This window comes from Legionella worsleiensis (assembly GCF_001467535.1).
In the GTDB taxonomy this organism is placed as follows: domain Bacteria; phylum Pseudomonadota; class Gammaproteobacteria; order Legionellales; family Legionellaceae; genus Legionella; species Legionella worsleiensis.
In genome coordinates, this window is the sequence record NZ_LNZC01000006.1 from 1 (window position 1) to 57671 (window position 57671).

Here is a 57671-nt window from a genome sequence, read left to right on the forward strand (position 1 = left end):
CCGGAATCTCTGATCAAGTGTTTCCGGAATCTGCGATCAAATGCGGCCGGAATTGGTGATCATTTCGCTCCGGAATACACAACTTGCAGCTGCAACAATAGATCGCCTTCGTCACAATGCTTACAGGGTAACTTTGGATGGTCCAAGTTTTAGAGGAGAACGAGAAGAAATGAAAAAGCAAAAAGATAAAAAGGAGGTATAATTTAAGTAAAATAATGAGCCGTTTGATAGGCGGAGCTAGCCTTTTTAGATGGTCCCATTAGCCCCTGATCCGCGGTCCCTTTAGCACGCTGAATGACACAGGGATTACAACATATCTATTTTTTAGATTGCATGATTATAAAGATTCCTGTTGGATGCCTTTGACCTTATTAAATTTGTTCAGGGTGTCATTGGTAATTTGAGCGATTTTATCATTATCAAAATTAAATTTATCAACGGCAATTTCTTTAACAATGCCATTAATCTGAATAATTAATTTTTGGCAATACTCTTCGATGTCACTGGCTTTTTTCTCATCTTTATTTTCAGCCTTGGTGTTCATGACCATGAGTCCAATTTCAACAAGCCTAGTTGTCGTATAAGAGAGCGAGTCATTCTCTTTACCTGCTATTTTAAGCACCTGTTCATGAAGATTGTCAGGTAAGGTAACAGTAATTCGAGCCATAATATAACCTCTTTTTGCGATGATGTTGGATGTCTGGCTGATGCATCCGTGCACGCCAACCCTAATTATAATTAGATCATATTAGGCTATATATTTCAACTGGTTACTACTGGTAGTATGCAGATCTGCATCAGACAATATGCACATCAACTTTAAATTTGATGCACATTTGCATACTGTTTTTTGATTACTAATTAGCCAATATTTAAAGTTTTGCAGTCTCCCTTTGAAAATATGGCTTTATTTTCAATAAATACAACGAGTTACACATACTGCAACCTGTTGCGAAAGGTGTGCTGTTTTCTTTTTTAGAGTTGTCTTGTTCATTAATTCTCAGATCAAGTTTTATGTGAATCTGACTATTTTTTATTAAGCGCGGATCAATTGCGTGTTTGTGATTTAATGCCGAATCTAAATTTCAGCTATCAATTTACATTACGATCACCCGGTTTAACCCACTCTATTCTTTGCTTGTTTCCAGATAGACATCAACTCATCAAAAGTTTGTCCTTCCAAATTAATGAGTTTCTTTTCATGAGCAATCATTTTGACAGCGCGAAGCCGCCGCTCAAATTTTTCTAAGGTTTGTTGTAGTGTATCTTTGGGATCTAATTTACAAAATACACACAGTGAATACACGGCATGCAATAGGTCACCTATTTCTTCCTGCAAAGCAGATGAGTTATCATTAATTCCTGCTTTTAAATGCTCATCGACTTCAATACACTCACTTTGGATTTGAGTCATAATCTGATCGGTCGTTTCCCACTGAAAACCAAATTCAGCAGCTTCATTTTCTAATGCTGCAATTTTTTCTAATAGATTCATTAATCATTTCCACGTTATTATTGTCTACCACGTAAATATAAAACTTTTGTGTTCGATCCAGGATTGACTCGTTCTTCTGTTTCAAAAATCTCCGGTTTTCCTTTAACCAAATCACTCAGCTTTTTGAAACCATAAAGCCTGGAATCAAAGTCTGGTTTTAACTTAGTTAAATAGCCACCAAATGTTCCTATGTATGCCCAACCAGTATCATCGTATGAGTTATTTAATGCTTCCAGAATAAATTCTTTTGGAAATTCTTGTGCTGAGGGTTCATTAGCTTTCGCTTGTTTAACAGGCTGCTTTCTCTTTTTTGACTGACTAATTGATTGATCAGGTGGTGCTACAGGGCGAAGTACTTCAGTGAAAATGAATTTATTGCAGGCATTACGAAATGCCTCTGGTGTTTTTTTCTCTCCAAATCCAAAAACTTGCAACCCTTCTTCACGAATACGGTTAGCAAGACTTGTAAAATCACTATCACTTGACACGATACAAAAACCACCAAAACGATGCGTATAAAGTAGATCCATAGCATCAATAATAAGCGCACTATCCGTTGCATTTTTTCCAGAAGTAAAAGCAAATTGCTGTATTGGTTTTATAGCGTATTTATGCAATACCTTTTTCCATTGTGCGCTTGATGGTAAGGTGAAATCGCCATAAATTCTCCTTACGATAGCATCTCCATAACCAGCAATCTCAGTTAAAAGACCATCAATAATTACTGCTCGAGCATTATCAGCATCAATAAGTACAGCTAATTTTAACGCGGCTTCATCTGTCGTAATTTTTGTCATGCTAATTAACCTGTTTTATAAATTATTTATTTATGGAACGATAAAATTTACATTCAACACCATGACCAAGATCATCTTTATAATATTCCATACCACACTTCTCCATTACTCGATGTGATGCACTATGTTTGAGTGGCGCAAAAGCAATAATATAATCAGAATTGATATTTATTTTACTCCACTCAAGAAGTGCCTCTAGTGCTTCAGATGCATAACCCATACCCCAAAATTTTCTTACAATAAGGTATCCAACTTCAATTTCCCCTGTTTCAATTGGCCCAAATCCACATCGTCCAATGAATTCATGAGTCACCTTATTGAATATAACAAAACCAGGCAATCCTTTGTCTCCATAAAGGTTCATAATCTGTTTTATTCTTCGCTTAGTTTGCTCGCGATCTTGTGTTCCATCAGGAAAGAATTTCCTAACTTCTCGGTCTGCATGAAGCTGAGCAACTTGATCTAAGTCCTCATCCTTAATTAAACGCAAAAGCATCCTTGGTGTTTCAATTTTAATGGTCATATTGGTTCACTTATAACCCTATATTTTCTATATATTGAATTTCTTCTTGTAAAAGCTCAAAGTCATATATGTTTAAATCATTATCCATGTGTTGTTGATTTGTAGTGCCGGTTAAAGGCAATATCCCCACTTGGTTTGCAAAGCGAAATATAATTTGCGGGATGGTTTTATCATATTTTACAGCAAGTGATTGCATGTAAGGGTTTAATAAATACGGCTGATTCGCAGTGAGCAAAGAAAATCCTTGATAGATAATCTTGTTTTTTTGACTAAATGTCCTAACGTCTTGATCCCATTGTGTTATGGCGAAACATCTATTTTGTATAAACGATGGCTTTATAGAGACTTTTCTATATAGTTCTTCAACTTGTGCCATATTAACGTTAGAAATGCCGAGAAACTTTACCTTTCTACTACACACCAGCTCTTCCATGGCCTGCCAAATTTCTAAATCTGCATCGATTATTCCATGAGATAGTGAAGGGCCATGAAGTATATAGGCGTCAATGTAGTCTGTCTGTAAATGCTCGAGTGAGCTTGCAAAGGATTGCTTGACCTGGTTGGTCAATGAATCAAATTCATCATAAGGTTTTCTATGATCTTGGCCATGTACAGAGGTAAATTTTGTTTGTAGAAATAAATCACTGCGTGTTTTTTGACTAGTTGTTAAAAATTGATTAATTGCATCACCCACGGCTTCTTCAAAATAATGCCTACGTTGATTGGCAGTATCAATCCCTCGAAATCCTGAGTTGAGTGCCTGGAGCACCAATCGTTTTGTGTCATCTTCTTTCCATGCTGTACCATATAAAATAGGGGGAGTGGTTGATGTGTCGTTTTGTTTTATATTCATAATGCCGCCTCCATTAGTGTTACAGCATAAGCAAGCATTATCCTCCTCAAAATATAGAGGTATTTTTCGGAGGATAATGAGCTAAGGAACAAATCTATTAATAGACCCAGTGTCAATTTTATTTTGACTTTGGGCTTTCCACAATTGAGCATAGGCACCATTTTGATTTAATAGTTCATTGTGGGTACCTTGCTCAATAATCACACCATTAGCGAGTACCAGAATATTATCTGCATGTGTTACTGTAGAAAGCCTATGGGCAATAATAAGTGTTGTTGTGTTGATCGATATCTGTTTGAGACAGGTCTGAATGTCTTTCTCTGTTTTCATATCCAGTGAAGATGTTGCTTCATCAAAAATAAAAATTTTAGGTTTTTTAAGCAGCATTCTAGCGATGGCCACTCGCTGTTTTTCGCCACCAGACAATTTTAATCCGCGCTCACCAACTCTGGTTTCTAACCCATCAGGCAGTTTTGTCACGAACCTGTCAAGATGTACTGCTTGTATTGCATCCGTCAATTCATCATGAGTGACATGCGGATTTCCATATATCAGGTTATTTTTTAAGGTATCATTGAATAAAGCAGTTTCCTGAGGAACGATACCGAGTATTGCTCTGAGTGATGCATGTTGGATATTGCTAATATTTTGCCCATCAATCTGAATACTCCCCGAATTCAAATCGTAAAGCCGAAAGATTAATCTTGCGAGAGTGGATTTGCCGGATCCTGAGGATCCAACGATTGCAGTAGTGGTACCGGGTTCAACTATAAAGCTAAGGTCATCAAGAATTTTCCGATGTTCATTATAAGCAAAATGGACGTGCTCAAATTGTATTTTTCCTTCTTTGTACTTAAGTGTTCTGGCATTCGGTTGGTCTTGAATATCGATAGGAATTTTCAGCAACTGAATCGCGGTTTGAAAACGAGCTAAATCATCTCGGGTAACACGAATTCGATAGCCTAGCATGGATAATGGCAGCATGAACATGAATAAATAGCCATGGACCAGTACAAAATCTCCGACATTCATGGTCCCTGCAATGACTCGGCTGCCAGCAAGTAAGAGCATAATAATAACACACATACCAACAATGACATTTTGCATAAGATGAATTTTTGCATCGGCATTTAATGCTCGAGTATCTGCATGGGCCTTTTCTTGTAATTTTTGAGCAGCTGTATTGATTTCATCCTGTTGGGTATTAAAATATTTCACGGTATCCGCATGCAACAGGCTTTCCACCAGATAGGCGTTTGCAGATGCATCTTCATTGTTTTGCTTCATTCTGCATTTTACAATCCATTGAGCGGTGTAATAGCTTAGCAAGATATAAGAAACCAGCATCAACAATAGAACCAATCCAAAAAAAAGATCATAAAAATAGCTCAAAAAAATCATAGCAAAAATTATTTCTATAAGAACCGGCAATATCATCACAATAGGTCGACCAATAAGATCAACAGCAGACGAGTGTGAACGTTCTATGATTGTAAGAATTTCGCCTGATTTACGTTCTCTATGAAATTTTGTGGAAAGCGCTTGTACGTGATCAAAAAGTTCTAAACAAAATTTTCTCGCCCCTTCTAATTCTACAGGAAAAGCTATTACTTGACTGAGGGTGATACAAGCTTTGGATGCACCCCAAACCGATGCATAAGTCAGAATGATGACTAAAGGGGTGCTGTTTAAAAATAGGGCATGTCCAGAGAGTGCATTAATGGCTTCTTTTAAAAAAATGGGGACACACAAATTTAGTGCAATGGAAATCAATATAAATAAGAGAGCCAAGACAACGTGAATTTTTCCTCTTAGGCTGTTCTTTGTCCAAACGCAAGGCCAAAGATAGTAGATAGTTTCTTTAATGCTGGGTAAACTTTCATTCATCATGATGCACTCTTTTGCTGCTGGCTATTCCACATGGAGTAATATAATCCCTTTTTCTCGATTAATTCTTGATGCGTTCCAGCTTCTACGATTTCTCCGTCTTGTAAAACAAGAATGTTATCAGCATGAATAATCGTACTCAAACGATGTGCAATGACTATACTGGTGGTATGTTTTGTAACTTCCTCAATATTTTCCTGGATATTTTTTTCAGTCTGCGTGTCGAGCGATGCGGTTGCTTCATCAAATAACAAAATAATCGGGTTGCGTAATAAACATCTTGCTATTCCAATCCTCTGGCGTTCTCCTCCTGATAATTTAAAACCCCCTTCACCGATGTTGGTTTCAATTCCTTTGGGGAGGTTTTTTACCATCTCTTCCAAGTGCGCCAGTTGGATTACGTTATTGATTTCACGCTCGGAGATATTTAGAGCACCGTAGCAGAGATTAAACCTCAACGTATTGTTGAAGAGTAGAACTTCTTGTGGAACAATTCCGATTTGTTGGCGTAATGAATGCTTGCTCACAGCAGTAATATCCTGGTCATCTATGAGTATTTGTCCCTGAGTGACTTCAAATAATCCCAGCAATAATCGTGCAATCGTTGATTTACCCGAGCCACTGGGTCCCACAATAGCTGTCATCTTTGCGGGTGGAACTTCGAAGCTTACATTTTTTAAGATGGGGTGTTCCGGTTGGTAACCGAAAGTGACGTTTTTAAAGTGAACATGCGGGCCGGTAATGGATAAAGGTTTTGCATCAGGGTGGTTTTGTTCCACTTCATCGGTTTGCTCTAATAAATAGGCTGAATATTCTATTTTGGATAAATCATTTTTGGTATCTCGCCAACGCACACTTGCTTCGCTTAAAGGTTCAAATAACTGTAATAAATAGCCGTTAATCAGGACAAAGTCACCCAATTTTAACTGTCCAATTAAAATTTGGTACCCTACTTTATAGGACAAAAAGGCAAGACCACCCGCAATAATGAGTGTTTGTAGTACCAAAAACATCCCCATTCCACTAAATAATGCTGTATTTGCTTGCACGCTTTTTTGTAAAAATTGGTCAATTTTTTGATGTTCTACGGTCTGGCTGTTGTAATATTTTACGGTTTCTGTGTTGAGTAGGCTGTCGGTAATTGCGGAACTTACATTTAATTCAGCAATACTACAATTTTTTTGCAGGACTGTGGATTTTTTTTGAGTGAATCCATTAAAAACAAGATAGAGTGCCAAAATAATAACTAAATAGAACCCATAGTTTAATCCATAGAAGTGCCAGATGATTAAAAAAGCGAAGAGAATTTCTAAAAAAACCGGAGCAATTCGAAACAATATGTTCGAGATAAGCATCGCGATTGCAAGCTGTGCGCGACTGATAGCGCTGGTTATTTTTCCGGTTTCCTTATCCAGGTGAAATTTGTAATTTAAAGTATGAAGATGTGCAAAGACATGAGTACTATAATCCGCAATTGTTGTACTTATGTTTACAAAAGTAAGCATCTCGCGAATTTTTTCACTGCATCTTGCCAGCATCCAGAGTAATCCATAACAGCAGATCAGCAAGATAATCATCATGCTCGATGTCATTATCGTACCGGATAATGCAGTTACTATATCTTTAAAAAAAATGGGTACAATTAAATTTAAGGCGAGTGTTGTGAAAACCAAAAATAATGAAAATATGACCCGAAACTTTTTTTTAAAGTTATTTTTCGGCCAAAAAAATGGAAAAAAATGGGATATTATCTGTAAACTCGTCAAATAGAGTCCTTATTGATTATTATCATATGATCGAAGAGGATAACATTAAATAATTTAGGAAGTAAAAAAACAGTAGACATTGAGGCAAGCGCAAAATAATTTGTGTTCAAAAAAACATACATTTGTGGAATAATGTGAGTCAATTCGTAATGAGATTGTATGCACTGACATGTTATTTGAAATAAAAGATTTCTTGATAATGGTTGATTTTTGATAGGATAATGATTTAAATTTTTATAAAATAAATAGTGCAAAATTTTGATTACCAAATTTTGGAGGGACTATGGAATTATTAGATGCAGTTGAGGCATTGGTGAAAAATCCACTCCTTGATACAGTGGTTTTAGAGGATTGGGTTTTAAGTAAAAGCTTGGTTGAATCATATAAAAACTCAGATACACATAAGATCAGGGAGTTAATCACTGATAAAAAGAATTTTTCGGATATGAGCCATGTGATCCCGTATCCGGATATGAGCCATGTTTTTCCAGTGACCAAATAAGGATTTAAGTGAAAGTTGTAGCGTTAGTTGGTACTGGAATTAAAACAATAGCTCATATTACAGAAGAAGCAAAAGGATATATTTCTACTTGTGATAAGGTAATCTACTTAGTTAATGAACCCTTGCTAGAGCGCTATATTCGTAAATTAGCGAAATCATCAGAGTCACTGGATGAAATATACTTTAACTCTAAATCAAGAGAAAGTGCTTATAATAATATTGCACAATATATTCATAGCGCGATAGAAGATGTACGATCATTATGTGTTGTTATATATGGTCATCCATGTGTGTTTGCTACTCCTGGCTTGCTCGCTTTGTCTATGCTTGGTGATAGCATTACAACAGTGGTGTGCCCTGGTATTTCAACTCAAGATTGTTTATATGCCGATCTTAGGTTTGATCCCGCATCTGGAGGTATCCAATCCTTTGATGCTACGGAATATCTTCTATATGATAAAGTAGTAGATCCTTCTTCTCATGTAGTAATTTACCAGATTGGTATGGTTGGAAATCTGGGTTTACCAACAAATAAAATCAATTTTGAGGCTCTTAATTTTATTAAAAAAAAATTAATCGAACTCTATAAAAAAGAAAAAAAAGCGGTTATTTACGAAGCTGCTCTTTATCCTGGTACTCATCCAAAGATATCTGAATTTGATTTAGAGCAACTTGATAGGCAAGAGTTAACAACACTATCTACTTTGTATATTCCTCCCGATAAAATACAACGAATGCCGAGTTCTGATGCATTAAGGTTATTAAATCAAGTGGCATAGTTAGTGGACGTATCTAATTTTTATTTAATGTGAGGGATTACAATGAGCTCAACAGTCAGCTCTTCTAAAGTAGGGTTTTCTTTTAGGGATTTACCAGTCACTTGTAAATTATTATTGGCTCTTTCTTTTATAGAGGCTATTGGAGGCGGCCTATCTTACCATATTGCGTATTTTTTTAGTGTAAGCACCAATTTTAATAAATTAAATATAGGCTTCTTAGGTTTTGCAATGGGGATTGGAGCTATTTTGGGCAGTATATGTGGTGGATACGTTACGGGAAAAGCACAAGCAAAGGGTATAATTGGGGCAAGTTTCTTACTCATGGGCGTTGCATTTGTTATTCTAGCAAAAGTAAGTTCTTTTCATTTATCTGTTGTCTTTGTATTGTTAATGGGATTTGGGATCAATTTGTTCATCACTTGCAGTAACTCATCTTTCTTGCAGATTTCAAAAAATAACAATCACAGTTTAACGATTGCCCAATCCTATAAAAATGCACTTGAAAATACTGGTGGTATTGTGGCAATGGTTTTGATAATGCTTTTAGCGCAAAATCATTTTAAATTAGCAATGACTTTGGTCGGCGTTACTTTGATATTGTTTTCAATAGTTATTTTTAAAATTAGAAATCAGCAATCATGATGTGGCTACAAAATCCAGTAATAAAGAAGAAATTGAGACAGTCTATAGCTCGCTTATTCCAATGTTATTTTCAGTATTTTGCATCGGTTTAACTTATGGGATACAAAAAACAGTACTAGGGATTCACTTAAACGAAACAATAGGAAATTCTTTAATCATTGGATTTTTTTTCGCAACCGATCCCATTTTAATCGCATTATTTCAAGTAAAATTATCAAAAAGGATTGAGCGATTCAATAAACATATAGTTGCTTGTATCGGCTGTATTTTATTAGGGGCGTCAACGTTTGCTATGGGCCTCTCTTCTACAATACTAGGAATGTTTTGTTCGCTTTTAGTATTTACTCTTGGTGAAATGTTGTTTATGGCGTACTCCGTTGCATTATGTCATCAATATGGAAGCTCTAACCACAGTGGCCTAGGTATAGGGGCGTGGCGCAGCGCATATGCATTAGGCATGATGATTGGCCCACTCATATCAGGAGTAGCAATGTATTATTTCAATGCCCAAAGTGCTTGGACAATATCTTCTTTGCTTTGTTTCATGAGTGCTTTCTTAGTATTTAATTCTAAAAGAGCACAGCGATTAGAAGCTGTTTATTGAGATGCATCCTTTAAAAAAAGGCGCATCTTGACAAAAAGTGTCATTGCTTAAATGATGCACTCCAGAATCATTTTTTAATAAATGATGAATGTCCGAAAGCCAATTTTTTTTATTCTCAAACCCATGGTAATAAACAAATTGAGCTTTTTTGGCTTTTTCTTCAAGAATTGTACCAGCCCATTCTTCATGATTAGAGGAAAATAGTTCTTTATATTTATTTGTAACGATTTTCATATTTTCAAGCTCAGAAATTAGAGTCGCTCTTTTTCTGGACAACCCTTGATATGGTCTAAAAATAGGATGTTGAAGCGAAAAATATACTGGATTTTTTTCAACATGTTTTTTAGGTATTAATATAGACGGTTCTGTTTTTAGCTTATAAATGTCTTTTAAAACGTAGCCTATCCATGATGCAGGCAAGAACTCATCGGTATTGGTAAACGAAAACCCATATTTTTCACCTATGAGAATTTCAAAGATATATTTAGCGGTATCTTGAATAAAAAAATCTCGTTCTAAATTTGACTTATCAAAAGCAACCCTAAAAATATGTTGATAATAGTCCCCATAGTAGGTGTAAGCATAATAATGTAGATAATACTTAAAGAAATATTTATTAATATTGATCCACTCAGGATTATTAACAATGTTATCTATCCATTTTTCAGAGAAGTAAACAATAGAGGCCCTCCATTTACTTTCAGCAGGGCAAGATTGGTAAATTCGTTTAAAAAACTCACTGTGATCATGGTATGAATTGGGGATGGTGCAATCAATTCCAGATCGAATAAGACGATTATGGCTTCTTTTGCATCCAATATTTTGTATTACAAGAGTGGTTTGTGCCCCAGCTTTTACAGACAATATGCCATTAGGCAAGTATCGTTTAAGTGGTTTTATCTGGGTTACATGCCCAATGTTAAAAAAATCCCCTTTTTTATCTATGTAAACAGGATGCGTTTCATTTTCTGAATCACCTCTTAAGTACCATTCAAAGCACTTATCTAATACAAGACCTAATGGACAACTGTGAAATCCATAAATGAGGTCTTTAGTAATTGGTTCTTGAGATGAAAAATTATTAAGGGTTTGAAGCTTTCCTTGGTGCGGAATATAAAAAGTTTCAGAATCACCAATTAAATCACCATATCCAAAGTTAAAAATATAAAGTGGGAAATCTTTTCCTGGCGCGATTTCATCGACCAAGAAAAAAAACTCAGGATTAGAGCGTTTTACTTCCTCTCTAATTTCATCCCAACAAACTCTAGTAAAATTCCTACAAAAATCCATATTAGTCTTTTTATTAATTAAGTTGCTTTTTATTTTGAACTAAAATGCGTATTTGCCAAAGATTTTAATGATATAAATGACAAACATATTATGCTCTAATCAAATCAAGCTTGTCAAATAAGTAAAGTACGTTGTTGTTGTCGTAATAAGGATTTTAATCATGAAGATTGTAAGTGAACAGGTTATTAATGGAGAGCGTATTGCGACTCAGGTTATTGATACAATCTTAAGCAGTACAGAACACAATCTTGTTACATTATCCGATATATTAGGGATCTCTTTAAAAAAGCTTGTTCTGAAAAAGGGGTTTTCAAATTATGAAATCTTAATGATTGTAAATCTAGGACGCTCTTTATTAATTATGGATAACTTTTAACCTTGACATTCTTAGCTTTTTTAATTTAAAATACGATGTTAGTTATATTACAAATCAAAAGCTAGGTTTCGACCGTCATGAAAATTACATTTTAAGTACGCCCATCTATAGGGCGAAGTAAACAAAGTCATTTTTGACTTTCTGTTTTTTTACTGTCCTAAAAGACATGCTTAAGAGTAAATCATGAACCATAAACCGATTCTATTTAAAGACTTAAGTCTTATCTATCCTCACAAAACCTGTTTTGAAGCCTTTAGTGGTGAAATTCGCTTTGGTGATCGCATTGCACTTATTGGTCGTAATGGATCAGGTAAATCGACCTTACTAAAGATGCTCTGTGGCCTTTCCTTGCCGACGGAAGGAGATATTGTCCAACCGGATGATGTGCAATGTGGTTATCTGCCGCAAGTGATTGAGGAGTTTCCGAGCTTAAGTGGTGGTCAACGGTTGAACCAGCTATTAACAACGATATTGTCTAAACATCCGAATGTTCTGTTGTTGGATGAACCAACCAATCACCTGGATAGCCGCAATCGTAGCTCTTTAATGCATATGCTGAAACACCACCCAGGCACCCTTATCATTGTTACTCATGATGCTGAGTTAATTCATGCGGTAGCGGATACCCTGTGGCATATTGAGTTCGGAAAAGTCACTGTATTTAGAGGCGCTTACTTTGACTATCAACAAATCTTACGGAGTAAAAAAACATCCCTAGAGCAAGAATTAACAAGTTTATCGCGACAAAAGAAAGAGGCTCATCTTGCGTTAATGAAAGAGCAAGAGCGCAACAAGCGTTCGCGCATCCAGGGTAAAAAGAAGATAGCACAGCGCAAGTGGCCAACAATTCGTTCTCAAACAAAACTGGCCAATGCCATAACAACGGGAGATAAACGCCTAAGTCACATTAACCTTAAAAAGCAGCAGTTGATGGATGAGCTATCTTCGCTCCATCAACCCGAAATCATTAAACCAAAATTTAAATTAAACGGTTTGGAGCATAATAAACCTTTAATAAGGATTCAAGATGCTTCTATTGCTTACGAGAGTGGCCGCTTGATTCTGAAAGATGTCCAGTTTCACCTAAATGCTCAAGAACGGGTTGCATTGCATGGGGATAATGCTTCAGGTAAGTCAACCTTTGTGAGAGCACTTTTAGGTGATATTCAAATTCATAGGACAGGAGAATGGATTACTCCTAAATGCAGCACTGTAGGGTACCTCGATCAGCATTATCAGCATTTGAACCCAGAGGAAACCGTATTGGATTTGATGATGAATAAGATGCCTCATGCATCGCATGCTGAAATTCGTACTCACTTAAATGATTTTTTATTTCGCAAAAATGAGGAAGTAGAAATAAAAGTCAAAAATCTTTCAGGTGGTGAAAAGGCAAGGCTTTCTTTGGCATTGATTGCTGCAAGTCCACCTAAGTTACTTATATTAGATGAGATAACCAATAATGTGGATCTAGACACACGCACCCATATTATTGAGGTATTACGCGAGTTCCCAGGAGCCATGCTGGTCATTTCACATGATAAGGACTTTTTAAAATCAATTCACATTGAAACCGAGTATCAGATTCAACAGGGGACGATACATCGTTTCAATGATGCAAATTTAGAGGTAATTAAACATGAACACTAATCGTTTACCTAGTCATTTGAGCTCTTTTGTCTGGCATTTTTTGAAAGAGTATAAAGCTGTAGTTATTTTATTTATCCTGCTGGCTTTACTGGCTGGATTTTGGGGGCCATTTAATAGCCTGTTGGTTAAGTCCTTTATTAATGCCTTGGTTGCAAAATCAACTCCAGATACGTCCTCTTTGTATTGGATAGCTGGATTATTGGTTTTGAACTTTATTATTTTTGATAATATAACCTGGCGGACACTTGGGTTTTTAAACTACAAATATGAGGCGGTCATCAAAAACCAAATCATCAGGCAAACCTTTGAGTATGTGTTGGGATCTAGCACGCAATTTTTTCAGGATAATTTATCGGGGCGTATTTCCGATCAAATCACAACCCTTGCCGATAATATTGAGATTATTCTACATCGTGTGTCTGTTGATTTTCTTCGAGGCACTTCATTGCTGATCGTTTCATTTATTACGGCATATTACGTCAATGTCATGTTCTTTTACATTTTGTTACTCTGGTTTATTGCCTTTGCAACGTTTAGTATTTGGATGTCAAGACGCTTAGTCGAGTTGTCTGATGATCACGCAAGTTCAGAATCCCAGCTGTCTGGCCAACTGGTAGATAGTTTGTCTAACCAATCGAATATACGCATTTTTGCACAAAAGACTTATGAAGTAGAGCGAATGAATCGTTTCTTTCAATTGGTGCAAAATGCATTTCAAAAAAAAGAGCTCTTTATTGTTTTGTTATGCTGTGTTCAAGGTGGAATGATTGCAGCGATGATGGGGTGTTCCGCATTTACTTTAATTCATTTGTATGGAAAGGGGCTTATTAGTATTGGTGATTTTGCTTTAATCCTGGGGCTTTCCATGGAATTGGGCCATATGATGTGGTACACCATGTACCAAGTGGATCAATTTAACCAAGCCTTAGGTAAATGCAAACAAAGTCTAAACGCATTGGTTGTACCGCACGACATCAAGGATATAAGTCAAGCATGCCAATTAGTCGTACCTCAAGGTCAAATTGAGTTTTCCAAAGTTAAATTTCATTATCAAGGCACCTATTCGCTTTTTCAAAATAAGTCGGTGACGATTGAAGCAGGCCAAAAAGTAGGTTTGGTAGGGTACTCAGGTAGTGGTAAAACAACTTTTGTAAATTTGATTTTAAGACTCTATGATGTCGTGGAAGGCCAAATTCTGATTGATGGTCAAGACATAGCTTACGTCACTCAAGACGTTCTAAGACGATCCATTGCGATGATTCCACAAGACCCAACTCTTTTTCATCGAAGCTTAATGGATAACATACGCTATGGTAGGACGGATGCTACGGATGAAGAAGTGATTGAAGCGGCTCAAAAAGCACATGCTCATGAATTCATTAGCCAATTGCCAGAAGCTTATGAAGCCTTAGTGGGAGAGCGTGGGGTTAAGCTTTCGGGCGGTCAGCGCCAGCGCATTGCGATTGCCCGGGCTATATTGAAAAATGCTCCCATTTTAATGCTTGATGAGGCCACCTCTCAGCTGGATTCCATCACAGAATCGAATATTCAAGACAGTCTCTGGGAGTTGATGCAAGGTAAAACAACCCTGGTCATTGCTCATCGCCTGTCTACTCTTCTGCACATGGACAGAATTTTGGTATTTGATAAAGGGCATATTGTCGAAGATGGTACACATAAGGAATTACTTAAGAGCAGGGGCTTATATAAAACCTTATGGGATGCCCAAGTAGGTGGTTTTTTGCCAGATAAACAATGACGTAGCCCGTATTAGCCGTAGGCGTAATACGGGAAACAGAAGCACAAACGTAATTCAGGCACCCGTATTACGCCTAGGGCTAATACGGGCTACGTTTGCTATTTTAGTAGAGTTCCCTGATGCAATTTTTAGAAAACGCGAACGGAAAATAGAGAACATCTCCTCCTTATAGATCCAAACTCATGTCTTCTTCATTTTTACTATCATCCGGTTTCTTTGAAGAACTCTTATTATTTAGTAAATTGAAAGCATAACCTAAATTATTATCCTCCTTCGATTCATCCATAATAGGGGAAATATCCTTAGGTTTAGTTCCAAGTTTATCCAACATCTTCCTCGAGGAAGAGGGGGACTCTGTATTATTTTGTTGTAAAGCATCGGCGTGTGAAGAGGTATAGGCATTCCACAACTCTTGATACAGCTTACAGGTATTCATTAATTGAGTATGAGTTCCTTGTGCTATAGCGCGCCCCTCATCAATAACAATAATTTTATCAACGAATTGAGCCTCAGTTAATTTATGAGTAATCATTAAGGTGGTCTTACCATCACACGCTTTAGAAATAGATTGCAGAACCTTAGTTGCAGAATGACTGTCAAAGGGAGCTGTAATTTCATCTAAAAGTCGAATAGGGCTATTTTTTAGTAACCCTCTTAATATGGCTACTTTTTGTTGTTGTCCACCAGATAAGGTCTTACCATTTTCACCAACGTCTGTATCTAAAACATTATCTTCAATAGTGTCTGTATCCAATACCTCCATTTTCGAATCGGAGTTATTTTCATCGTCACTATCAGATACTTTTTTCTCAAGCTCCGGATCAATTTTTAACGACTGAAGAAAATCATCCAAATTAGCAAATCGAGCAAGTTCCCAAATCATTTCATCAGTCACTTCCTCGGGGTGTAATGCACCAAAACGAATATTATCTCGGAGTGTTCCTTTGAATAAATTAGGATTTTGCCCTAATAATGCAATATTTGATCGCAAAGAATTCAAACTTAGCTCGGAAATATCTTGCCCATTAATTTTTATGCTTCCACTTGATGGATTATAAAATCGATACAGCAAATTGAAAATGGTTGTTTTACCAGCGCCACTTCGACTAACAAAAGCTACTTTTTCACCTGGCTCTATAGTAAATGAGAGATCTTTAAATAAATGCTTCTGTTTTTTTCCTGGTTTTGGAGGATAACTAAACGAAACATTTTTAAATTCAATGGATGGGGCTTTATTTGAGGTGATATTAAGTGGTTTATCCGGATGTAAATCAACCACTTCATCGGGCTTGAGTAATTCCTTAAACACGAACTTTAAATCGGGGTAAGACGCAAATAATCGATTAACGGCGTCGCCAAATCCTGGTAATAATTGAGAGAGTTGATTTAAGTAAGACACTAGAACCATAAACTCTTCAACGGTGTATTTTCGGGTTTTAACTTGTAGTCCGACATATAAAGCGCCAAGCAACATACTTAAACGTAATAATGCAATATTCCCATATCCCACTTTAACTGGCAGGTTTGTTGCCTTAATTCTTGCGGTCGTTGCTTTGGTCATTGCTAAATTAATTTCATCCATTGTTTCTTGTAGCTTACCAAAATCATGAATGGTCTTATAACGGGCAATAGCGCTATCAAACTTTGTCCATGCTTCATTTCCTAATCTCAACTCCACTTCGCATGCATTAATAATTGGTTTTGCAGTAGCTGCACTATAAGCAGTATATAAAACGAGAACAGCGGCAAGGCCTGCTCCTATCTCTATACCATATAGATTTGAAAGTACTCCACATGCAATTCCAATTTCCAATATTGTGGGTGCCACTTGGGTTAACAATGGGGTGCTGATGGTACCTAAAGAAAAGCCTTTTTGGATCAAATAAATCATATCCGGCATTGGGGTGGTTACATGATAATTAAGTGATTTCTTCAACAAGTGTTCAGTACTTTTTACAATAACGGATTTGATATTATTCGCAGTCACCGGAACCAAAATTTGGTCGCGAATTTTTGGAAGTAATTGGGATACACTATAGGCTGAAACAAGGAAAGAGATAAGCGCAGCACGAGAAAATTCAACACCCATGATGGTTGTAGATTCTTCATCAGTCATTAATAATTCGACCGCTTTACCAAATAAATAGGGAGCTAGAAAATTAAACCCCGTATTTAATCCAGTCAGTACACCCGCGGTTGTGATTCTTGGGATGTTTTCTTTTGATAGCACAAAAGAAGCCAGGCCTTTTATGACCTGATAAGGCGAAACCAAATCGGTTACAGCTATGGTTTGGTTGGGCACCGGGACTTCATTAATTAATTCAATGTCTTCCATGCTATTGCTGTTTAAGTTGATGGGTATTAAATCAGCAGTATCCTTAGACAGTCCAACAAATGATTCTTCATCTGTTAAGGGAATAGATTGGTCAGTGTCCACAGGTCTAAAGTAGTGTACAACAGCTTGGGATATTTTCTTAATCCATTCAAACATGGGCTTTCTCACAATTAAGATTTCTTGGCGGACAACAAAAACGATGGTGGTCATCTGCGGATCACCATGATATCCCAATATACGTTATGCATCAATAATAATCGTTTTGATTGTTGGGAGAATGGGTTCATTTTGTTTTACCTGCAAATTCTGTAACTTTAGAAATATTGAATTGATTTTTCATGAGCTTTTGTCATGATAATAGAAAAATGGATAGGTGATGAGAAACACAAAGCAATTTTTAGCAGGGCTTGTCTGCTATTTCTTCTTAGTCCTGCCAGCTTGGGCGTTGATTCAGGATGACGAACTGGTGATGGAAAATACAAGAATAGCATTTAATGAAGGGATGCCAGCGGACAAGGCATTGAAATCTACCATTGAGTTAGAAGAATTGATCCAGGCCAGTTTAAATGGGAAAACTATTGAAGTGCCAATCTCAATGCTAAGGCCTTCTCAATTAAGAATGTCAAAGATCCTTGTTGCAGAAAAAGTTAAAAAAGGGCGTGATGTCTTACAAAAGGACGTTATACCTGTTTTCTTAATGACGGACACTGTCACAGTAGCTGGTGAAACCAAACCCATCATTACTTTTCGATTAATTGATAAGCATCATACAACCTTAGCGGCCATTGAGCTGAAAGCAATGATTTCACGGATTTCGATCAAATCAGATTATCGCCAAGAGGAGGAGCCTCTTAAGATAGCCATCGCCAAAAATGAAGCCTATCTAAAAGATTTGGATGGGAATGATGGAAAATTGCTCAATTCTTTCAGCGATATGGTCAATGATGACTTGCGTTATCTTGCAGCAATTAGCATCAAGTGCGAAAAGAAGCCAGATTCTGCTGAATCAAAATCTGTGAATCCATATTGGGTCAAGGTGGGCACAAAGGCCCCGCTTGCGCCGCCTTTTATTGAGTTCCGCATGTCAAATGAAATGCGGGCAGCCGGCATTCGTTTTAACGGGAATGATAAACTGAGTATCGTTAAAGCCAACGAGGCGGCGCGTAAGCTTTTTGCTAGATTCCCTAAGAAATTTATGACCGACGACGATTATCAAAAAATGCACTTTATAGAAAAAAGTCCATTCGAGGGCAGGGACCTTGAAATTCTCACGCAAGAGGATTTGGATCTTGCGAGGGATTGGTGGGGTGAAGAAAACAACACCAATTGGCGTTTAGCGTGTTCTGAGTTGAAGCGATGAAGTGTGGGTTATCCCGGCTGTTTTTGCCAACAATGATAAAATATCTGAAAAACGCCAGAATCATCACGCCCTATACCATGAGTCAATGGTTTATAATCAGGACGCTCTTTATTAATTAACTAATAAAATACTTTAGCTCCATTCTTTACCCAACCTATTATTTGAAACATTGATGCCGATTCAAATCGAATTTGTGGCCAGTCTGGATTGATAGGTGAGCATATAAACGTATTATCTTCAGAGCTTATTTTTCTAAATAAGTTTTCTTCTGTAGCTTTAATATGAATCAGCACTAAATCGCAATGGTTTTGTTTTTCTTTACAAAAAGTAACTAGGTCACCCATATTATAAATAGGGAACATGCTTTTATCATGCACGATAAATGCAAAATCTTCATGAGTTATGTTGTCTTGAATTGATGAAGGTATTGGGAGATAACCTTCAATTTTAGATGAAACATTGATTATAGGGATCGTTTGGAAGGGATGATCCTTCATAGGTTTGTGGTCAATATCTAAAAATAATAACCATGTTGGAGAAACACCCAATGCATTACCGAGCATCTCTGCATCTTTAAACCTGGGCGTTCTTGTTCCTCTTTCCCAATTACTGATTCGTTGCGCTGAAAAACCAGTAACTTCGGCCAATTGCACGGCGGTTAGTTTTTTGTTTTTTCGCGCCTCTTTAATTCTTAACCCTATTTTTAATTTTATATCCATATAAAAACCTTGCAAAATAAACTTAATTGTTTATTATAAACGTTATCGTTTATATTTGTGTGTAATGTTTACCTAGCGTTTATTATACACATAAGTTGAATGAACAGTAACAAATAAACAAACCGATTTAGATAAAAAAATATGTTTAGGCGTTTTCTGTAGCTATCTACAGAATAAGTTGAAAAGGAGTATTCGTTGTGGAAAATAACTTTAGGCTACAAATCTGTAAGAACATCATTAATTATCTATTAGAGTCAACAAACTACAGTCTTAAAAACATTGCTGATTTATTGCATTGTTCGATAAGACAATTACGCACAATATATTTTGATGAATTAATGCCTGCTAATGTTTCATTTGAACGTGAACTTGTAAGGCTTTATCTTTTGATTCTCGAAATTAATATCCATAAACAACATGAGGGGTTGGCTTATAACTGGGGTTGCTTATGAATACTTTTAATATTGAAGAAGCTTCAGAATTTCTTGGAGCCCACAGGGAAACTATCCGTCGAATGGCTGCATCTGGTGAACTTCCAGCTGTAAAGATAGGTAGGGGTTGGATATTTTTAGAGCAAGATCTTGTGATGTACATAAGAAACAAGTACTCTACTTGCGATGCATCGCAGGGTGTCAATAGAAGGAGTATTGATATATGGCACTCTACAAAAGAGATGGGGTCTGGTGGACAGACATTTTCCACAAAGGAAAGCGCGTACGCAAAAGCACTGGGACGACGATAAGGCAAGATGCGCAGCGTTTTCATGATCAACTTAAAAATGAATTGTGGAATGAAAAGATAGTAAATTCTATTCCCAATAAATTATGGATGGATGCAGTGATTCGATGGCTGGAAGAATCAGCACATAAACGTAGTCTGGAAACAGATAAGATTCATTTATCTTGGCTTGATCCTTATCTAAAAAAGTATTTATTGGCTGATATTGACAGCAATTTAATCGAATCAATTGCAAAGAAAAAAGAAAAAGCAGGTGTTACGCTTTCTACAGTCAATCGAGTGTTGGAAGTTCTTCGTGCTATTTTAACTCGTGCCCATAAAGAGTGGGGATGGTTGGAAAGCATGCCACTGATTCGTATGAGGAGAGTAGAGAATAGACGAATACGCTGGTTAACAAAAGAAGAGGTTACACGGTTGTTAAAAGAGTTACCATCGCATTTGAAAGATATGGCTGCGTTTACTTTAGCAACAGGTTTACGCGAATCGAATGTCACTCAATTGAAATGGACTCAGATTAATTTGGAAAAAGGGCATGCCCTTATTCATCCAGAAGAATCGAAAACCAACCGAGCTATTCCTGTTCCTTTAAATAAGCAGGCTATTTCGATTATTTCTTCTCAGAAGGGTAATAACCCTATATATGTTTTTACATATCAGGGAAAGCCTGTAACTCGCTGTAATAATCATGCATGGCAGAAGGCTTTGGCAAGAGCTGGAATAGAGAATTTTCGCTGGCATGATTTACGTCATACCTGGGCTAGTTGGCATGTGCAAAACGGTACAGCTTTACATGAGTTACAACAACTTGGAGGCTGGTCAAATTATGAGATGGTTTTACGTTATGCACATCTCTCAAGTGAGCACCTGAAAGTGGCGGCAGAACGAATTCATGACACGTTTATGCCACAGTAAATGGGTTTTAGTGACACAATTTGGAGCTAAGTCCTTGATTTTAAATGGTGCGCTCGGAGGGACTCGAACCCCCGACACCTTGGTTCGAAGCCAAGTACTCTATCCAGCTGAGCTACGAGCGCAATGGGTTTTTAATCGTGGTTTTTATTTATTTTGGCCTGAATTTGACGTAATGACCAAAATGGTGGGCCGTATAGGATTCGAACCTATGACACAGAGGTTAAAAGCCTCCTGCTCTACCAACTGAGCTAACGGCCCATTACAGGGTAATTCTTTTCTTTAAGTACTGTGTTGGTATCAGTTTATAAAACTGGTGGGCCGTATAGGATTCGAACCTATGACACAGAGGTTAAAAGCCTCCTGCTCTACCAACTGAGCTAACGGCCCTAAAGAGGCTGAAATCATACCGGATTAACATAAAATTTCAAGTGTTTTATTGATTATTTTTGAGTTGAAGTGGCTTTTTTTGATAATTATTATTAATGAAGTGCATTTTCTTATTCTAATTAAGTTGATTGAACGATCAGTCAGCTGAATCAGGAGAGGCATTTAGTTAGAAAGGGTGTTGCCTTGGTCTTCTGAATTTAACGGTGAGTCTTCCGTGGAATCTGGGGAATGTATTTCTTGCAGTGTTTGTTTAACCCTTAGGGTCGAATTCTTGGGTTGAATCTTAATATCAAGGATTGCTTTATTGGCTGCGTCTCTGATGTAGCTGATGCCGCTGGTGATAAACGCTGTTAGCGGTTTCAAACCGAAGCTGTTTTTTATTGCAAATCCGGTTCCTTGCATAGTGTATGCCAGGGCACAAAGCAGGTATTTTAAGGGGTCAGAACCTAGAGGCTCAATAATTTCATTTATTCTTCTACCGAACTCCTCTATGGCAAATCCTAGTGTAAATAATGCGCCACCACCAATGTAGCCCAGATTTCCAGCAAAGGAGATTACTTCTTTAAGCAGACTCAGTACTGCGTGAATAACGGTGGATAACAGCGCTCGAGTGATACCAGGGTCTACAATTTCAAAATGACGCTGATGACGTGCTAAAAGGTCTCTAAGCATCAGTGCTAGTTCAGATGAACTTGCTTCCTGTACCATTTGTTTGTAATGCTTTTCCAATATGTCTAATAAGCGAAAGTATTTTTCATCGTCACAGAGATTTTCATGCTCAATTAGCGTATTAATTCTTTGGAGTATATCGCTTGCTCGCCAATCTTTTGATCTTTTAGCAAAGAATTTTATGGACGGTTTTTCTCGTTGGTATTGTAGCGCCAGTCGATAGCTTTGTTGTTCCAGGGATGCCAGTTTGTTGGGTAATTTTTGTTTGATTAAATCGTTGGTTATAAAATTAGGAAATAATTGTGTCAGGGTGAGACAAGGCTCTAAAGTATATGTTCCTCCTGGAGCACCTACAGATAAAACACCGTTTTCTTCACGTATTTCTCGAGATTCTAATCGAAGAAAGAGTTTCTCATTCTCTGTTTTTAAGCGGTGCAGTTCTTTTTCAATCTGCTCTTGGGTTGAGCTACTGTCTTCCGGGAAGCGGAGGTCAAATTGATTCTGTTCGAATAAGTAGTTAAATACTTTAGGATAAGTGATTTTAAAAAGCTCACGTTCCAATTGATTAATAAAAAATTCCGGGTTTTTAACATAAAGATTAAGATGGTTGTTTAATCTTCTTTGCACCCTTGGTACAGGAATCCCATCATGCGCACGCATCTCCTTCCCTGATTGCAAGTAGGCATCACGTTTTTCATGTAAGGTACTGAATAATTGAAGTAACTCTGATGCCGAGTTAATTGGCGGAATATCATGAGCCGCTTTGTAGTGGTCTTGGTAAACAATCTGAGGAATTCGAGCTTCAGTGAAGGTTGTGCCGTGTTCAGTTAAAAATTGATGTAATGAATACCAGAGAATTTCAGGTGCGGCATTCATTTCGTCACTTTTAATTTTTGTAGCATCGGAATGATTACCGTACATAGGTAAGATGGATACTTGGGTCTTTTCTGGCGATTGGATGATGATACGAGACATATCCTGTGGCTTAAAATCACGGCGCCTTTCATCCATTTGCAATACAGCGACGTAATTTTTAACGTTATCAGGTATAACGCGTCCATCCATGGAGCCTTTTTTGCCCATTCCAGCAACTGGATCCATGAGAAAGAGGTTTAAATTGATTTTTTGCAGCTGATTTAGGAGTTTTTTATTGGTACTAATAAGCTCTTTGCCACGTCGAGATAAAATGCGTTCCTTTCTCAACAAAGCCAACTCAACCCGCTTTAGGTTATTGGCAATGTATGTGGACGCTATAGCACCACGACTGTAGCCCGTAAGATTAATTTCATGGGCATCCTCAGGTTGCGTTTGCAGCCATTTGATGATTTGATTCGTAGCGTTATTAGCAAGACTTCTGACCTCCGTCCCCAACAATCCAGGACCATCGATACAGATGGTATCCTGCGTGTTAGAACAGGCATTATAAAACTGGGTAATAATGTTGTTTGTTTGTCGTCGATTTTCGCCAGTTCCATAGCAAAATACAGTGAGTGTTGTCATTGTATGCTCTTAAAATAATCTAATTTTATTATAGCTGTAAATTCTGAAGGTTTTATTAGCTTAAGTTGTAGGGGGTGTAATTTTTTTATACGAATACTCAAGATGTAAAGCGGGAGTACGTGAGGTATTTTTGGGAATATATTTCAGGTTAGGGGGAGGAGTTTCTTAACAGGTAAGATCTGCCTCGGTTGCCAGTACGTGCAAGCCTTTGCGCTCAATGTCATGCTTTAGGATGTCTCTATGGTGCTGTTTGGTTAAAACTATCATCGTGTCAGAGCCAAGAGCGCCACATCCTTTTATGGCTAAAATTTCTGGAAAGGATTTAAGTGCATTGATCATGTGAGCGGTGTGCTCGGCGACCAGGTTGCATTCGGCAAGAGTGCGGTGATAAGCGTTAACGGCATGAACCAGTTTGTCGCTGTCTTTTTGTTCAAAAGCAAGCTTTGCATCATTAACAACAGCCGATAATTCGTTTATTGAACCGGGTAAGGGAGTATTTAGGAGATGATGGTGTGTTGCCAGTTTTTTTCCGGTATGGATAATTAGAAAAGACAAATCTGCAAACAGCCATGGATAGGAATGCGTCAGGTTGTCTTGCTTGTTAATAAAAACACAGCCTTTTCTGGCTTGGGCTATTACGTCGTATCCACTGGGTCTTAATCCTTCGCCAGACCAGGCGCTTTGGTAATAGGCTTCCAGCATGGTGGCTTCATCAGGAATACTATGCTGCAAGTGACAAGAAGCCCAATAACTTCCCAGGAATTGGGCACTGGATGCACCAAGGCCGCCACAGGCATTATAAGGATCGTTCCAGTTTAAAAATTTCCCGCTAACTTGTGCTTTGCTCCACCAGATCCCGGCTGGTGACAAAGGATGAATTGCTGAGTCTTCTTCTTGGTCGGTTAATGAAACCTCAAAATAAGGGGATGTAGTCAGGATTAGTGCTGAGCCACCAGTCAGCGCAACATACTCGCCTACCAGAAATGTTTTTGCAGGAATAAACCATTTCATAGAGCGACGGGCACTTCTCTTATTTTGGCTAAAAGCTCATGGGCATTGTTAAGGCTTACTCTTTTGTTCGTATACAACCATTCTTGCAAGCGCTCTTTGAGTATGGGCATTTCCTGTTCATCGGCTCCTGCCACCATCAGCAGATTATCTATATGCAATTTCATGTGTCCTTGAATAATCCCATCAGTACATAAGGCTTTAATGGCCCCAAGATTTTGTACAAGCCCTACGGCAGCAATGACCTGGGATAATTCATTAGCTGAGCGAATATCCATCATGCGCAGGCACATTTTTGCAGTAGGGTGCAACGATGTTACTCCACCAACTGTGCCAACTATAATGGGTGCGGTTAATTCTCCTGTTAACACATTATCCTGATAACGCCATCGAGTGATGGCCTGATACTGTCCCGACCGTGCTGCATAGGCATGTATTCCAGCTTCAACTGCACGCCAATCGTTCCCTGTTGCGATTAACACGGGATCGATACCGTTCATTACCCCTTTATTATGAGTTGCTGCTCTGTAGGGATCCAGTTCTGCAAAAAGAGAGGCTTCTTGCAGTTTATGGCCTAAAACAGGATCTATATTATGCAGGATGACTTGTGCGGTTGTTAATTTTTGATCGTTTAAATTAGACAGAATACACATGGTGACCTGTTCACCCGTTAATTGCTCTAGGGGTGATTTCAAATATTCTAAAACCTGATTGATAATGTTGGCACCCATTGCATCACAACTGTTCATGGTGAGATGAATAATCACCATATCCTTGCCGTCTTCTCTTTTTAACTGACGCAATTGTAAATCAACAACTCCTCCACCTCTTTTTACCATATTCGCAGCAACATCTTTATTCGCTTTATGAATGAGTTCCTGGCGATTTTCTTCAAAAATACGTGAAAATCGTTGATAATCGTTTATTTTCGCCAATTGTATTTGCCCAATAATACAGTCGCCTTCTACACGAGTAATAATCTCGCCATGTTGTCTTATCCATTTTGCTGATTTGGATAAAGCGGCTATAATCGAGGTTTCCTCAACAGCAAGGGGAATAACGTAATCTCGTCCGTTAATTTTGAAATGTGTCGCAACACCTAAAGGCAATTGAAAGTAGCCTATGACGTTTTCAATCAGTTTGTCTGCCAGATTAAGGTCTTTAATTCCGCCTTGTTGAAGAAAAGCGATGTCTTCCTGGGTGACAGCGCCTAAGGCAAGTAGACGCTGAAAACGCTCTTCTCGTGATAATTTGGAAAAACCACAAAACAATTCATGGGCATTTAGAACTAAAGACATACTTTCTCCCTTAAGTCGCTGAGGGTTTGGCTACCAGTACAGAACATGGCTGTTTTTAATTCATATTCAATGGTACGCATAGTGCTCAGTACGTGTTCTGTTGTTTGTAACGCAGATTCTAATAGCGGCTTGGCAAATCCTACAGATGTTGCGCCATGCGCAATTAATTTTGCGGCATCCAGACCATGACGTACTCCACCTGAACCCCAAACTTCAAAGTGAGGATTGATTTGGACTGCATTTTTAACGCTTTGCAAGGTATCTATACCCCAATTCATGAAGGTATTTGCTGTGCGATGCTGGATTGAGTTTTTCGCTGCTCTATGACCTTCAATTCGTCCCCAGTGGGTGCCTCCGGCGCCGCTGACGTCTACCGCACAAATGCCGGTTTCGTTTAATCGCATTAATGTTTTGGGCGAAAAACCACACCCTGTTTCTTTCACAATTACAGGAACGGTAATGCAGCGCACCAGTTCGCTCAGGGCATTCCAGCAGCCTTTAAATTCTGTTGTTCCCTCTGGTTGGATGCATTCCTGGAGTGGATTGCAGTGAATAATGAGCGCTGTAGCCTGGAGTGAATCGACAAGTCTTTGAATGGCTGCTAAGGGTGTGTTGATTATTTGAGCAATACCCAGGTTGCTGAATAATTCGGTGTCAGGAAAATCACGGCGCAGAGGCGCCCATTCGAAAGCCGCCTGATTATCGGTGAGTTCTCTGCGTTGTGAACCAACCCCCATGGCCCATTTAGACTCAGCACAAGCCTCTAAAAGCCTTCTGTTAATCTCTGGAGCTTTAGCATGCCCGGCGGTCATGGAGCTGATAAAAAAAGGCGTGTCTACATGGCGTTTAAAGCGAGTGCTTTGTATGGAGATTTCATTAAAATTTATATCGGGCAGCGCTTCGTGAATTAGGTAACACCTGTCAAAAGGGTTTAAATTACTGCTCTGATTAGCGGGCATCAGGGCGAGTTCAATATGATCTTGTTTGCGTTGTTCAAACTCGGTGTAATCGTTTTGCATACCTGATATTAGGGGTTCTTAAAAATTGGGGTGATTTTATCATAAAGAAAGAAACCAAACTACCTGATTCAAAATATACCAGCTTCAGCGTGCGTGTTTTTCTTTAAATTGTGTATTTGACCCCCATCAAACGCTCTTTCGAGCAGCTGTCTGATGGGGGTCAATCCTTTTCCATGCTTTATCCATAGCGCTAATTACCAACGATAATAATGGCGGTAGGGTCTGTAATAACGATTAGGATAATAGTAGCGGTAAGGGTAATAATAGCGGTATGGGTGGTAATAACGGTAGGGTCTGTATCCGTATCCGTAATAAACAACCCATGAAACTTGAGTGGGAACTACTTTAGGAAGAGTAGGATTTAATTCTCTTGAATCTGCTTTTGCTGGTGACACAAAAACCAAAGCGCCTATTAGTAAAGCTAAAAGAGCAAAGAACTTAATTAACGAGGTGCTTTTAGGTGCGTAGTGTTCCATTTTCAACTCCAAAACGCATGAACCTTATAATTATAGTATATTTTTAAGGCACATTGGGTTGTTATTTATTTAATTTTTAAAAAAAAATTCTGTTCATCCAGAATATTGTGGAGCAAGCCTTGAAAAGGCACTTACCCGCTCAAAAACAATTATTTAATTATATGGCAATAAAATACGCATTAATTGTATTTTTTGACTTGCCATGTGAAAATAAAAAGAGTACAATGTGAACATCTATTATGCATTAACAATGTGATGGGGTAAAAAATGGGAAGAAACAAAAGTCGAAACATGAATTCTCTTGCAAACCGTAATAAGTCGGAACGCACTAGACTGGAAAATGCTATTTCCAAATTAGAGAATTGTAATTCTTATCAAGAACTCCAAAGTTTGTTACCTTCAGTTAATAAAGCCCAAAGAAGTCCTAAAAGCACTACAAGTCCTGAAACGCCTGTCAATTACTCACCAGATCACGACCAAAAAATGAATGAACTTCGAAGCAGAATAAACCTGCTGATAGCAGAAAAGAAACGTGCTTTTCCCAAGCCAAGATCTGTTATATCTACAGAACAACAATTAGTTAACCCCATGCAGGGTGAAGAAAATCCTCCAGTGGAACAACATTTAGATAACCCTATGCAGAGTGAAGAGAGTCTTAATGTTGATGTTCATCCTTTATCAAATAACGATAAAGGACCATTCATAGGTGAAAGAGTAAAAGAAACAAAAGCTGTAATTAATTGCATCAATCAATTACACCTTAAGATCAAAGAACTGGCTATTAGAGGTCCAAGTAATCGTAACGCAATAGACGCTGCGAAGAGCATAGTAGCTACACTACAATCGTACCGTCTTAATTACATCACTGGTAAGATGACTCTTAATGAATTTAAAAATCAATCCATTACATTACTCAATGATGAGAATAAGGATGTGAAAGAGTTAAAAACACACAGAGGATTAAAAAACATTTTAGCCAATTTGTTGATTGCCCTAACCGGTATTGGTGCGGTAGTTATTGCTGCGAGATCGGTATATCATGGTAAGGTCACTTTGTTTAATACCAGCACTGATTCGGGAAGCAAAGTAGATGCAATTAAAGAATCCCTTGAGAATCTGTCTGTAAATCAAGCCCCTTCCAAGTAATTATTCATTTCTAATTAGCCCCGGAGAGTCATTATCCGGGGCTTTTTTATAAATTCGCTGTAATTTACTCTACTCATAAACTTCTTTAGTGATTAAAAAAATGCCCCAGCCGCTTTGTGGACGCTCGCTGTTCAAGGTATTCGGGTTCAGTGTGTTTTGTTAGGGGTTTAAACAGTTTTTGGTGCGATGGGGTAGAATGAAACAAGCTAAGATTTTGGTCTGGTTTCTGTGCGGGCTGATACTGTAAATCGGGTGCGTGTTCTGGCTCGGGGTTGAGGCTTTTGATTAACGCCAGGCCATTTTGTAGTGCTTGATAAAAGCGGGAAATTGGTCCTTGTAGCGCTGCAATATGATCGTAGATTACTCCCTCATGCAGCGCACCGCTAAGCTGATGAAGCGCCAGTTTGAACTCGTCCATTTTAGTTGCAAAAGAGTTCTGTTTGTCCAGAACCCTGATCATCGTTTCTTGTAATTTTTGTTGTTTAACACGTTCCAGCGCTTTCTTTTTATCCAGCACTTCTTTGAGTTGGTTGTGGGCAATAATGCGAAGCAGAGAGTCCAACAAATGATTGAGCATGGTTAATACGTGTTGCAGATCATCGCTGCCAAGGGCAAAAGCCAGGCGTTCACGGTTTAAAAGATCAGAATGTTGTGATTCTATTCCCAATAATTGCAGCAGATAGTGTTGAATCCCTGAGAGTTGATGTAGGGCTTTTTGCGTGTCCAGTCTGTATTGCAACATGAGTTGCATGATATGAATAGTATCTGGATCAGTTGGGGTGAGGGGTTGTCTCAGATACTGCGTATGAGCAAGCTCATTGAGTAATTCACTGGATTTGTTTAAATCCTGTTCTGCTTGATTAAGAAATTTTTTTAGGTCATTTATCTGCATTTAAATAAACCTGAAGAAGGGATAATATCATGATAACATGGTTTATTAGTTTTGCAGATTCGGGATTTTCTGTATTATGCTAGGAGTATTTAATTTTAGTCAGAGACTATGGAACAAAAAAGCGCTCAAATTGTGTTTGATCAGGATGAAGCCACATTTCAGTGCTCTGGCGCATGGTCTGTTTTGGCTCTTGATGGTTTAACCCAAAAATTCAAATTCAGTGGGCTTCCTCAATCACAAAAAGTAGTAATTAATGGTCATTTAATCAGTCATTTTGATAGTGCCGGGGCTTTGGCATTAATGAAATGTACTGACCTATTAAAAGAACAAGGTAATCAGGTTGAATTAATTCATTTTTCTGAAGCTCAAAACCAGCTGCTGCAATTGGTCGAATCAAAAAAAGACAGTCTTACCTATCAAATTCCTCCTCATCCTGAAGAAGGAATGCTTTATCAAATAGGCAAAGAGGCTGAAAATAAACTGGTTCAAATTGATGGGCTTGTTATTTTAATTGGTGATTTGAGTACTCGAATTTTCCAGGCTTTGGGGAATTGGCGTCGCTTTCAGTTGCCCAGTATTATGTCCAATATTGATTCAGCCGGTCTTAAAGCATTGCCTATTGTCGCCTTGCTTTCATTTTTGATTGGAGTGGTTCTGGCGTATCAAATGGGTTTGCAGTTAGCTACATATGGCGCCAATATTTTTATTGCCTATTTATCCGGTATGGCCATTTTCAGAGAATTTGCATCTTTAATTACGGCAATAATCGTTGCAGGTCGAACCAGCTCGGCTTTTACAGCGCAAATTGGCAGTATGAAAATAAATGAAGAAATAGATGCTTTGTTGACTATGGGGCTATCGCCAACTGAATTACTTGTGGTTCCCAAGGTAATAGGTTTGCTTATTGTTTTTCCTTTGTTAATTTTTTGGTCTGATATTTTTAGCATATTGGGTGCCATGATTATGTCCAAACATATGTTAGGAATTGGTTTTGATGACTTTTTGATGCGCTTGAAGAATGATGTGGGTTTGTCTCAGATGATGTTAGGCTTGTATAAAGCACCGGTTTTTGCTCTGTTAATTGCTTTGGTAGGCTGTTTTCAAGGGTTCAGAGTAAAAGCAACCGCAGACAGCATAGGCAGTCTGACGACTAAAAGCGTGGTTCAGGCGTTATTCCTGATTATTATTGCAGATGCTGCCTTTTCTGTAATTTACAGCTGGATGGGGCTTTAAATGAGCGAGCCGGTTATTGAAATTAAGGGATTAAAGAATTATCTGGGTGGCCAATGGGTGCATAAAGACGTTAATCTTACGGTCGAAAAAGGAGAAATACTGGCAATAATCGGAGGTTCAGGCAGCGGTAAGACAACCATATTGCGGTGTTTGTTGATGTTATTGAAACCTGCTGCGGGTAGTATTAAAGTATTTGGAAAGGACGTTCTGAATCTTGACTCTGAACAAGCATTTCAGCTTCGTCGGCGCTGGGGAATGTTGTTTCAGCACAGTGCTTTGTTTTCTGCCATGACTGTTTTGGAAAATGTGATGTTTCCCATGCGGGAATTTACCCAGCTTGATCATGAATTTGTTGAAGAACTGGCACGTTTAAAAATTTCATTAGTCGGTTTACCTAATGAAGCAGCGGGTAAATTGCCTTCGGAGTTGAGCGGTGGGATGCAAAGAAGGGCAGCTGCGGCTCGAGCTATAGCCATGGATCCTGAATTGTTGTTTCTGGACGAACCGACAACCGGACTGGATCCGCGAGGTGCACGGTTATTTGATGATTTGGTGGTTTTTTTAAGAGATTCTTTGAATTTGACTATTGTGATGATAAGTCATGATATAGAATCGTTAAAAAGAACAACTGATAAAGTAGCATTTGTTGGTGATGGGCGAATTCTCAGCGTGGAACCTATAGAAGAATTAATGCGTAATAAAAACCCATTAATTGCTGATTATTTTAGCAAATTTTAAGATACATACTGGATACAGTATCAACCTGGAGGACAGGTTACTTGGAATCAAAAACCAATTACACCATAGTCGGTCTATCCGTACTCATTCTTATGGCAGCGCTTTTGTCTGCCGCATTGTGGTTGTCTGTTGGCTTTAACCAGAAAGTTTATACTTTCTATACCGTTTACCTTCGTGAGTCTGTATCAGGATTAAGCGAAGACTCGCCGGTAAAATATAATGGAGTTCAGGTTGGTTTTGTAAAAAAGATAAAACTGAATATTGATGATCCCCGACAAGTTGAATTAACTTTAAGCATAGAAAAGGGGATACCCATAACCACGAGCACTTCTGCGACCTTAATATCGCAAGGAATAACCGGAGTAACGTTTATCGGATTATCCGCAGGTTCCTCTGACTTGACTCCTTTGCAAAAAATGCCAGGAGAACCTTATCCTGTCATTCCTGCAAAACCGTCATTGTTCAATCAACTCGATGCTATTTTGAAGGAAGTTTCAGAAAATGTGAACAAGGTGAGTGATCAGGCGCAGCACATCTTTAACGAAGAAAACGCCACTTATGTTCGTAACACCCTGGCCAATATTGACAAATTTTCTGCCGTGATTGCAGCCAACAGCTCGAATATAGACAGTAGCCTTAAAAGCGCAGATGTGTTTTTAGCAAACATGGCCAAGGTCAGTACTGATTTTCCGCAGATACTCCAGGAGTTAAAAGCAGGAGTCAAAAAGTTTAATACAATGGCTGATGAAATTGGTGCTGCCGGACAAAGTGTATCCAAAACCATGAATGCAGGAAAAGTTGCTGTGGATAAAATCTCCCAGCAAACGATTCCGCCTGCGGTTCAGTTGTTACGCCGATTAAATACGATATCCGCTAACCTTGAAAAGGTAAGTAATGAAATGCGCCAAAACCCATCTGTAGTTATCCGTGGAACCAAACCACCTAAACCTGGTCCAGGAGAGTAGCCATGCGAATTTTTAATCTCTTTATTATGTGTCTTGTGCTGATGAGTTGCTCTCCTGTGAAAACACCCGTAACTAATGAGTATCAACTGAGCTCCTTTAGTTCCAGGCAATGGGTTGCAAAACCACATCATCTCTCTATTTTGGTTACGGCACCTGAAGCTGTTGCCGGATTTCAGACTGAAGAAATGATGTACATTAAAAAACCTTACCAGCTTGAAGCGTTCGTGAAAAATGCCTGGGCTTCGCCTCCTGCTGATATGTTATTTCCCTTATTGGTTCAGAGTTTACAAAGAACGGGCTATTTTTATGCGGTTACCTCAAGTCCCTACAGCGAACAAGCCGATTATCGCCTCGATACTCAACTGTTGACTTTGGATCAAAATTTTCTAAAAAAACCCAGTATCCTGGAGTTTGATGTGAAAGTGGTACTTACTCGCACAGCAGATAACAAAGTAATTGGCTCTCAAATTATCAGTCAACACATACCGTGTCAGGCAGATACTCCCTATGCGGGTGTTGTTGCAGCTAACAAAGCGTCATTGCAGTTCACTGCCAGAGCTGTAGCTTTTGTTATTTCACATATAAAAAATGACTCAGGAATAGCCAAAAAATAAAAAGAATTGTACAATGGCTCTCCATAAACATCATGAGTGTTTTTTTAATAATAAAAAGAACTAAAGGAGATTGAGGATGAAAGCCGGTTTAATATCAAGATTGGGACTGCTTGCTGCAGGTGCATTGTTAGTCGTTTCCTGTTCCAAAACGCCAGGAAGTGCTGATGGTGCTTCAATAAGCGATGCGGATGCTACTGCTCAGGGTTTAGGTCAAATGACTCATTTTGCTGGTCAGGAACCCGGTGAATCATATACTACCCAGGCACCCCATAACCAACTTTATTTGTTCTCTTATGACGACAGTACTCTGGCATCCAAATATTTGCCTTCAGTGAATGCTCAGGCTGAATACCTGAAAACCCATTCTGGTGCGCGAGTATTATTAGCTGGTCATACCGATGAGCGTGGTAGCCGTGAGTACAACGTTGCTTTGGGTGAGCATCGCGCTAACACGGTAGCTGATATTCTCTTCATGGCCGGTGTGAGCAGACACCAGGTGCGTGTTGTAAGCTACGGTAAGGAAAGACCTGCAAATTATGGCCATGATGAAGGATCTCACGCCCAAAACAGACGTGTTGAATTTACTTACGAGGCAACAAGATGATTAGATGCAAAAAAACCATTATCGCTGCTTGTTTTACAGTAATGCTTCCTTTGGCTGTTTGGTCTGAAGCACCTGTGGTGGACGATAGTGATAATTTTGCACTTTTTGATGGACAACAGACGGTTAAAAAATCGTCTGTTGGTCATCCCAAATATGATGAACCTGTTATAGAAAATGCCGATCTGGATGATCCACAAAACCAGCGTTATTCCATGGATGACATGCCCTCTGATGATGGCCCTGCATTAGTTCAAGATGATCAATCCAGCAGTACGACTAATATAAGTAATAATGCCAAACTCATAGACAAGATACTGAGTCTACAACAAGAGGTTCAGGAGTTGCGTGGCCAACTGGAAGTTCAGGCACACGATTTGAAAATGTTGCAGCAGCAACAGGTTGCATTTTATAAAGATTTAGATGCACGAATAGGTAATGCATCAGGAAAAATGGTTCAGAATAAACCGGCAACTGATCTGAATCTAGGCTCCGCATCAACTGCGGAACACACCAATGGGCAAGGCATCGCTCTTAATAAACCTACAAAAACGCTGACCCCAACTCCACCGGTGGCTGAGGTTTCACGCGCCAATCCCGCAGACGAGCAAATCAGTTACCTGGCTGCTTATGAGTTAGTACAAAAAAAACGCTACGATGATGCTTTAGTAGCTATGGAAAAATTTGCCCAAAAATACCCTAATGGTGGGTATACGGCAAATGCTGAATATTGGTTGGGAGAATTGTATCTGGTTAAAAGAGATTATCCCAAAGCCATAGAGCATTTTGAAACAGTGTTGCAAAAATTTCCCTCATCGAATAAAACAGCCGCCAGTCTTTTAAAATCTGGATATGCCTTTGTTGCAAAAGGGGACAATCAAGAGGCTCGCAGAAGATTTCAATTGGTAGTTAAAACTTATCCTGGTACTTCAACCGCTCAATTGGCGCAAAACAAACTGGAGGCTATTAAAACGCTATGAAAATCCTTGGTAATCAATTGCGAATAACGGAAATATTCCATTCATTACAAGGAGAGTCAGTTACTGTAGGTTTGCCTACGGTATTTGTTCGTTTAACCGGTTGTCCTTTGCGCTGCCAATATTGTGATACCGCCTATGCGTTTAGCGGCGGTACAGTTCGAGAACTTGATGAAGTGCTGGCAACTATTGCATCCTTCAATTGCAAACGGGTTTGTGTTACCGGTGGTGAGCCTTTGGCTCAACCAGGTTGTCTTACCTTAATGGAGCGTCTGTGTGATGAGAACTATCAGGTTTCTATAGAAACCAGCGGTGCTCGCGATATTTCCAAAATAGATTCACGAGTAATGATAGTCATGGATTTGAAAACACCTGACTCCCTTGAGGTAGATAAAAATTTATTTGCTAATCTGGATTATCTAAAACCCTCTGATCAAATCAAATTTGTTCTGTGCAGCCGTAATGACTACGAATGGGCTTGTGCTTTGGTTAAAGAACATGGTTTGGCAGATCGGGTACAATTGCTTTTTTCACCCAGCTGGAATCAACTGAATCCAACTGATCTTGCTAACTGGATTGTGGAAGATAATATCTCCGTTCGCTTTCAATTGCAGCTACATAAGATTTTATGGAATGATGCGCCGGGTCATTGATCTCAAGGAGACGTTTTATGCAGTGGCTTGCTCAGGCACCCGCTAATATTGCTTTGATTAAATACATGGGTAAGAAGGAGGGCGGCGCAAATCTGCCTGATAATGCTTCATTATCCTATACTTTAAATCATCTTTTAACCACGGTAAGACTGGAACAAATTTCTGCGCCAAAGGATGTTTGGGAACCTTTAAATATCCCTGGAGCGCCTGAGTTTGTATTGTCTTTAGCCAGCCAAAAAAGATACATAGATCACCTGGTCATGTTAAAGAATTATTTTGGCTACCGAGGTAGTTTTTTAATTCAATCCAGTAATAATTTTCCGCACAGCAGTGGGCTGGCCAGTTCGGCATCCAGTTTTGCGGCACTGACCAAATGTGCTGTAAGAGCTCTTACAGAATTAACCAATAAACCCTTAATTTCAGATAATGAACAAGCCGAATTAAGTCGATTGGGGTCTGGGTCATCCTGTCGTTCTTTTTTTTCACCCTGGGCATTATGGGAAGGAAATGAGGTGAAGGGGATTGAGCTTCCCTATGACAACCTGATTCATCAAGTGATTGTTGTCAGTAGCGCAGAAAAAAAAGTATCGTCCAGTGAGGCGCATCAACGAGTAAAATCGAGTCCTTTTTATGCTGATAGGCCACAAAGGGCTGAAGAGCGTTTAAAATTGTTGCTTGATGCGCTGATGAATAAGGATTGGGAGCACATTTTTACCATTTGCTGGCGTGAATTTCAGGACATGCATCATTTGTTCAGTTCATGCACAAATCCTTTTTCTTATATATCGACACAATGCCTGGAACTTTTGCGTATTCTCGAGGCTCATTGGAACACTAAAGGAGATGGTCCCATAGTCACCATGGATGCAGGCCCTAACATTCATTTACTTTATCGTCCCGATCAAGCAGAGCAGGCACGACAATTTAAGTCAGAATATTTATTGGGTAACTACGATGTTTTATGATTTTGAAACAATCACCTACGGCAAATGGATTTTGGCTGGAGAACATGCGGTAGTTAGAGGACATGAAGCCTTGGTGTTTCCACTTAAAGAAAGGCAGTTAAGACTGCGCTACAGTGCTCAATCATCTTCTTTAAGCGCAGATTATTCAGGAGTATGCGGCCAGGATACTCATTTATTGTTCTGGAGTGTGCTGGAGCATGGCATGAAGCTTTTGGGTCGCTCTTTAAACCAGATAAATGGTCATTTTGAATTAGAAAGTACAATTCCTGTGGGCGTTGGTATGGGGGCTTCCGCCTCTCTTTGTGTCGCCATGAGTCGTTGGTTTTGCCAACAAAATATGGTTGAGTCTACTTTATGCAATCAGTTTGCTAAAGAATTAGAGCATCTTTTTCATGGAAAAAGTAGTGGGCTTGATATAGCAGGTGTTTCATCAGACGAGGGTGTTTATTTCAAAAGCGGGGTATGCAGCAGCTTGCAGCCAAGGGTTAAGCCATTATGGTTTTTGTCTTCCTGTAAACAAATAGGCATGACATCCCATTGCATCCAACAGGTTCACAATTTGTGGCAACAAGATCCGGCAGTTGCCAAAGAGATAGATTTAGATATGGTAGACTCTGTACAAGAATGTCGTTCTGCACTTGAAACAGGTGGTGTTGATGCAATAGAACGCCTGGCAAAAGCTATAAATAAGGCTGCGCTTTGTTTTTTTCGATGGGGACTGGTGAGTGAGAGTTTACAACAGCACATGAATGCGCTTTTTGATGCGGGGGCTGTCGCAGTAAAACCCACCGGTTCAGGTGGTGGAGGATTTGTTTTGAGCCTTTGGAATACCCCACCATCAGAACCTCATGATTATATCGCAATTTAATCAGCAGCTCGTAATCAATCCTTTTCTGAATCGCCTCTTGGGCTAAAAATATCACCTGGTGTGTTGATGAATTTCATGAAATATCTCTTTAAAAGAGGCATAAGCTAATAATAACTTAAGAATTGGACGTTATAATGGATATTTAATCAGCCATTTAACCCATTATGCCACGTAGTATCTATCCTGAATTGATTAAGTATTTTGGTCATTTGATTCACTCCAGATTGTCCATGAAACCAGAGTTTAAAATAGAACGAAAAGCCATGCGGCTTCTTTCATACGATCATCCGGATAATTTTTACTTATCTCCAAAACTGCAAAAAATATTTGCGTTACACTATTCTGAAGAACTGCAAACTTTTGTTACGGCTTGTGGGAATAGTATTCCTGACAATCATTATCATTTCATTTTAACCTGTGAAGAATCTCCTCAATTGATCATCAACGAATCATTGCATCATTCCGCTATGGCTAATGGCAAAAAGGTATTGGCATCTGGAAGCCTGGTTTTTAAATGCGGTGATTTGGTTACCATAACCAATCATAGCGGCCATTATCGTCCCTCAGACGATGAGATGCTTGATGTAATAAAGGCGCTTCATAATGCATCTAGGGGCACATTGCTGGAATACCAAAGTTATTGTACCGCTGAACCGTTGATATATTCTGTTAAAGAGCTGCTTCATACAGCGAGCTTTTCACAGGTAAGTCCTATTGCATCCGATGAATTAATTCATCCGGTTACGGGTAACCGCGAGAAAAGTGGCTATGATTTTATTGCCGGAGATCGTGCTGTTGTATCAAATAATCGATATGGCGCTCGCTTAAAGCCTGAACGAACTCGTTTTTTTGAAGAGGTGGTAAATAATAACATAACTTCAGTTGATGAAATTTACCACCCGGCAAGTTCGAGTAGCCCGGTATAAAAGAAATTTGTCTATTTTCTGACTGCACTGTATGGTGTTAATTTTATGCGATCCCTATTCAGGATTTTAACGCTCAGATAATTTATGTATTAAGTACATCATTGCCAGTTTGGGCTAAATATGCGGAAAAACCTGATTTGTGGGGAGTAAGGTGGAATGCTTCTTAACGAGAGTTATCCAGCTTTAGTCGACAAATTGATAATAAGTCTCGTGCTCTTTAATCATACCCAATTCGTAGCGTGCCTGTTCTTCAAGGGCTTGCTCACCCCTTTTTAATTCTTTAATATCTGCTTCCAGGGCTCTGTTTCGGGCGGCGAGTTTTTGATTTTCATGCTGATGATCTTCGAGCTTTTTTTCCAAATTAATCCATTCAATGACATTTCCGTCACCAAGCCAAAGCTTGTGTTGCAAGATAACCAAAGCAATGATGAGGATAATCAATATAGGACGCATAATATTTGCCTATTAAAATGTCTAAATAATATTGTATTCCTTAATTGTGTTTCGGAGCAATATACTAAACTTTTAAATCGGTATATTTAGCCTCGCACACGTCGAGGCACCAGGAAATTTGCGCTTGGCCTTGATGGATAAGCGCTTGTTGTTTGAGAAAAATAAAAGCGATGAAACACTCTTAAGACCGATGAGACAGTACTGATTTACCCGCATAAGGGAGATGAGCTGATTCATTAATGCGTATTAATTGATTGTATTTTGCAGTTCGGTCAGTACGGCATAATGATCCTGTTTTAATTTGTCCGCATCCAGTAGCTACAGCCAGATCAGCAATAAACGTCTCTTCTGTTTCACCAGAGCGATGCGACATCACGCAGCGATAACCGTTTTGATGCGCTAATTTAATGGCTTGGCGAGTTTCGCTCAAGGTTCCGATTTGATTTACCTTAATCAGGATGGCGTTAGCGATTTTCTGATCAATGCCTTCCTGAAGAATCTTTGGATTGGTAACAAAAAGATCATCACCGAGGAGTTGAATTTTTGTTCCCAATCGTTCAGTTAAATGCTTCCATCCAGTCCAATCCTTCTCGTCAAGACCATCTTCTATACTGACTATAGGATAGCTGGCAACCAGGTCGGCGTAATAATCAATCAGTTGATTTGAGTCAAAAACCTGCTGTTCTGAAGTCATATGATACAGTCCTTGCTTGTACAACTCGGATGCGGCAACATCCAAAGAAAAAACGACATCTTCACCAAGTCTATATCCTGCTTTTTCAATAGACTCACTCAACATATCCAATGCTTGTCTGTTGGATTTTATATCGGGAGCAAATCCTCCTTCATCTCCTACTGATGTACTCAAGCCTTGTTTTTTCAGTACTGATTTCAGGGTATGAAAAATCTCTGCGCCCATGCGCAGCGCATTAGGAAAATCCGATGCGCCAACAGGCATGATCATAAATTCCTGAATATCCACATTATTATCAGCGTGCGCTCCACCGTTGAGTATGTTCATCATAGGTACTGGCATGGACATGTTTTCGCCTTGATTCAAACAGGCGTAAAGTGCTTTATTTTGATAGAGAGCGTTTGCTTTGGCACAAGCCAGGGATACGGCAAGAATTGCATTGGCACCTAAACGAGATTTATTTTCAGTTCCATCAAGATCACACAGAATTGCATCCAAACGTTCCTGATCATCAACTTTCGCTCCGGCAAGTGCCTGATTGATTTCGTTATTAACATGCGATACCGCTTTAAGTACCCCTTTGCCCTGATAACGTGTTGTGTCGTTATCTCTTAGCTCACAGGCTTCTCGTGATCCAGTCGAGGCTCCAGATGGAACGCTCGCTCTTCCTGTCATGCCATTGCTTAAAATCACATCTGCTTCAACCGTAGGATTTCCCCGGGAATCTAAAAGTTCACGTGCTTGGATTTTGGCTATTTGCATATTCATTCCTGATTAGTATTAAAAAAACAATTAAATCGCAACGGCTCTAAGGTAAAAAGCACTTAGGGTCTGTCTTCAATTAACGATTATTTTATTGGTATTTGTTGCATATGTAACACCCTTTTATATATCTATCCTGACAGTGGGGATAACCAAATAAGTTTCTGGTTGTCTCATAAATTGAGGCAGGCCCTAGGGCAAACGCATCTAATTATGAACATAAATCTCCACCATTTTGCCTACGTCTTGCGCTTTATGCGCAGGAACCATGCGATCTTAGTGCAGGCAAAGATCTGGATTCTGCGCATAAAGCGCAGAACGTAGGCGTCCTGGTCTTAGATAATACGTTTAGATGCGTTTACCCTGAGGCAGGCCCAAGCGATTTCATTTCCTTATATTTTCATGAAAAACCATTGGGTTATAAGAAAGTATCACTAAAGTCAGACATAAATAGCTACCGATGCCATCAGTAAAAAACCGATAATAACAAAGCTGAAATCCAAAAGATTACAGCAACGCTCAACCATAACGCAGCGTTCTAGTCCATGTAAAGTTCCCAGGTAGAGAAATGTTCCTGCAGAAGCGGCAATTAGTATAGGGTCAAATACAGAGCTGGTTTCTATGCCATGCCCAAAATACCAACCCAGATAGATTCCTAATGGGGTCATGAAGCTGAATAAAAGAAAAAAGATAAGGCTTGTTCTTGGTTGCATGGAACTTCTGTTGAGTTGAACCGCAATAGCGAAACTCTCAGCCCATTTATGGGTGATTATTGCTAAAAATAACATGATAATCATAGAGTTGTAATGCGCCAGACCTAGCGCCGCTCCCAACATTATGGAATGAACAGAAAGCATAGCCCAGGCCAGAATTGCAAAAGCGGGGTGCTCTGCACTATGATGGTGATACAGTTCCTTGCCTAAATGTTCAAACCATAAAAAAATCAGAAATACAGCGCCGGTGATAATAAAGGCAAAAGGGTATTCGTAGCCCATGCTTTTAAACAAGGAGTTGGATTCAGGGAGCATATGCAGCAATGCGGCGCCTAAAAATACGCCTGTAGCCAAAGTTTCACCAATTGGGAAATCAATGTGTTGATCTTCTTTAATGCGTTTTCTGAAGGGGTACCAGCCTGCAATCAGGATGACAAGATAAATTGAAACAGCAAAGATAATTTTTAAACTTGTGGCCGCAAGCATGAAGTATTCCTACTTTAAATCTGAGTCATATCACTACATCTTCGCTTGTGCAGCAAGAGTGAGCACAGGTAAAGACGCTACAAAAGGCATATAGTATCGCAATTGCTGATTAATTTACCAGATCAGATTTTATTGAATGAATTTTTTTCGCAAACTAAATAATCTGACTTCTTCTATGTCGGGTTGCAGTTTTAGTACACGATTAACTTTATCTTGTAACTCTTGCCATTGATTAAAGTCTTCAGTGCAAGCAATGTCTAAGTTTAATTTTCCGTTCAAGTAATGGACATTCCAGAACACTATTTGTGGAAAATCAATGCCGACTTCCTTTAACAGTTGCTCTTGAATGACGGTTCTACCGGGTAAATGCGTCGATGGACTACACACTTCATCGTCTTCAGGATCAACATGAACAGTCACGTCCTGAACACTGGCAATTTGTTGCACCAAAGCGTGATGCACGTGTTGGGCGATGTAATGCCCTTCTGAAACCGATATTTTAGGCGAAACGAGAATATGAACGTCAATCAACACATCATTTCCCATAAAACGACTGCGCAATTGATGGATTTTTTGTACCCCGTCTATACTTTGGATAACCTGTTCTATTTGCAATAATAATTCGGAGTCAACAGCAGTATCAACTAACTCTTTCACACTATTCCAGGCATAATCCCAGCCCATTTTAACGATCATCAAGCCCACGATAATCGCCGCAATTGCGTCAAGAGAAACAAATCCGGCAAGGCTACCAATTAACCCAAGCAGAACCACAACAGATGATGCCGCATCAGAACGATGATGCCAGGCATTTGCGATAATCAAAGGCGAATTAATGCGCTGTCCTATGTGTTTTGTATAATGAAAAAGCAGTTCATTGGCTAAAATAGAAGCGCAAATGATGGGTACAGAAAGCCAGTTGGGCATGGTATGTGTTGCGTGGATTAACTCATCAAGTGCATCCCATGCGATGCCAAAACCCGCCAGTATGAGTAATTGCGCCAAAATCAAAGTAGCGGCTGTTTCAATACGTTGATGGCCATAAGGATGAGTATCATCTGCATCCAGGCTCCCGTATTTTGAAGCAAACAGTACCATCACATCAGTGATCAAATCTGAAAAGGAATGGATTCCATCGGCTACCAAAGCATGAGAGTGATAAAGGATACCGCCTATTAATTTAACGACGCCAAGAAGTGCATTGATTAATGCTCCTATAAGGGTAACTTTTTTGGCCTGCCAGTACCGTTCGTTGTGTATCATTAAGATAATCTTCTAAAAAGAGTGAGTGTACAGCAAAAAACAAAGATCTCGTCCAGAAAGTTTTGGCTGGAAAACGTATTTCTTCATTCATTCTGCCATGTTTAAAATACCGCATCATAACATCAGAGCAGGGGTGGTTGACAATCTTTCTGCACGACACGAGGGGAAACATGACAAGTTCTCAAGCAGGTACGATTCGTACTGATTTTACAAGGTATTCTAGGCACTACCCACAGAGTTATCCACAGATTTTGTGGATAACCGCTAGTTGCTTGCACGAATGAAAAAAGCAGTATAACCCTTATTTTATAAGGATTATAAAAAATTCAAGAGGGAGAGTATTAAAAATGTGAGAGTAGAGGAGGAGATTTTATCCACAGGAAGTTAACGTGGTTTTTGAAAATTAAACTTATGTATCTTAGCAAATAAAAAATTAAAAAACAGTCTTGACTTTTGTTTTCTTGAAACTATTTTCAACCTTGCAAAAATTGCTCAAAATTTCCCAACCATCGTACCGTAATGATACGAGCAACATCCGGCATGTCTTTAACAAGTTGTTTTGCCAATGGTGGCAAAAGTGACAACAAGGATTTATCTCTTTGTAAGTTGGCCAATTTAAATTGTCTGTATCCCGTTTGTTTTGTACCTAATACCTCACCTGCGCCCCTTAATTCCAGATCTTTTTCTGAGATAACAAACCCGTCATGAGTCGAGCGCATGACTTTCAGGCGTTCTGCGCCATGTTGTGATAAAGGGGCTTGATAAAGGAGAAGACAGTGAGATTGTGCTGTTCCTCGGCCTACTCGTCCCCGTAATTGATGCAATTGTGATAGCCCCAGTCTTTCTGCATTTTCTATAATCATCAAACTGGCATTAGGAACGTCAACGCCTACTTCGATTACCGTGGTGGCGACAAGTAAATCTATTTCGCCTGATTTAAATGCAGACATAGTTGCTTCTTTTTCCTGAGATTTCATTTGACCATGAACTAATCCCACTCGAACTGAGCTTAGGAGGTCTTGAAGCTGGCGTGCTGTTTCTGTTGCAGCCATGCATTGCAATTTTTCAGACTCTTCAATTAGAGTGCATACCCAGTAAGCCTGCCTGCCACTGGCTATTCCTGCTCTTAGTCGCTCTATTATCGCTTCTCTTTTGTCCTGGTTTAATACGGCTGTGGTTACCGGCGTGCGGCCTGGAGGAAGTTCGTCTATCACCGAAATATCCAGATGAGCAAAATGGGTCATGGACAGGGTTCTTGGGATAGGCGTTGCAGTCATCAACAGTTGATGAGGAACGTGTTGCTCCTGTTGTCCTTTCTGTTGTAATTGCAAACGCTGTTCCACTCCAAAACGATGTTGTTCATCGATAATCACCAAACCCAGCCTGGAAAAAATCACTTCGTCCTGGAACAGGGCATGGGTGCCAACAATCATTTGGCAACTGGTGTCTGCAAGGGCGGTTAATGCCTTTCGTCTATCAGCGGTTTTCATTTTTCCGCTGAGTCGCATTACCGTGAGATTTAGGGGCTCTAACCACTGACGCAGATTATTAAAATGTTGTTCGCTCAGGAGATCTGTCGGTGCCATAAGAGCGACCTGATAGCCTTGGGCTATGGTTTGGAGTGCTGCAAGAGCTGCGATTACCGTTTTACCTGCGCCAACATCACCTTGAACCAATCGCAACATGGGTTTAGTTTGACATAAATCTAACGCTATTTCATGGGCTACTCGTTGTTGCGCCTGAGTTAAGCTAAAGGGGAGGGCGGTTAAAAACTGTTTACTTAATTCATTTTCTACAGGGATAAGAGGAGCATACAGCTGGCTACGGGAGAGTCTGGCAAATTGCATGCTTAAACGATGGGCTAGTAATTCATCGAGAACCAGCCTTTTCAAGGCAGGATGGTTACCAGTTTCTAATGCCTGTAAGGAAGTTTCTGGTGGGGGATTATGCAATAATTTAATGGCATCACCCAAATTGCAGCAATGATATTCGTGTAATTGAAGCTCATTCATCCATTCCAGTTGATAAAGTTCTTCGTCACACTGCGTCAGTGCAATCTGCACTAATTGTCTTAAGCGGGTTTGGGTTAACCCCTGAGTCGTTGGGTAAATGGGGGTTAGCGTTTCGTTGACTTGACATTGAGCATCGTCATCCAGAAGTTGATATTCGGGATGAATCATTGCCAGTTGATTATTAAATTCACGTACTTCCCCAAAGGCATGAATTCTGGCGCTGTTGTTTAATGCGGTGATTTGATGTTTATTAAAATGAAAAAAACGCAGTTTTATAATCCCTGTTTTATCTTCAACAAAACAGTTTAACATCATTTTTTTGCCGTATTTAATTTCTGTTTTGCACACATGGCCTGAAATGACGCACCAGTCGTTAGAGCGTAAATCCTGAATTGGTGTTATTCTGGTTCTGTCCTGATAACGATAGGGTAAATGAAATAGCAGATCCTGTACGGTATGAATACCGCATTTAGCGAGTTTTGCCGCAATAGTTGGACCTACTCCGGCTAAGGATTCACAAGAGTGGGACAGCACGATATGATTAACAGATAAAAAAAAATTAATGATAACAGGAAATTATATTCCTGGCGAATAAGCACCTAACCAGAACAGGAGTTGAAGCATAATGAGCCGCATCATGAATTTTACAGCAGCGTTAATCCTGGTCTGGATATGCGGTTATTTGCTAATTGCTGGTCGTGGGTTATTGATTCCGCTGGTGATTGCAATCTTTATCTGGCATTTACTAAACACCATAAATAGCGGTATGCAGCGTATTCCTTACATCGGATTTCGATTTCCCAATTGGGTCAGTATGATCTTGTCGCTCATCGTGGTGGCAATTATGGCGAAAATTTTAATCAATATCATCGGTAATAACGTGAATGATGTCATTGCAGCAGCACCAAGATACCAAGATAATCTGGTCACCATTACGAATAAGTTAGAGCAAAAATTCCACATTAAGGCCTTTGCTGATATTGACAGCATCATTAAAAATTTAAGTATTCAGACCATGGTGCTTAATATCTACAATGTGTTTACTACACTAACCAGCTCGGCTGTTTTGATTTCTTTATATGTTGTTTTTCTGTTTGTGGAGCAGCATTATTTCAGTCAAAAACTCGATGCGTTTTTTCCTCAGATTGAACACAGAAAACTGGTAAAAAACATCGTGTCTCATATTACCAAAGACACGCAAACCTATCTTGGTATCAAGACTTTTTTGAGTTTTATAACCGCAACGTCCAGTTGGCTTATCATGAAATGGGTGCATCTGGATTTTGCAGAATTCTGGGCTTTACTCATTTTCTTTTTAAATTATATTCCTAATATAGGCGCTATTGTTGCCACCGCATTTCCAGCGGCTTTGGCATTAATTCAATTTGAAAGTTGGCTGCCCTTTATTGAGGTCACTTCAGGGATAGTTGCCATCCAATTTGCTGTAGGTAATTTTCTTGAGCCCAAATTATTAGGCAAATCACTGAATCTGAGTCCTTTGGTTATCCTGTTTGCTTTAGGTCTTTGGGGGGCAATATGGGGTATTTTAGGAATGTTTTTATCAGTACCTATCACCGTTATGATGATGATAGTGTTTGCTCATTTTGATTCTACCAGGCCTATTGCGGTTTTATTGTCCCAAAATGGTTTTATCAACAAGTCTTACGAGGCTATTGAGTAATTTTACTTTCTGGATAACCTTTCCATATGGTATGAAAAAGAGCATAATAGCATCATTTTTTACGGATAAATGAGTCGTATGAAACATACAGTAGAGCATATTTTAAAACACTCTTTAACTGAGCTGCAAAAATCAGGAGCCATACCTGCTGATCTTGATGTTGAGATCAAAGTGGACAATGCCAAAGATCCTGCTCATGGTGATTATGCCAGTAATATTGCGCTAATATTAGCTAAACCATGCCGTCAGGCACCCAGAAAAATTGCGGAGCTGTTGGTTCAGGCCATGCCACAAGATCCTTCTATCGAAAAAATCGATATAGCAGGAGCCGGATTCATTAACTTTTTCATGCGCAGCAGTGCCCGAGCGTTGATTATTAATGACATCCTAAAGCTGGGTAAGGATTTTGGGCGAAGTAACCTGGGTAATAATCAAAAAGTACTCATAGAGTTTGTCTCAGCCAATCCCACCGGACCTCTGCATGTAGGGCATGGGCGAGGGGCAGCCTTTGGCGCTACTTTAGGTAATGTTTTAAGCGCTGCCGGTTATGATGTGACCTTAGAATATTATGTTAATGATGCCGGACGGCAAATGAATATATTGGCGGCCAGTGTCTGGTTGCGTTATCTCGAACTATCTGGTGAACCAGTAGTATTCCCTGCGAATGCCTATAAAGGCGATTACGTTTATGAAATAGCCAAAGCGGTACTCGCTGAACATGGTAATAATTACGTCCATTCATGGCAGACAGTTAGTGCTGACCTTCCGGCTGATGAGCCTCAAGGAGGGGATAAAGAGCTGTATATAGACTCCATCATTACTCGTGCGCAATCCTTATTGGGAACAGAGGGTTTTGCGTTATTCCATGCTTATGCCTTGAATACGGTGTTAGATGACATCAAAGACGATTTATCAGAATTTGGCGTTTTGTATAAGAGCTGGTTTTCCGAGCAGTCATTATTTGAAGACGGGTCAATTGAAAAAGGAATTCAGGCGCTTAAAGATGGCGGTCATACATTTGAACAAGAAGGCGCACTTTGGTTTAAAGCAACCGCTTTTGGTGATGAAAAAGACAGGGTACTGGTTCGCGCCAATGGACAAACAACCTACTTTGCATCAGATGTTGCCTATCATTGGAACAAATACGATAGGGGTTATGACCGGGTTATTGATATTTTTGGTGCAGATCATCATGGGTATATCTCCCGAATTCGTTCTGCAGTTACTGCTTTGGGGCATGATGAGAGCGCATTGACTGTTTTACTGGTTCAATTTGCCATATTGTATCGAGGCGGGGACAGGGTGCAAATGTCCACTCGCAGTGGCTCTTTTGTCACCTTGAGAGAGTTGCGTGAGGAGGTAGGAAATGATGCCGCTCGCTTCTTTTATGTGGCACGTAAACCCGAGCAGCATATGGATTTTGACCTGGATTTAGCCAAATCTGAATCATCAGATAACCCTGTTTATTACATCCAATACGCCCATGCCCGAATTTGCAGTGTGCTCAGGCAATTAAATGAGCGTGGCATGAGCTGGGATAGACAGCTTGGGTTGCAACATGTCCATCTGTTGGATAAATCGCATGAAACGGCATTAATTACTCTGATGTGTCGCTATCCAGAAATTATTGAAGCTTCCGCTGCTGCATGTGAACCTCATCAGCTGGCGTATTATCTGCGCGAACTGGCCAATGGATTGCACAGTTATTACAACGCAGTTCAGCTTCTATGTGAGGATGAGTCCTTGCGTTGTGCACGTTTGTGTTTGCTTGAAGCAGTGCGTCAGGTTCTGACTAACGGCCTTGAGTTATTAGGTGTTTCGGCTCCAGAGAGTATGTAATGGCTAGAGATTACGGAAACAAACGTTCTGCACCGCATAGAAAAAGTGCTCCTCATCAATTCCTGGTGATAAGCGTTGCTTTTTTGTTGGGTTATTTGACAGCTACTCTATTGGATCCTCAGACTATAAGTACCTGGATGAATACCCAGGTACTTGCAAATCATGAAAAACCAAAGCTGGCTTCCAAGTCGGAGCCTCAGCGTGAGCAGACACCACCTAAACCCAAGTTTGAGTTTTATACCTTGTTAACGAATGAAAAGGATGTGACCCAGCCTGCGACACACTCTAATTCACACGTCAACCATCCAGCTACTGCAAAGAATGGAACCGCTGCTGCAAAACCTTCCCCGGTGAGTAACGGCACAGCAGCAGTTGCCCTTGCCGCCAATAATACAGCAAAGCCTAAAACAGCAGTCAATCAGGCTGCAACTGTAAAAATTGCCGAAGGCAAGCCTTCAGCGGCAGTCTCTAATGGACGAGGTTTGTTTTTGGTTCAAGTAGCGGCATTTAAGGCAAGGAAAGACGCAGAGCATTTACAGGGTTTATTAATCCTCAAAGGATTTGATGTAAAGGTTGTGCCAATAACGAATGCTCATGGCAATTGGTTCCGAGTGGTTGTTGGGCCTTATGCCAACCGGATTTTGGCGCAAAAAGCCCAGCTAACCTTAGCGAAAAATGAGCGGCTGCGTGGTATGGTCACCTCAGCGGGTGGGTAAACGTGAAGTAGGTTACATTAAATAACTGCTTATCTGCTCACCAATACCTGCACGTTGCCCGCATTTTTTATGGCGTGCGGTTTACTCACTGCTACAGTGATTTCATCGAGATTGAATTCTTTTTTAATTAACGCAGAGACTTGATTGGCCACGGCCTCAATCAGTTGAAATGAATTCGATTCAACATATTGAGTGACTAATTGACATAAAGCATCGTAATCCAGTGTGTTGTTTAGTGAGTCTTGGCAATGCGTAAAATCAGACGGAATAGTAATGTCTATGAGCAATTGTTGTTTGATGCGTTGTTCCCAAGCATGTACACCTATCTGTGCTGCCACCTTGAGAGCCGATATTTTTAAGTAATCCATTCGTTAGTCCAGGTTTTGAAGAAGAGAAACTGTTAGCAATGATTTTAACTCAGCGTAATGTATTTATTCAACCACGCTGAGCACTGCAATGAATCTGCTAACGTGTTACCATAAAGCCTTTATAAAAAATGCAATAGAGATCTAACGATGTATGACATGAACCAATCCTTGTTCCTTCGTGCTTTAAGGCGACAACCCATTGAACGGACGCCCGTCTGGATTATGCGTCAAGCTGGGCGCTATTTACCTGAATACAGAAAAACAAGGGAACAGGCTGGTGATTTTTTAAGTTTATGTAAAAATCCTGAGCTAGCCTGTGAGGTGACCCTGCAGCCTTTGCGTCGTTTTGCCTTAGATGCTGCCATATTATTTTCAGATATCCTGACCATACCTGATGCTATGGGGTTGGGGTTGTATTTTGCGGAAGGAGAGGGACCTTGTTTTACTCATCCTGTGCGAGATTTTAAAGCAATCGATGCGTTGGTAGTGCCTGATATGGCTGATTCACTCAGTTATGTTATGGATGCTGCACGTTTGATTCGCCGTGAGATGCCTGCAAATCTGCCGCTGATCGGTTTTTCAGGCAGTCCTTGGACTTTGGCATGTTATATGGTTGAAGGGGGAAGCAGCAAAGATTTTAAACGCATCCTGAAATTGATTTATACCGAAGAAAAAGCTGCTCATATTTTGTTGACTAAATTGGCTCATTCAGTGAGTCAGTACTTGATAGAACAAATCAAGGCAGGAGTAAATGCTGTCATGATTTTTGATACATGGGGTGGGATTCTAACCCCTAAAAATTATCAGGATTTTTCTTTGCACTACATGCAGCAAATTGTTCGTGAGGTTAAAGCGTTTAGTGCGCAAACCCCAATCATTCTTTTTACAAAAGGCGGTGGGCAATGGCTGGAAACCATGGCCAACACCGGATGCGATGCTTTAGGTGTTGATTGGACTTGTGATTTACATTTAGCACGGCAGCGGGTAGGGGATAAAGTGGCCTTACAAGGCAACCTCGATCCGGTTGTTTTGTTAGGTTCAGAGCAAAGCATCAGGAAACAAGTGGGAGAGGTGCTGGCATCTTTTGGATGCGGAACCGGTCATGTGTTTAATCTGGGGCATGGTATCACTCCTGATGTACCTCCCGAGCATGTTGCCGTGATGATTGAATCGGTTCATGAGTTAAGCCCTCAATATCATGTAGTTTCATAAGGGCTTTGTTCACTTTGAGTCGGCAGTGTAATACTGCCGACTCACTGAGTGATTTTATTATGTATTTCGGAATTGCTTGCTTAATTGAATGGCCATTTCTATAGATTGTTCATAATTCAATCTGGGGTCAACCAGGCTGTGGTATGCCGTTTTCAAATCCTCCGCTCCCAGACCTCGTGCACCGCCTATGCATTCTGTAACATTATCGCCAGTCAATTCAAAATGGACACCACCTAAATAACTTCCCATAGCGTGATGAATTTCGAGTGCTTGTTTTAATTCCGCAAGAATGGTATCAAAATGACGTGTTTTCGTGCCATCTGCTGTGGTTTCCGTATTGCCGTGCATGGGATCGCAAGACCAGGTAACGGGTATTTGCGTTTTTTGCACGGCTTCAATAATTGGTGGCAAAAGCCGGTCTATATGCTTGGCTCCTAAGCGGGTAAAGATCAAAATACGGCCTTCTTCACGGCGTGGATTGGCTCGGTACAATACTTCGGTCAGCCACTCGGGAGTGGCTCCGGGGCCTACTTTTATTCCTATAGGATTTTCCACGCCACGCAAAAACTCCAGGTGAGCACTATCGATTTGCGCTGTGCGCATGCCTATCCAGGGAAGGTGGGTTGACAGGTTATACCATAAGCCATCCTTTAACTGACGTGTTAATGCCTGTTCATAATGCAGATGCAATGCTTCATGTGAGGTATAGAAATCAACTTTATTCAGATTACTGGAGCTTATTCCATCAATCGATTCCAAAAAATCTAAAGCGTCTGCGATTGAATCCACAATGTGTTGGTATTCATTTTTTTGAGTTGAATGCTCAACAAATCCTAAATCCCAACGCTGTGGATGATGCAAATCGGCAAAACCGCCATCCAGCAAGGCACGAATAAAATTCAAAGTCATGGCAGAGCAGCTGTAGGCTTGCAGGAGTAATTTGGAGTTAGGCTCTCTGGCTGATGGGGTAAACTCTGGAGAATTAACGATATCCCCTCGATAACTTGGCAGAGTAATTCCGTCTATGGTTTCAAAATCAGAGGAACGAGGTTTGGCGTATTGACCGGCAATTCGACCCACACGAATAATGGGTTTGCGTAAACCGTATAACAATATCAAACTCATTTGTAACATAATTTTTAATTTGTTACTGATGATTTCGGAGCGACAATCGTTAAACGATTCTGCGCAGTCTCCGCCTTGGAGAATAAATGCCTCACCTCGACCTGCTCGGGCAATTTCATTTTTCAAGTTCTTGATTTCACCGCTGGTTACCAGTGGAGGCAAAACGCTTAACTGCTCGACTATTTTATTTAACTGATCCTGATCGGCGTAATTCGCTGCTTGAAGATACGAATAACGCTGCCAGGATTGTGGCGACCAAACCTGCATATTCAACTCATCTGTTTTTTTTGATAACCAAGTATGGAATAAATGAACATTTACTGCAATAGAGATGAAAAGCTAGTCTATATTTAAATCTGCAATGAGGACTTGAAAAATAAAGGTACTGCCCCCATGTTGTATGGTCACGTTAGTCAGGAGCACATTTATGAGCAAACATGATAAAAAAGATTGGAGTAAATTCAAGGAAGAACATGAGCACCATGATGAAGAAGTTGGCGAAGAAGTCCCTGCAGAGGAAATTCATTCCGATCCGGCTTTAGGTCATCCAAGCTATTTGGCTTTGGAAGAGCAATTGACTCTGGCGGAGCAAAAAGCCCATGAGAACTGGGAAAAATCAGTGCGGGCAATGGCTGAGCTGGACAACGTGCGCCGCCGCATGGAGCGTGAAGTTGCGAATGCGCATAAATACGGTATGGAAAAATTAATTTCTGCTTTGTTGCCTGTAGTGGATAGCCTGGAGCAGGCTTTGCAGCTTGCTGGTAAAAGTGCAGATGCTGCCATGCATGAGGGCTTGGAATTAACCACGAAACTCTTTATGGATGTTTTACAAAAATTTGATGTGAGTGCAATAGACCCCATGGGTGAGTCCTTTGATCCACAACAGCATGAAGCCATGTCTATTCAAGATGTTCCCGGAACCCCACCAAATTCAGTTATTGCCGTGGTTCAGAAGGGATACCAGTTGAATGACAGGGTCATAAGACCAGCTCGGGTTGTTGTCTCTAAAAAAGCACCTGCCGAGTGAGAGGCTGCAAGATTTAAAAAAAATGACGGGTAACAACAGATTTTTTTTTGAAAAGCTTGAAATTGGCGTGTTACGCCCCATATGACAGATATTGCATTAGAAACTACTAATTTGGAGCAAATAAGAATGGCTAAGATTATTGGAATTGACCTGGGTACCACTAACTCCTGTGTTGCTGTTATGGAAGGTGATAAGCCTAAGGTAATCGAAAACAGTGAAGGTCATCGTACTACCCCCTCTATTGTTGCCTTTACTGATGATAATGAAGTATTGGTTGGTCAGTCTGCTAAACGTCAGTCAGTGACTAACCCTGATAAAACCCTCTTTGCAATCAAGCGGTTGATTGGTCGTAAATTTGACGATGCTGTCGTACAAAAAGACATTAAGATGGTTCCTTACAAAATCATGAAAGCAGACAATGGCGATGCTTGGGTTCGGGTTAAAGATCAGGACAAAGCGCCACCACAGATTTCTGCAGAAGTATTGCGTAAAATGAAAAAGACAGCAGAAGATTATCTTGGCGAAGAAGTAAAAGAAGCCGTGATTACTGTTCCTGCCTATTTCAATGATTCGCAAAGACAAGCAACTAAAGACGCTGGTCGCATTGCAGGCCTTGAAGTCAAGCGTATCATTAACGAACCAACCGCTGCGGCTCTTGCCTATGGAATGGACAAAAAGCGAGGCGATTCTATTATTGCAGTTTATGACCTTGGCGGCGGTACTTTCGATATTTCCATCATTGAAATTGCAGAAGTAGATGGAGAGCACCAATTTGAAGTTCTGGCTACTAACGGAGATACATTCCTGGGTGGTGAAGATTTTGACCTGGCATTGATTGATTATTTAGCGGCAGAATTTAAAAAGGATTCAGGCATTGATTTGCATAACGATCCCCTGGCGTTACAGCGTCTGAAAGAAGCTGCGGAAAAAGCTAAAATTGAGCTGTCATCAGCGCAACAAACTGATGTTAATCTGCCTTACATCACCGCAGATGCATCTGGCCCTAAGCATTTAAACATCAAGCTTACTCGCGCCAAACTTGAATCTTTAGTTGAAAAACTGGTAGAGCGCACCATAGCACCTTGTAAAACTGCATTAAAAGACGCAGGGCTTACAGTGTCACAAATTAACGAAGTTATTTTGGTTGGTGGTCAAACCCGTATGCCTTTAGTACAGAAGACTGTTGAAGAGTTTTTTGGTAAAGAACCAAGAAAAGACGTAAACCCAGATGAAGCGGTAGCAGTGGGCGCAGCAATTCAGGCAGCAGTATTATCTGGCGAAGTAAAAGACATCTTATTGCTTGACGTCACTCCTTTATCCTTGGGTATTGAGACCATGGGTGGTATCATGACCAAGCTGATTGATAAAAATACGACCATTCCGACTAAAGCCAATCAGGTGTTTTCAACTGCTGATGACAATCAGACTGCGGTAACTGTTCATGTTCTCCAAGGTGAGCGTGAGCAAGCATCTGCTAACAAATCATTAGGTCGATTTGATTTGGGTGACATTCCTCCTGCACCACGAGGTGTTCCGCAAATTGAAGTAACATTTGATATTGATGCCAATGGTATTTTGAATGTGTCGGCTAAAGACAAAGCAACAGGAAAAGCACAGTCTATTGTGATTAAAGCATCAAGTGGTTTAAGTGATGAAGAAATTGAAGCAATGGTAAAAGATGCTCAATCTCATGCAGAAGAAGACAAAAAATTCAAAGAGTTGGCAGAGCTGCGTAATCAGGCAGACAGCATGATTCACAGTTGTGAAAAATCAATGAAGGACTTGGGCGCTGAACTGGCTGAAGATGAGAAAAAAGGAATTGAATCAGCAATTGCTGAATTAAAAGAAGCGGTTCAAGGTACAGATAAAGCACAAATTGAGGAAAAACTCAAAGTGCTAACCGAAGCTTCTGGTAAAATGGCAGAGCGGGTTTATGCTAAAAAATCATCCGAAGGTCAACCTGGAGCTGCAGATGCTGCACAACATCATGAATCAGCAAAACCTGCTGATGAAAGTGTTGTTGATGCTGAGTTTGAAGAGGTTAAAGACGACAAAAACTAATCGTATTTGAACGTCTGTGATTAGAGACTAATCAATAATATTGGGTCGGGGCGATTTCATCGTCCCGTTTGTATTTTGGTTATGATGCGTGCTTTTTTCCAAGAAGTGCATGATCTGTACTTCTTGGAAAAAACACAAAGTCGTGCCAGTGATTTAATAACATGTGAGCAGTTATGGAACAGCGGGATTATTATGAACTTTTAGAAGTTAGTCGAGGCGCTAGCGATGCGGAAATAAAAAAAGCCTATCGTAAACTGGCGATGAAGTATCACCCTGATCGTAATCCCGATGATGCCTCTGCGGAAGAGAAATTTAAAGAAATTCAAAAAGCGTACGCCATTCTTTCCGATCAGCAAAAGCGGGCAGCTTATGATCAGTTTGGTCATGCCGGGGTTGACCCTTCAGCGGGAGGACACGGAGGCTTTGGTGGTTTCGGCGGTTTTGGCGATGTTTTTGAAGATATATTCGAGAATATATTTTCAGGTGGACGAGGACAGGGACGGCAATCACGTGGTCAAAGAGGCTCTGATTTGCAATTTAACGTTCAGATGACGCTTGAAGAAGCGGCAATAGGAAAAGAAGTCGAAATTACAGTTCCTCGTCATGGAACATGTACAGTGTGTTCCGGTTCAGGTGCAAAAAAAGGCACCAGCCCCAAAACATGCGAAACCTGTAATGGCATAGGCCAAGTCAGGATTCAGCAAGGATTTTTCTCCATTCAACAGACCTGTCCTGGTTGTCATGGCGAAGGAAAGACAATTTCAGATCCGTGCAGTAACTGTCACGGTCAAGGTCGAATTCGTGAAAGTAAGAAATTAACCGTTAAAATTCCTGCCGGTGTTGATAATGGTGATAGAGTTCGTCTGAGTGGCGAAGGAGAGGCGGGCATTCATGGTGGCGGTCCTGGCGATTTGTATGTGCAGGTCAATGTTAAAACTCATTCCATATTTGAGCGTCATGAAAATGATTTGCATTGCGAAGTGCCTATTGATTTCGTAACTGCGGCGGTAGGTGGTTCAATAGAAGTACCCACTTTGGAAGGTAGAGTCACGCTTAAAATACCCGAAGAAACACAAACTGGAAAAGTATTTCGTTTGCGAGGCAAGGGTATGAAGTCTGTTCGCGGGCATGGACAGGGTGATTTGCTGTGTAAGGTGGTTGTAGAAACTCCGGTTAATCTGTCCAAAGAGCAAAAAGAATTGTTAACTCAGTTTCAAGAGTCGTTAGAACATGGCAAATCGAATCACTCGCCGCGATCCAGCTCCTGGTTTGCTGGAGTGAAAAAATTTTTTGAAGACATGAAATTTTAAAATAACTGAGTTACAATTAGAGGATTTATCAAAATGTGCATGGAATGCACTGTTTAATTTGTCCTATATAAAGCAAGGATTGACTTGTATTGAACATTAAAGAGCACCTTACACATGACAAATAAACCAGCAATTCTCGTGTTAGCTGATGGCACAATTTATGAGGGAATATCTGTAGGCGCTGATGGTGATTGTGTTGGAGAGTTGGTTTTTAATACTTCAATGACGGGTTATCAGGAAATGCTTACTGACCCTTCCTACGCCAGACAAATTATTACTTTAACAGCAGCTCATGTTGGCAATACGGGTTGTAATGACGAGGATCTCGAATCCAATAAAATTTGGGCTGCAGGTCTGGTTATGCGCGATTGTTCCATTTTGCACAGTAACTACAGAGCGCACCAGTCACTTCCAGACTGGCTTAAAAAGAACGAGATAGTTGCGATTTCTGGTATAGATACTCGTGATTTGACCTTAAGACTTCGTGATCAGGGTGCAATTGGTTCTTGTATTACTACTCAAGCGGATGACCCTGAAGCGGCACTTGCCAAGGCTCGGGCATTTGCCGGGTTAGAAGGATTAGATTTAGCCCAGGAAGTTTCACGACAAGCCATAGAGCGTTGGCATGAAGGCCGAGGGCCTTGGGGATCTGGTTCTCAACCAAATCGGTTTCATGTTGTGGCCTATGATTTTGGGGTGAAAAACACAATTTTACGTATATTACATGATCTGGGATGCTATTTGACCATAGTCCCCGCCAAAACTTCGGCAGCAGAAATTTTAGCCATGAATCCTGATGGTGTTTTTCTGTCCAATGGTCCTGGCGACCCACAGGCTTGTGACTATGCGATAAAAGCTACCAAGGCATTTTTAGAGCATGCAGTTCCAGTGTTTGGAATTTGTCTGGGCTTTCAGATTCTTGCTTTAGCTTGTGGTGGAAGAACCTTAAAAATGAAGTTTGGCCATCACGGCGCCAATCATCCTGTAGTGGCAACGCAAGGGGCACGCAAAGTGTATATCACCAGCCAGAATCATGGCTTTGCCGTTGATGAAGAAAGTCTTCCTGACTGTCTGGAAGTGACTTATCGTTCCTTGTTTGATAATACTTTGCAGGGGATTAAACATAAAAGCAAACCTGCTTTAGGTTTTCAAGGACACCCGGAAGCAAGCCCGGGGCCGCATGATATTGAAACAGTTTTTAACGATTTTATACAGCTAATGAAGGAATATCAGGTTAATCGTCAGCACAGTCTTAATACCTGAAATTTGCCATAATAAAGAGGATTTGCAATGAATGAACGTTATGTGTTTACCTCGGAATCAGTATCTGAGGGGCATCCAGATAAAATAGCAGATCAAATTTCTGATGCGATTTTAGATGCAATTTTAAGGCAAGATAAGACAGCACGAGTTGCCTGTGAAGTATTTGTCAAAACCGGAATGGTACTCGTTGGCGGCGAAATAACCACCAAAGCCTGGGTAGATGTTGACGAAATTACCCGAGGCGTGATCAAAGAGATTGGTTACAACAGTTCGCAAATGGGCTTTGACTGGGAATCTTGCGCTGTATTATCCGCTATAGGAAAACAATCTCCCGATATTGCTCAGGGTGTTGATAACCAGACAACCAAAATATTGGGAGCTGGTGATCAAGGGTTAATGTTTGGATATGCCAGCCGGGAAACCGATGTATATATGCCTGCGCCCATCGCTTACGCTCATCGCTTAATGGAACAACAGGCCTTTTTACGTAAATCAGGTCAATTACCCTGGTTGCGTCCAGATGCTAAAAGCCAATTGACTTTAAAATACGAAAACGGAATGCCCGTTGAAGTGGATACGGTTGTACTTTCTACTCAACATTCTCCTGAGGTGAGTCACAGTGAGTTGACTGAAGCAATACGTGAAGAACTGATTAAAAAAGTCATTCCTGCCGAGTGGTTGACCGAAAAAACACGGTATTTTATTAATCCAACCGGTCGATTTGTAATAGGCGGCCCTCTGGGGGATTGCGGTTTAACCGGTAG

Annotated in this window: 54 protein-coding genes and 3 tRNA genes (1 of these 57 running past the window's edge); 31 read left to right on the forward strand and 26 right to left on the reverse strand. The window is 40.0% G+C overall.

Annotation, left to right across the window (positions count from 1 at the left end; all coding sequences use genetic code 11):
* Window positions 1-337: 337 nt before the first annotated feature.
* The 7 genes from Lwor_RS03775 to Lwor_RS03805 form a co-directional block, all read right to left on the reverse strand.
* Window positions 338-667, reverse strand: a complete 330-nt coding sequence (locus Lwor_RS03775; protein WP_238584616.1) for a hypothetical protein — start codon at window positions 665-667, stop codon at window positions 338-340.
* Window positions 668-1117: 450 nt separating this feature from the next.
* On the reverse strand, window positions 1118-1495 hold the full coding sequence (locus Lwor_RS03780) for a MazG nucleotide pyrophosphohydrolase domain-containing protein (RefSeq protein ID WP_058492581.1): 378 nt from the start codon (window positions 1493-1495) through the stop codon (window positions 1118-1120).
* 17 nt (window positions 1496-1512) lie between these two features.
* Window positions 1513-2292 (reverse strand): NYN domain-containing protein, encoded by a 780-nt coding sequence (locus Lwor_RS03785; RefSeq protein WP_058492582.1) that lies wholly within the window; start codon window positions 2290-2292, stop codon window positions 1513-1515.
* Between the two features lie 22 nt (window positions 2293-2314).
* Complete coding sequence (locus Lwor_RS03790; RefSeq protein WP_058492583.1) at window positions 2315-2815, reverse strand: GNAT family N-acetyltransferase; 501 nt, start codon at window positions 2813-2815, stop codon at window positions 2315-2317.
* A gap of 10 nt (window positions 2816-2825) precedes the next feature.
* Window positions 2826-3668, reverse strand: coding sequence for an aldo/keto reductase family protein (locus Lwor_RS03795; protein ID WP_058492584.1), 843 nt, complete (start codon window positions 3666-3668; stop codon window positions 2826-2828).
* Window positions 3669-3749: 81 nt separating this feature from the next.
* Window positions 3750-5558, reverse strand: a complete 1809-nt coding sequence (locus Lwor_RS03800) for an ABCB family ABC transporter ATP-binding protein/permease (RefSeq protein ID WP_058492585.1) — start codon at window positions 5556-5558, stop codon at window positions 3750-3752.
* The gene (locus Lwor_RS03805; protein WP_058492586.1) at window positions 5555-7321 is read right to left on the reverse strand and encodes an ABCB family ABC transporter ATP-binding protein/permease; all 1767 of its coding nucleotides are present in this window, start codon (window positions 7319-7321) and stop codon (window positions 5555-5557) included. The genes Lwor_RS03800 and Lwor_RS03805 overlap by 4 nt, the downstream gene beginning before the upstream one ends.
* Window positions 7322-7604: 283 nt before the next feature.
* On the opposite strand from Lwor_RS03805, the gene Lwor_RS03810 reads away from it, so the two are divergent.
* The 4 genes from Lwor_RS03810 to Lwor_RS14065 are packed head-to-tail and all read left to right on the forward strand — an operon-like array spanning window position 7605 to window position 9848.
* A complete protein-coding gene (locus tag Lwor_RS03810) occupies window positions 7605-7823 on the forward strand; it encodes a hypothetical protein (RefSeq protein WP_058492587.1) in 219 nt (72 codons plus the stop codon).
* A gap of 8 nt (window positions 7824-7831) precedes the next feature.
* The gene (locus tag Lwor_RS03815; protein ID WP_058492588.1) at window positions 7832-8602 is read left to right on the forward strand and encodes an SAM-dependent methyltransferase; all 771 of its coding nucleotides are present in this window, start codon (window positions 7832-7834) and stop codon (window positions 8600-8602) included.
* Between the two features lie 42 nt (window positions 8603-8644).
* Window positions 8645-9244 carry an MFS transporter gene (locus tag Lwor_RS14060; protein WP_238584617.1) on the forward strand — a complete coding sequence of 200 codons (600 nt, stop codon included), beginning with the start codon at window positions 8645-8647 and terminating at the stop codon, window positions 9242-9244.
* A 1-nt stretch (window position 9245) separates the two neighbouring features.
* Window positions 9246-9848, forward strand: a complete 603-nt coding sequence (locus tag Lwor_RS14065) for an MFS transporter (protein WP_238584618.1) — start codon at window positions 9246-9248, stop codon at window positions 9846-9848.
* Here Lwor_RS14065 and Lwor_RS03825 read toward each other — a convergent pair.
* Complete coding sequence (locus Lwor_RS03825) at window positions 9831-11138, reverse strand: hypothetical protein (RefSeq protein ID WP_058492589.1); 1308 nt, start codon at window positions 11136-11138, stop codon at window positions 9831-9833. The two genes, Lwor_RS14065 and Lwor_RS03825, sit on opposite strands and share 18 nt — an antisense overlap.
* 160 nt (window positions 11139-11298) lie before the next feature.
* On the opposite strand from Lwor_RS03825, the gene Lwor_RS03830 reads away from it, so the two are divergent.
* The 3 genes from Lwor_RS03830 (at window position 11299) to Lwor_RS03840 (ending at window position 14923) form a co-directional block, all read left to right on the forward strand.
* Window positions 11299-11514 (forward strand): hypothetical protein, encoded by a 216-nt coding sequence (locus Lwor_RS03830; RefSeq protein WP_058492590.1) that lies wholly within the window; start codon window positions 11299-11301, stop codon window positions 11512-11514.
* A gap of 183 nt (window positions 11515-11697) precedes the next feature.
* Window positions 11698-13164 carry an ABC-F family ATP-binding cassette domain-containing protein gene (locus Lwor_RS03835; protein ID WP_058492591.1) on the forward strand — a complete coding sequence of 489 codons (1467 nt, stop codon included), beginning with the start codon at window positions 11698-11700 and terminating at the stop codon, window positions 13162-13164.
* Window positions 13154-14923 carry an ABC transporter ATP-binding protein gene (locus Lwor_RS03840; RefSeq protein ID WP_058492592.1) on the forward strand — a complete coding sequence of 590 codons (1770 nt, stop codon included), beginning with the start codon at window positions 13154-13156 and terminating at the stop codon, window positions 14921-14923. Before Lwor_RS03835 ends, Lwor_RS03840 begins: the two co-directional genes overlap by 11 nt.
* Window positions 14924-15089: 166 nt before the next feature.
* Here the strand turns inward: Lwor_RS03840 and Lwor_RS03845 are convergent, their stop codons facing one another.
* A complete protein-coding gene (locus Lwor_RS03845) occupies window positions 15090-17468 on the reverse strand; it encodes an ABC transporter ATP-binding protein (protein WP_058492593.1) in 2379 nt (792 codons plus the stop codon).
* Between the two features lie 166 nt (window positions 17469-17634).
* Between Lwor_RS03845 and Lwor_RS03850 the strand changes: the two genes are divergently transcribed.
* Window positions 17635-18618 carry a ParB-like protein gene (locus tag Lwor_RS03850; RefSeq protein ID WP_058492594.1) on the forward strand — a complete coding sequence of 328 codons (984 nt, stop codon included), beginning with the start codon at window positions 17635-17637 and terminating at the stop codon, window positions 18616-18618.
* 119 nt (window positions 18619-18737) lie between these two features.
* On the opposite strand, the gene Lwor_RS03855 is transcribed toward Lwor_RS03850, so the two are convergent.
* Window positions 18738-19337 carry a helix-turn-helix domain-containing protein gene (locus Lwor_RS03855; protein ID WP_058492595.1) on the reverse strand — a complete coding sequence of 200 codons (600 nt, stop codon included), beginning with the start codon at window positions 19335-19337 and terminating at the stop codon, window positions 18738-18740.
* A 197-nt stretch (window positions 19338-19534) separates the two neighbouring features.
* On the opposite strand from Lwor_RS03855, the gene Lwor_RS03860 reads away from it, so the two are divergent.
* From Lwor_RS03860 to Lwor_RS03870, 3 genes are read left to right on the forward strand one after another with little or no spacing between them, the layout of a single operon-like run.
* The gene (locus Lwor_RS03860; protein WP_058492596.1) at window positions 19535-19789 is read left to right on the forward strand and encodes a hypothetical protein; all 255 of its coding nucleotides are present in this window, start codon (window positions 19535-19537) and stop codon (window positions 19787-19789) included.
* Window positions 19786-20079, forward strand: a complete 294-nt coding sequence (locus Lwor_RS03865) for a helix-turn-helix domain-containing protein (protein ID WP_172458822.1) — start codon at window positions 19786-19788, stop codon at window positions 20077-20079. Before Lwor_RS03860 ends, Lwor_RS03865 begins: the two co-directional genes overlap by 4 nt.
* Window positions 19992-20987 (forward strand): tyrosine-type recombinase/integrase, encoded by a 996-nt coding sequence (locus Lwor_RS03870; RefSeq protein ID WP_058492598.1) that lies wholly within the window; start codon window positions 19992-19994, stop codon window positions 20985-20987. Before Lwor_RS03865 ends, Lwor_RS03870 begins: the two co-directional genes overlap by 88 nt.
* A 45-nt stretch (window positions 20988-21032) precedes the next feature.
* Here the strand turns inward: Lwor_RS03870 and Lwor_RS03875 are convergent.
* The 8 genes from Lwor_RS03875 to Lwor_RS13425 all read right to left on the reverse strand — a co-directional run bounded on the left by Lwor_RS03875 (window position 21033) and on the right by Lwor_RS13425 (window position 27344).
* A tRNA-Arg gene (locus tag Lwor_RS03875) sits at window positions 21033-21109 on the reverse strand.
* A 60-nt stretch (window positions 21110-21169) separates the two neighbouring features.
* Window positions 21170-21245: transfer RNA gene (locus Lwor_RS03880), tRNA-Lys, on the reverse strand.
* A gap of 53 nt (window positions 21246-21298) precedes the next feature.
* Window positions 21299-21374 (reverse strand) — tRNA-Lys (locus tag Lwor_RS03885).
* Window positions 21375-21536: 162 nt separating this feature from the next.
* Window positions 21537-23543, reverse strand: a complete 2007-nt coding sequence (locus Lwor_RS03890; RefSeq protein WP_058492599.1) for a DUF5621 domain-containing protein — start codon at window positions 23541-23543, stop codon at window positions 21537-21539.
* 165 nt (window positions 23544-23708) lie between these two features.
* Window positions 23709-24554: a mevalonate kinase family protein gene (locus Lwor_RS03895; RefSeq protein ID WP_058492600.1), complete on the reverse strand. Its 846-nt coding sequence runs from the start codon at window positions 24552-24554 to the stop codon at window positions 23709-23711.
* Window positions 24551-25849: a hydroxymethylglutaryl-CoA reductase, degradative gene (locus Lwor_RS03900; protein WP_058492601.1), complete on the reverse strand. Its 1299-nt coding sequence runs from the start codon at window positions 25847-25849 to the stop codon at window positions 24551-24553. Before Lwor_RS03900 ends, Lwor_RS03895 begins: the two co-directional genes overlap by 4 nt.
* Window positions 25840-26868 (reverse strand): type 2 isopentenyl-diphosphate Delta-isomerase, encoded by a 1029-nt coding sequence (gene fni / locus Lwor_RS03905; RefSeq protein WP_058492602.1) that lies wholly within the window; start codon window positions 26866-26868, stop codon window positions 25840-25842. The genes Lwor_RS03900 and fni overlap by 10 nt, the downstream gene beginning before the upstream one ends.
* Before the next feature lie 194 nt (window positions 26869-27062).
* Entirely contained in the window at window positions 27063-27344 is a 282-nt protein-coding gene (locus Lwor_RS13425; RefSeq protein WP_083501571.1) for a hypothetical protein, read from the reverse strand.
* 267 nt (window positions 27345-27611) lie between these two features.
* Here Lwor_RS13425 and Lwor_RS03910 point away from each other — a divergent pair, with 267 nt between their 5' ends.
* On the forward strand, window positions 27612-28490 hold the full coding sequence (locus Lwor_RS03910; protein WP_058492603.1) for a hypothetical protein: 879 nt from the start codon (window positions 27612-27614) through the stop codon (window positions 28488-28490).
* Between the two features lie 85 nt (window positions 28491-28575).
* Here the strand turns inward: Lwor_RS03910 and Lwor_RS03915 are convergent, their stop codons facing one another.
* The gene (locus tag Lwor_RS03915; protein ID WP_058492604.1) at window positions 28576-29382 is read right to left on the reverse strand and encodes a hypothetical protein; all 807 of its coding nucleotides are present in this window, start codon (window positions 29380-29382) and stop codon (window positions 28576-28578) included.
* A gap of 108 nt (window positions 29383-29490) precedes the next feature.
* Here Lwor_RS03915 and Lwor_RS03920 point away from each other — a divergent pair, with 108 nt between their 5' ends.
* The 10 genes from Lwor_RS03920 (at window position 29491) to Lwor_RS03965 (ending at window position 37922) form a co-directional block, all read left to right on the forward strand.
* Window positions 29491-30615 carry an MlaE family ABC transporter permease gene (locus Lwor_RS03920; protein WP_058492605.1) on the forward strand — a complete coding sequence of 375 codons (1125 nt, stop codon included), beginning with the start codon at window positions 29491-29493 and terminating at the stop codon, window positions 30613-30615.
* Window positions 30616-31353 carry an ABC transporter ATP-binding protein gene (locus Lwor_RS03925; protein WP_058492606.1) on the forward strand — a complete coding sequence of 246 codons (738 nt, stop codon included), beginning with the start codon at window positions 30616-30618 and terminating at the stop codon, window positions 31351-31353.
* Window positions 31354-31394: 41 nt separating this feature from the next.
* The gene (locus tag Lwor_RS03930; RefSeq protein WP_065235836.1) at window positions 31395-32318 is read left to right on the forward strand and encodes an MlaD family protein; all 924 of its coding nucleotides are present in this window, start codon (window positions 31395-31397) and stop codon (window positions 32316-32318) included.
* Window positions 32319-32320: 2 nt separating this feature from the next.
* Window positions 32321-32932 (forward strand): ABC-type transport auxiliary lipoprotein family protein, encoded by a 612-nt coding sequence (locus tag Lwor_RS03935; RefSeq protein WP_058492607.1) that lies wholly within the window; start codon window positions 32321-32323, stop codon window positions 32930-32932.
* Between the two features lie 76 nt (window positions 32933-33008).
* On the forward strand, window positions 33009-33536 hold the full coding sequence (pal, locus tag Lwor_RS03940) for a peptidoglycan-associated lipoprotein Pal (protein ID WP_058492608.1): 528 nt from the start codon (window positions 33009-33011) through the stop codon (window positions 33534-33536).
* On the forward strand, window positions 33533-34513 hold the full coding sequence (gene ybgF, locus Lwor_RS03945) for a tol-pal system protein YbgF (protein WP_058492609.1): 981 nt from the start codon (window positions 33533-33535) through the stop codon (window positions 34511-34513). Before pal ends, ybgF begins: the two co-directional genes overlap by 4 nt.
* The gene (gene queE, locus Lwor_RS03950; RefSeq protein ID WP_058492610.1) at window positions 34510-35163 is read left to right on the forward strand and encodes a 7-carboxy-7-deazaguanine synthase QueE; all 654 of its coding nucleotides are present in this window, start codon (window positions 34510-34512) and stop codon (window positions 35161-35163) included. The genes ybgF and queE overlap by 4 nt, the downstream gene beginning before the upstream one ends.
* Before the next feature lie 17 nt (window positions 35164-35180).
* Entirely contained in the window at window positions 35181-36128 is a 948-nt protein-coding gene (locus tag Lwor_RS03955; protein ID WP_058492611.1) for a diphosphomevalonate decarboxylase, read from the forward strand.
* Window positions 36118-36996 carry a mevalonate kinase family protein gene (locus tag Lwor_RS03960; RefSeq protein WP_058492612.1) on the forward strand — a complete coding sequence of 293 codons (879 nt, stop codon included), beginning with the start codon at window positions 36118-36120 and terminating at the stop codon, window positions 36994-36996. The genes Lwor_RS03955 and Lwor_RS03960 overlap by 11 nt, the downstream gene beginning before the upstream one ends.
* A gap of 230 nt (window positions 36997-37226) precedes the next feature.
* Window positions 37227-37922, forward strand: coding sequence for a hypothetical protein (locus Lwor_RS03965; RefSeq protein ID WP_147279845.1), 696 nt, complete (start codon window positions 37227-37229; stop codon window positions 37920-37922).
* Window positions 37923-38105: 183 nt separating this feature from the next.
* Here the strand turns inward: Lwor_RS03965 and ftsB are convergent, their stop codons facing one another.
* From ftsB to recG, 5 genes are all read right to left on the reverse strand, one after another.
* Window positions 38106-38375, reverse strand: coding sequence for a cell division protein FtsB (gene ftsB / locus Lwor_RS03970; protein ID WP_058492614.1), 270 nt, complete (start codon window positions 38373-38375; stop codon window positions 38106-38108).
* Window positions 38376-38556: 181 nt separating this feature from the next.
* The gene (gene eno, locus Lwor_RS03975) at window positions 38557-39831 is read right to left on the reverse strand and encodes a phosphopyruvate hydratase (protein WP_058492615.1); all 1275 of its coding nucleotides are present in this window, start codon (window positions 39829-39831) and stop codon (window positions 38557-38559) included.
* 440 nt (window positions 39832-40271) lie between these two features.
* The gene (locus Lwor_RS03980) at window positions 40272-41030 is read right to left on the reverse strand and encodes a ZIP family metal transporter (RefSeq protein WP_058492616.1); all 759 of its coding nucleotides are present in this window, start codon (window positions 41028-41030) and stop codon (window positions 40272-40274) included.
* A gap of 129 nt (window positions 41031-41159) precedes the next feature.
* A complete protein-coding gene (locus Lwor_RS03985; RefSeq protein WP_058492617.1) occupies window positions 41160-42293 on the reverse strand; it encodes a cation diffusion facilitator family transporter in 1134 nt (377 codons plus the stop codon).
* Between the two features lie 473 nt (window positions 42294-42766).
* A complete protein-coding gene (gene recG, locus Lwor_RS03990; RefSeq protein ID WP_058492618.1) occupies window positions 42767-44839 on the reverse strand; it encodes an ATP-dependent DNA helicase RecG in 2073 nt (690 codons plus the stop codon).
* Between the two features lie 91 nt (window positions 44840-44930).
* Between recG and Lwor_RS03995 the strand changes: the two genes are divergently transcribed.
* The 3 genes from Lwor_RS03995 (at window position 44931) to Lwor_RS04005 (ending at window position 48541) form a co-directional block, all read left to right on the forward strand.
* Entirely contained in the window at window positions 44931-45986 is a 1056-nt protein-coding gene (locus tag Lwor_RS03995; RefSeq protein ID WP_058492619.1) for an AI-2E family transporter, read from the forward strand.
* A 78-nt stretch (window positions 45987-46064) separates the two neighbouring features.
* The gene (argS, locus tag Lwor_RS04000; protein WP_058492620.1) at window positions 46065-47825 is read left to right on the forward strand and encodes an arginine--tRNA ligase; all 1761 of its coding nucleotides are present in this window, start codon (window positions 46065-46067) and stop codon (window positions 47823-47825) included.
* On the forward strand, window positions 47825-48541 hold the full coding sequence (locus Lwor_RS04005; RefSeq protein WP_058492621.1) for an SPOR domain-containing protein: 717 nt from the start codon (window positions 47825-47827) through the stop codon (window positions 48539-48541). The genes argS and Lwor_RS04005 overlap by 1 nt, the downstream gene beginning before the upstream one ends.
* Window positions 48542-48570: 29 nt before the next feature.
* Here the strand turns inward: Lwor_RS04005 and folB are convergent, their stop codons facing one another.
* A complete protein-coding gene (folB, locus tag Lwor_RS04010; protein ID WP_058492622.1) occupies window positions 48571-48909 on the reverse strand; it encodes a dihydroneopterin aldolase in 339 nt (112 codons plus the stop codon).
* A gap of 147 nt (window positions 48910-49056) precedes the next feature.
* Here folB and hemE point away from each other — a divergent pair, with 147 nt between their 5' ends.
* On the forward strand, window positions 49057-50121 hold the full coding sequence (gene hemE / locus Lwor_RS04015; RefSeq protein WP_058492623.1) for a uroporphyrinogen decarboxylase: 1065 nt from the start codon (window positions 49057-49059) through the stop codon (window positions 50119-50121).
* Between the two features lie 57 nt (window positions 50122-50178).
* Here hemE and Lwor_RS04020 read toward each other — a convergent pair whose 3' ends face one another.
* Complete coding sequence (locus Lwor_RS04020; protein ID WP_058492624.1) at window positions 50179-51513, reverse strand: 3-deoxy-7-phosphoheptulonate synthase class II; 1335 nt, start codon at window positions 51511-51513, stop codon at window positions 50179-50181.
* A gap of 160 nt (window positions 51514-51673) precedes the next feature.
* On the opposite strand from Lwor_RS04020, the gene grpE reads away from it, so the two are divergent.
* From grpE to metK, 5 genes are all read left to right on the forward strand, one after another.
* A complete protein-coding gene (gene grpE / locus Lwor_RS04025; protein ID WP_058492625.1) occupies window positions 51674-52273 on the forward strand; it encodes a nucleotide exchange factor GrpE in 600 nt (199 codons plus the stop codon).
* Between the two features lie 126 nt (window positions 52274-52399).
* On the forward strand, window positions 52400-54334 hold the full coding sequence (gene dnaK / locus Lwor_RS04030) for a molecular chaperone DnaK (RefSeq protein ID WP_058492626.1): 1935 nt from the start codon (window positions 52400-52402) through the stop codon (window positions 54332-54334).
* A gap of 173 nt (window positions 54335-54507) precedes the next feature.
* The gene (gene dnaJ / locus Lwor_RS04035) at window positions 54508-55644 is read left to right on the forward strand and encodes a molecular chaperone DnaJ (protein ID WP_058492627.1); all 1137 of its coding nucleotides are present in this window, start codon (window positions 54508-54510) and stop codon (window positions 55642-55644) included.
* A 114-nt stretch (window positions 55645-55758) separates the two neighbouring features.
* Window positions 55759-56907 (forward strand): glutamine-hydrolyzing carbamoyl-phosphate synthase small subunit, encoded by a 1149-nt coding sequence (gene carA, locus Lwor_RS04040; protein ID WP_058492628.1) that lies wholly within the window; start codon window positions 55759-55761, stop codon window positions 56905-56907.
* A gap of 27 nt (window positions 56908-56934) precedes the next feature.
* A protein-coding gene (metK, locus tag Lwor_RS04045) for a methionine adenosyltransferase (RefSeq protein WP_058492629.1) crosses the window boundary here: on the forward strand, window positions 56935-57671 show its 5' portion. The gene runs 412 nt beyond the window's last position; 737 of the gene's 1149 nt are visible here — the first part of the coding sequence; it begins with the start codon at window positions 56935-56937; its stop codon lies off the right edge, out of view.

Bases quoted from the DNA above. Each gene is read 5' to 3' on its own strand.
- Lwor_RS03775 (WP_238584616.1), bottom strand. From the start codon at position 667: ATGGCTCGAATTACTGTTACCTTACCTGACAATCTTCATGAACAGGTG.
- Lwor_RS03780 (WP_058492581.1), bottom strand. From the start codon at position 1,495: ATGAATCTATTAGAAAAAATTGCAGCATTAGAAAATGAAGCTGCTGAA.
- Lwor_RS03785 (WP_058492582.1), bottom strand. From the start codon at position 2,292: ATGACAAAAATTACGACAGATGAAGCCGCGTTAAAATTAGCTGTACTT.
- Lwor_RS03790 (WP_058492583.1), bottom strand. From the start codon at position 2,815: ATGACCATTAAAATTGAAACACCAAGGATGCTTTTGCGTTTAATTAAG.
- Lwor_RS03795 (WP_058492584.1), bottom strand. From the start codon at position 3,668: ATGAATATAAAACAAAACGACACATCAACCACTCCCCCTATTTTATAT.
- Lwor_RS03800 (WP_058492585.1), bottom strand. From the start codon at position 5,558: ATGATGAATGAAAGTTTACCCAGCATTAAAGAAACTATCTACTATCTT.
- Lwor_RS03810 (WP_058492587.1), top strand. From the start codon at position 7,605: ATGGAATTATTAGATGCAGTTGAGGCATTGGTGAAAAATCCACTCCTT.
- Lwor_RS14060 (WP_238584617.1), top strand. From the start codon at position 8,645: ATGAGCTCAACAGTCAGCTCTTCTAAAGTAGGGTTTTCTTTTAGGGAT.
- Lwor_RS03825 (WP_058492589.1), bottom strand. From the start codon at position 11,138: ATGGATTTTTGTAGGAATTTTACTAGAGTTTGTTGGGATGAAATTAGA.
- Lwor_RS03830 (WP_058492590.1), top strand. From the start codon at position 11,299: ATGAAGATTGTAAGTGAACAGGTTATTAATGGAGAGCGTATTGCGACT.
- Lwor_RS03835 (WP_058492591.1), top strand. From the start codon at position 11,698: ATGAACCATAAACCGATTCTATTTAAAGACTTAAGTCTTATCTATCCT.
- Lwor_RS03840 (WP_058492592.1), top strand. From the start codon at position 13,154: ATGAACACTAATCGTTTACCTAGTCATTTGAGCTCTTTTGTCTGGCAT.
- Lwor_RS03845 (WP_058492593.1), bottom strand. From the start codon at position 17,468: ATGACCACCATCGTTTTTGTTGTCCGCCAAGAAATCTTAATTGTGAGA.
- Lwor_RS03850 (WP_058492594.1), top strand. From the start codon at position 17,635: ATGAGAAACACAAAGCAATTTTTAGCAGGGCTTGTCTGCTATTTCTTC.
- Lwor_RS03855 (WP_058492595.1), bottom strand. From the start codon at position 19,337: ATGGATATAAAATTAAAAATAGGGTTAAGAATTAAAGAGGCGCGAAAA.
- Lwor_RS03865 (WP_172458822.1), top strand. From the start codon at position 19,786: ATGAATACTTTTAATATTGAAGAAGCTTCAGAATTTCTTGGAGCCCAC.
- Lwor_RS03870 (WP_058492598.1), top strand. From the start codon at position 19,992: ATGGCACTCTACAAAAGAGATGGGGTCTGGTGGACAGACATTTTCCAC.
- Lwor_RS03890 (WP_058492599.1), bottom strand. From the start codon at position 23,543: ATGACAACACTCACTGTATTTTGCTATGGAACTGGCGAAAATCGACGA.
- Lwor_RS03895 (WP_058492600.1), bottom strand. From the start codon at position 24,554: ATGAAATGGTTTATTCCTGCAAAAACATTTCTGGTAGGCGAGTATGTT.
- Lwor_RS03900 (WP_058492601.1), bottom strand. From the start codon at position 25,849: ATGTCTTTAGTTCTAAATGCCCATGAATTGTTTTGTGGTTTTTCCAAA.
- fni (WP_058492602.1), bottom strand. From the start codon at position 26,868: ATGCAAAACGATTACACCGAGTTTGAACAACGCAAACAAGATCATATT.
- Lwor_RS13425 (WP_083501571.1), bottom strand. From the start codon at position 27,344: ATGGAACACTACGCACCTAAAAGCACCTCGTTAATTAAGTTCTTTGCT.
- Lwor_RS03910 (WP_058492603.1), top strand. From the start codon at position 27,612: ATGGGAAGAAACAAAAGTCGAAACATGAATTCTCTTGCAAACCGTAAT.
- Lwor_RS03915 (WP_058492604.1), bottom strand. From the start codon at position 29,382: ATGCAGATAAATGACCTAAAAAAATTTCTTAATCAAGCAGAACAGGAT.
- Lwor_RS03920 (WP_058492605.1), top strand. From the start codon at position 29,491: ATGGAACAAAAAAGCGCTCAAATTGTGTTTGATCAGGATGAAGCCACA.
- Lwor_RS03925 (WP_058492606.1), top strand. From the start codon at position 30,616: ATGAGCGAGCCGGTTATTGAAATTAAGGGATTAAAGAATTATCTGGGT.
- Lwor_RS03935 (WP_058492607.1), top strand. From the start codon at position 32,321: ATGCGAATTTTTAATCTCTTTATTATGTGTCTTGTGCTGATGAGTTGC.
- pal (WP_058492608.1), top strand. From the start codon at position 33,009: ATGAAAGCCGGTTTAATATCAAGATTGGGACTGCTTGCTGCAGGTGCA.
- ybgF (WP_058492609.1), top strand. From the start codon at position 33,533: ATGATTAGATGCAAAAAAACCATTATCGCTGCTTGTTTTACAGTAATG.
- queE (WP_058492610.1), top strand. From the start codon at position 34,510: ATGAAAATCCTTGGTAATCAATTGCGAATAACGGAAATATTCCATTCA.
- Lwor_RS03955 (WP_058492611.1), top strand. From the start codon at position 35,181: ATGCAGTGGCTTGCTCAGGCACCCGCTAATATTGCTTTGATTAAATAC.
- Lwor_RS03960 (WP_058492612.1), top strand. From the start codon at position 36,118: ATGTTTTATGATTTTGAAACAATCACCTACGGCAAATGGATTTTGGCT.
- Lwor_RS03965 (WP_147279845.1), top strand. From the start codon at position 37,227: ATGAAACCAGAGTTTAAAATAGAACGAAAAGCCATGCGGCTTCTTTCA.
- ftsB (WP_058492614.1), bottom strand. From the start codon at position 38,375: ATGCGTCCTATATTGATTATCCTCATCATTGCTTTGGTTATCTTGCAA.
- eno (WP_058492615.1), bottom strand. From the start codon at position 39,831: ATGCAAATAGCCAAAATCCAAGCACGTGAACTTTTAGATTCCCGGGGA.
- Lwor_RS03980 (WP_058492616.1), bottom strand. From the start codon at position 41,030: ATGCTTGCGGCCACAAGTTTAAAAATTATCTTTGCTGTTTCAATTTAT.
- Lwor_RS03985 (WP_058492617.1), bottom strand. From the start codon at position 42,293: ATGATACACAACGAACGGTACTGGCAGGCCAAAAAAGTTACCCTTATA.
- Lwor_RS03995 (WP_058492619.1), top strand. From the start codon at position 44,931: ATGAGCCGCATCATGAATTTTACAGCAGCGTTAATCCTGGTCTGGATA.
- argS (WP_058492620.1), top strand. From the start codon at position 46,065: ATGAAACATACAGTAGAGCATATTTTAAAACACTCTTTAACTGAGCTG.
- Lwor_RS04005 (WP_058492621.1), top strand. From the start codon at position 47,825: ATGGCTAGAGATTACGGAAACAAACGTTCTGCACCGCATAGAAAAAGT.
- folB (WP_058492622.1), bottom strand. From the start codon at position 48,909: ATGGATTACTTAAAAATATCGGCTCTCAAGGTGGCAGCACAGATAGGT.
- hemE (WP_058492623.1), top strand. From the start codon at position 49,057: ATGTATGACATGAACCAATCCTTGTTCCTTCGTGCTTTAAGGCGACAA.
- Lwor_RS04020 (WP_058492624.1), bottom strand. From the start codon at position 51,513: ATGCAGGTTTGGTCGCCACAATCCTGGCAGCGTTATTCGTATCTTCAA.
- grpE (WP_058492625.1), top strand. From the start codon at position 51,674: ATGAGCAAACATGATAAAAAAGATTGGAGTAAATTCAAGGAAGAACAT.
- dnaK (WP_058492626.1), top strand. From the start codon at position 52,400: ATGGCTAAGATTATTGGAATTGACCTGGGTACCACTAACTCCTGTGTT.
- dnaJ (WP_058492627.1), top strand. From the start codon at position 54,508: ATGGAACAGCGGGATTATTATGAACTTTTAGAAGTTAGTCGAGGCGCT.
- carA (WP_058492628.1), top strand. From the start codon at position 55,759: ATGACAAATAAACCAGCAATTCTCGTGTTAGCTGATGGCACAATTTAT.